Origin of the sequence: Bradyrhizobium sp. GCM10028915, from assembly GCF_042666195.1 — a bacterium.
GTDB classification, from domain to species: domain Bacteria; phylum Pseudomonadota; class Alphaproteobacteria; order Rhizobiales; family Xanthobacteraceae; genus Bradyrhizobium; species Bradyrhizobium canariense_D.
This window is the reverse complement of sequence record NZ_JBHTFN010000008.1, coordinates 1-41998: the sequence shown is the minus strand read 5'-3', so window position 1 is coordinate 41998 and position 41998 is coordinate 1. Positions and strand designations below refer to the sequence as shown.

The window sequence follows — 41998 nt, the reverse complement described above, 5'->3', positions numbered from 1 at the left end:
TAGCGAAGCCTCGAATAGCCTTGGAGCAACTTATGGGCGCACTTTCGTGACCGAGCCCGTTAACATAGTTAAATTGATTTGCTGGTTTTTCCCGATAGTTTTTTGCGCAGGGGAGAACATTCATGCGAAGCTCTCGCGCAATCCTTTATGCCCAACGACTTAGCGAACTCACCTCTCAGCTCTCAGAATTGGAATATATTCGAGGTCTAGTCGAAGAAGCAGAGCGAAGCGCCCGCAGTGTGCCTCCATTACGCTTGACACATCCTGCTTCGCGCCGCCTTCGAACTCGTGAACCAGGCGCCCTGTCTGTCCGCTTCCGTCGCCGCGCGCCACCAAGCTGGAATGCAGGCGCTATCAGCCCCTGACAACGACAACCAAGTCAATCGGACTTTGCTGGAGCCATTCCCCGACGGATGGTGGGCTTCCTCCTAAAACCTCTCCAAGCGCTGACTTACCGCGCCTTGGACGAGAGCCAGGGAAGCGCCAGCAATGATAAGCGACTTCGCACGTTGATACGCATCGCCGGCCGAGGGTCTAACCGTAGGCGTCGGTGGCTGAGAGACAATTCCGCGCTCCCGCCTGCATGTTAGGAGCGCAAAATGGCCGAAGAATTCAGCGCCGAGACACGTGCCTGCTCGAGCGAGCCAACGAACCATCGCTCAAAGTGGTCACTTAGCCACGGAACATCGCCCACTCGTCCCTGAGTGCGAACTAGATCTCCGACACAGGCTGCTCAACATAGCCACCCTGCCTGCTGATGACCTGGAGCGCCGGGTCCGCGCACCTGACGACGCTTGAGGGCTTCGGTCCGCTGCCCCTGAGGGAGTTCCGAAAAGTGGGAAGCCGGACGAAACTTATTGTCGCACTTTGTGACCGGGCTTATTAACATGGTTCAATTGATTTAATAATATTTAAGGTATTTAATCTCTGTGCCAGCTCCGGAGAGACCCATGCCCGACGAAGACGATGACCGCCGCGAATTTCTGAAGACCTGCGGAAAGTTCGCGGTGGTGACACCTCCAGCCTTAACGCTGCTGCTCTCCACCTCCCTCACGTCCGATGCAATTGCTAAATCGGGTGCGAGCGCGGTCCATCACCACGGCAACAATGGCTGGGGTAACGGCGGCGGCGATGGTAGTCCCAACGGCAAGGACGACAGAGGCCGCTGAACATTTGTAGGCGGAACGGCAGTTTGGAACGACTCGTCAGTTACCAAGTTTTCCCAATGCCCATCCCCAAGTGGGTGATTCAGTCGGGCCCCAGCTCTTCCCCCATTGCCCCCCGGGAGCTGGGGCCCATTTTGTTGCGCCTTCCGGCGCCGGTTTCGGAGCTTCGACAACATTCAGTCATGAAGCAACAAGGAGGGATCCGCATGCCGATCCAAGTCGTGATGGACAGTACCGGCGACAGCCGTCACTTTTTCGACGCCAACGATGCACGAGAAGTAGCCAAGGCGGAGCAGCGATTCCGCGAGCTGAGGAACGTCGGCTTCACCGCCGCGGTCCGGACCGGTTCAAATCAGGTGTCGCAGATCCGATCGTTCGACCCCACTGCGGAAGAAACTCTCTTCTTCCCCAGGCTGGTCGGCGGCTGAATCGCTGAGCCGTGTGGCTGTTCAGGCCGTCCCGGCCGGGTGAACGCTCACGGATGAGGGCTGCAAAGGCGCTGTTCATTAGACACGGCGCCGAGAGCACTCCCGAAGGACGCGCGCTGCTGCTGCTGCGGCATTGCCTCTCGCCCCTCCAGCGGCGGCAATTCACGCAAACAGGCTATTTCGATGTGGTCGGCGGCGATACGGGCAACCGCTATAGGATCTATGCGGGAGCGGCTGCGAATGTCTGCGAGATCGGCGAAAACGGTCGCCCAAAGATCGGCTTGTGCTTCCTGCCCGTTGGCGATCTTCCGATTGGCGACGTCATGCTGGCCCAGAAGATCGCGCTCGAAACGTGCGAGGCCAGCGCGCTCGCAGTAGCCCGAAAGTTCACTCCCAGCGGTTTCTTGTTCAGCCGGTCCCGCCCGCTTCGCTAGCCGCGGTGTTGCGTCAGTCAAGTTTGGGCGTCGGTGACGTCTCCCATTGGCCCATCTGCGACCTCGAAGGCCTTCAGGTCTGCGGCCGATGTTGGCGGTAAACCGGACATCTGGCGGGCGGCCGCTTAATGAGTACACGCCCTAGGCAGGGCGGAAGCGCATGCTTCGTCTCCATCGCGGCGGATAATCCAGCGGGCATCCGAGCTGCTGGTGATCGCCGGCCGGTCGCGCGCATCAATGGGCGTGCGTCTCTCAGGGACGAATGTGGATAATCGTATTCCCCTTGCGTCGCTTGGTCGGATTTAACGCGGCGACGGCATCATCCAGGGTCGAGACGTTGCCGATATTCGTCCGCAGTCGTCCGTCCCGCACCCGCCGTACGATCTCACTCAGTTGGGCTCGATCGGACTCGACGACGAAGTCGACCGCCAGACCCTCGGAGGGCCGCGTCTCGGCCGGCCCCACGATCGTCACCAATGTTCCTCCGGCTCGGATCAGTGCTGCGGATCGCTTCTGGATGTCACCGCCGATGACATCGAACACCAGATCGACTTTGCCCACGTCCTTCAGGGTATCGTTGTCGAGGTCGACGAACTCCTTCGCGCCGAAGTCGAGCACCGTCTGACGGTCGGCGGCGCGTCCAGAGCCGATGACGTAGGCGCCGGCCTCTCGTGCGAGTTGCGTCACCATCGATCCGACTGCGCCGGCCGCGCCGTGTGCGAGGACGCTTTGCCCCGCCTGAAGGCGGCCGTGTTGGAACAGCCCTTGCCACGCCGTCAGGCCCGAGATCGGCAGACTCGCACCTACCGTAAAGTCGACGTCGCCCGGCAGCGGTGCAAGGTTGCGTGCCTCGATCGCCACATACTCGGCCAGCGTGCCGTCGCGATACCAGTCCGCGAGGCCGAACACCCGCTGTCCGACTGATAGTCCCGTTGTGCCATATCCGAGGGCGGAGACCACTCCGGCCAGCTCGTGCCCAGGGATCGACGGTGTTCGGTCACGTTCGAGGCGATCGGTCCAGGTCGAGGGCCACGCCAGCTCAGTCGGTACAAATCCCGACGCATGAACCTGAACGACGACGTCGTTTATCGCTGCCTGCGGCTCGGGCCGGTCCATGAGCTTCATCCCGGCCCTTCCTGCGGCCTGGTCCGTTACAACGATCGCCTTCATGGGAATTATCTCCTCGGTCATTTGTCTCTTGGTCGAATAATGCAAAGAGCGTGGACGCACCGGCATCCACAGAATGTCAGGCTGTGTGGAACTCGTGTCTTCGTGTCCGCAATCTCCGCTCTCCGCATTGACCGGGGCTCCCACTCATCCTGATGGATCGGGATCGCTCCGGTCGCCGGTCGTCAGCGAATAGATGCGTTGCGCCCGGCTATAAAACAGGACCAAGAATGCCGATTTTGGCTGTACCAAGCGCGAGGGCCGCCTCCCGATACAACCCGATTGTGCCAAACGGCTCCACTGGCTGCCGAGATTTGCTCGGTGATCGAGAGCGCCTTGAGACGGCGAACAATCGAGGTTGCGGACGGTTCAGTCTTTCGCGCGCAGCCCCGCTTCGATGCGCTGGATCAGTTGCTCCCGCAGCGCAGGCACCACGTTTCCGAGGACGACGAAGGTGCGGACGATAGGCAAATACGGCTCCATTGCCGCCGTCAACTCCGCCAGAGACATGCCGGCCAGCCGCGCATATTCGGATTGCGCCGCCGCATTGGTCGCGCGCGGCCGCTCCGGATTGTCGGCTATTTCCGGGCCGAGCTCGGACAGGATGACATGCAAGAACCCAAGATCGAGGGCGGCGGGCCCGCGCATCGCGAAGGTCCAGTCGACGAGCTTGGGGCCTTCCGCAGTCATGATCACGTTGCCGGGGCTAAGGTCGCAATGGCAAAGCTCGCCGCCGGTCGACAGGCAATCGATCAGGGTGAGGATGTCAGTGGCGACGTGCTTCGGGACCTTGCCGTCGTCGTGCCGCAACTCGCTCTCCATATACGCGCGCATGGAGGGGAGCTCCGGCGGTGGCGACGTCTTGTGAAGAGACATGGCCAGAGCCGCGATGATCGCGCCCGCCTGTTCGAACGTCACCGCGCCGGTCCGCGAGAGATGCCGCAGGGTCGGTCCGTCGAGGCGCTCCAGCACGATGCCGAAGCGCCCGTCCAGCGTCACCTCTCCCAACACCGCCGGCACGGGGACGCCGGCGGCGTGCACGGCGCGGATCATGCGTACCTCGTGTCGGCCGAGCAGATGAGAGACGCCGGCCTTAAACAGCTTCACGACCTGACCGGGCGCCCAGGCGTAGGCCTCGGAGAAGGCGCCTTCACCGATCTTTTCCCCCAGCGATCCCTGCATGTCCGTTCTCCGCCGCGCAGATGAAACACCGGCGGCGAGAAAAAAGGAACCCTTCCCGTCGCGGGGGCAGCCGGACATTATCATCGCGTTTCAACCTGCAGAGACCTTCGATCGCAGTCGCAGCCTCGGGGCCGTGATCGGCCACTTGTGACGTATAGCGGTCAGACGAAGTCGGGGATAAAACAGCGTTCAGGAAACTGGATCCAAAACCCATGGCTTTTTGGACAGCGGGCGCGGTTGGGTTGTTGATCGCCTATCTCCTTGGCTCGGTCCCCACGGGCTATCTGGCGGGGAAGCTGCTCAGGGGCATCGACATCCGAAGGCATGGCTCCAAGTCCACCGGGGCAACGAATGTCTTGCGCACTCTCGGCAAAGGGCCTGCCTTGTTCGTGCTCGTCGGCGATGTGCTGAAGGGCGTGGGTGCCATCATCGTCGCGCGTTCGTTCTGCCCTTGGCTGTACGCGGAAATATCCCCGCCGCCGACAGCGTCTGATCTGCAGGTCTGGGTGCCATGGGCTGTTTGTCTGGCTGGACTTGCTGTGCTGTTGGGACATAGCCGATCGATCTGGCTGAACTTCACGGGCGGCAAGTCGGCTGCCGCGGCGCTCGGTGTGTTGCTGGCGATGTCTTGGCCCGTCGGATTGGGGGCTGCAGCCGTCTTTGGCCTCGTGCTGGCTATGACCAGGATCGTTTCCTTGAGCTCGATGCTCGCGGCGTTGACGGCAATCGTTCTTGTCTGCGCGGTCGAGCACCCATTGCCGTATCGGTTGCTGGTGATCGGAGGCGGCCTCTACGTGATCATCCGCCATCGTGCCAACATCCAAAGGCTTTTGGCGGGAACGGAGCCGCGTCTGGTTCGAAATGGCCAGGGTACGAAAGCGGAAGTGCAGGTTTAGCAGACGACTTATTTGCCGCGCTTATTGAGGTGCAGCAACGCTCAGTTGTCGAACGGAGCTGAGCGATATCAATTCACAATAGCGAACCCAACGGAGGGAACATGGCCTTCAGATCAGCGAGCTTTGTCCTCAACGCTGGAACATGGGAGGCCAAGGTAGGAGACCGTCCGTTTCACGGTTATTACTCATCCATACTGACCAGCGAAAATGGACAACTGAGGATCATCGAAGAAACGGTTGCAGTCGCAGCGCCCTGATCGTCTCGCGTGATCAGCCGAAGCGGGAGCGCATAGCGGAGGCGACAGTTCCAGAAGCACGCTTCCTCGCGCTCTCGTGCCCCGGCGCAGCGCGGCGCTTCTTTAGCGGTGCGTTGCAGAGCCGGGGCCCAGTCGCTGGTTGTATTGTGTGGCTTTCTGGGTCCCGGTTCTGCGCAGCAACGCTTGCGCGTTGCAGCGCGCCCGGGACACGCGAGCGCCCAAGACGGGCCAGAAAAAGCCCATTCAAGCTCCGTGACGTCCGCGAACTTACGACAGGAGAGCTAAGTTCAACTGCGCCAGAAAGCCGGCGGACGGGATGGACTAACGCGTGCGTCCTGACCGCTTGAGATCGGCGACCTTAAACCTGTTACCGGCGGCCAGACTGCTGCACAACCAGTGAGCCTTGTTTCGGTTGTCGCCCAGGAACGTCCTGGTTTCGACGCAGTCCAGGTAGGATTTGTGGGTGATGGTGTCTCGGCAGGTCGGCGAGAAAGGTCCGTAGTCTATGTTGCCGCCCGACACGCTGCATCCAACCCAGGGATCTTTGCCGCTTGGGAAGCTTGATGCACAGCCACCGTTGCAGCTGCTGGCGACTTTCTCCAGGCTGGCAATCCTCCCCATCACAGAACCCGGCGCATACGAAGGCGTTCGCGCGACTGACGTTTGAGCTGTTGAGGCAGTCCGACGCGGCGCAATTGTGTTTGCTCCTCGCTCCGACACGTGCGGCCTTGTCACCTGTTTCGGCGCGTCGACCGTGACGGGAGGAATCGTGGCGGCGGAGCCGGTTGGGATTTGCGACGCTGCCGGCGCGCACAGCAAGACGGTCGACAAGACAGCGATGGTTGAAGGCACGACAAGGCTTGATGAGAATCTCATGACCATGTCCTTCCAAATCCGGACGGAAATTTCCGCCCGGCAAGTGCACGGTAACATACATTCGGGAGCGAGCAACCGAGGGTTGAAAAAAATCTGGCCATGACTCGCTGTGCCGAGCTCAGCCCTCGTGCCCAGCTCGCAGCGTAGCGTCACGTCCACGGGGCGCTGCTGCGTATCCGGACACGAGAGAGGGGCCAAAATAAAACGGGACCCGAAAGGGCCCCGCAAAAGTCTTCTACGTTCCGCGATCTTACTTGATCTTGGCTTCGCGGAATTCGACGTGCTTGCGCGCCACGGGGTCGTACTTCTTCTTGACCAGCTTGTCGGTCATGGTGCGCGAATTCTTCTTGGCGACGTAGTAGAAGCCAGTGTCGGCCGAGGACACGAGCTTGACCTTGATGGTGACCGCTTTGGCCATGTTCAGAACCTCAGGAATGAAGGGAATCTGGAGCCGGCCAAATGGCCCGCGTTGGCCGGCAACCTAGCCAGAAACCGCCTGATGTCAAGATTTTAGGGCTCGAAAAGCACCCAAATCAGGCCGATTACGCCTCGAAGAACCGGTTTTTGGGCCGAGGCAGGCCCAGATTCTCTCTCAAAGTGGGCCCTTCGTACTCTTTCCGGAAAATCCCGCGGCGCTGCAGCTCCGGGACCACCTTGTCGACGAAATCGTCGAGGCCGGCAGGCAGGAACGGGAACATGATGTTGAAGCCGTCGGAGCCGCACCCGACCAGCCATTCCTCCATCTGGTCGGCGATGGTTTTGGCCGTGCCGACGAAGGATAGCCCGCCATAGCCGCCGACGCGTTGGGCGAGCTGGCGCACCGTGAGCTTGTCGCGGGCCGCGAGGTCGACCATGCGCTGGCGACCGCTCTTGCTGGCATTGGTCTCCGGGATTTCCGGCAATTGCCCATCCGGATCGAAGCCGGAGGCATCCGTGCCGAGGATGACCGAGAGCGAGGCGATGGCGCTGTCGTAATGCACGCGGCTGTCGAGCAGCGCGCGTTTCTCCTTGGCCTCGTCGACGCTGTCGCCGACCACGACGAAGGCGCCGGGCAGGATCTTGAGGTGTTCAGGATCGCGGCCGACCTTCTCCATGCGGCCCTTGATATCGGCATAGAGTTTCTGGCTGTCGGCAAGGCTGCCGCCGCCGGTGAAGACGGCTTCCGCGGTCTCGGCGGCAAGCTGCCTGCCGTCCTCGGAGGCGCCGGCCTGCACGATCACCGGCCAGCCCTGGACCGGGCGGGCGATGTTGAGGGGACCGCGCACCTTCAGATATTTGCCGTGATGGTCGAGCACATGCATCTTGGCGGGATCGACGAACACGCCGCTTTCGACGTCGCGCACGAAGGCGTCGTCGGCAAAGGAATCCCACAGGCCCGTGACGACGTCGTAGAACTCGCGGGCGCGCTTGTAGCGCTCGGCGTGCTCCATGTGGTCGTCGAGGCCGAAATTCAGCGCCGCATCCGGGTTCGAGGTGGTGACGATGTTCCAGCCCGCCCGCCCGCCGCTGAGATGGTCGAGCGAGGCGAAGCGCCGTGCGACGTGATAGGGCTCGTCGAACGTGGTCGAGCCCGTCGCGATCAGGCCGATCCGCTCGGTGACGGCCGAGAGCGCCGACAACAGCGTGAAGGGTTCGAACGAGGTGACCGTGTGGCTGCGCTTGAGCGCATTGACCGGCATGTTCAGCACGGCGAGGTGATCGGCCATGAAGAAGGCGTCGAACTTGCCGGCCTCGAGCTTCTGGATCAGCGTCTTGATGTGGCCGAAGTTGAAATTGGCGTCCGGCCAGGCCCCGGGATAGCGCCAGGCGCCGGTGTGGATGCTGATCGGGCGCATGAACGCGCCAAGCTTGAGTTGCCGTTGTGCCATCGCCCGGTGTCCGTTCTTGGTGTCGTTCCGGAAGACATAGGCACGCCGCGGAACTCCGCCATCAGGGGAGGCAGGAAGATTATTTTGTTTTTCGCGACGCCCTCAGCACATTCGCGTCATTCCGGGCCGCGCCCGGAATGACGGGGGAGTCCCATCGAACCGATCCACGGCTCACTCCGACCAAGCCATGACTTTCGCTCCCGAGGAGACCTTCGATGGCAGGTGCAATGACCGTGGACGGGCGCATCGTCCGCATCGACCGGCCCATGCCCTGGGTCGGGCGGCTGCTGTCATTGCCGCTGCTGGCGGCGAGCTTCTATCTGCTGTGGAATGTCGCGCTCGGCCTGCGGCAGGATTTCTCCGGTTTTGGGCGGCTCGCCGATGATCTCATGCCGGTGCTGGTGTTCACTGGACTCGGGCTGCTCGTCGGCATCCCCGGAATCATCCTGCTCACCTTTCGCACCTTCGTCGTGCTGAACGAGACGCTGCGCCAGATCGTCATCACCAGGCAGTTCGGCCCGCTGAATTTTCGCAAGCATCGCGATCTCGCCTATTATCATTTCATCAGCATTACCGACGAGGACGATCCGGAGCTGACGACATACGATGTCAATCTCTGCGGCAACAAAGGGACCGAGCTGATCACGCTGATGAGCTTCACCAAGCGCGACGGAGCCAGTCGCTTCGCCAGCGAGCTCGGGCGAGTGCTGAACCTTCCCGCGCGCGACTATGTCGGCACCGAGCCCGACGCGGACGGCACGAACTGATCAGCTCAAAATATCCTTCTGCATCTTGCCGCCGTAGAAATGGAAGAACGGCACCGGCGCATCGTGGCGGAGCGGGCCGGTGGCAAGGCGCGCGTCGAGCTCGTTGAGCACATTGCGCGTCATCGGATGCAGATCGGCGAGCGGCTTCGAGCCGAGCTCGACCCAGACCAGCTCGACAAGCTCTGCATCGGCATGGATCACGCCGTCGACGCGATGGGTGATCGCGGAGGCGTCCGCCGTGAAGAAGCGCGTGTCGAACCGCTTGACGCGGCCGGGCGGGGTGATCGCGCGCGCGATCAGGAACAGGCTGGAGGGATCCGGCAACAGGCCCGCATCCGCGAACGGCTTCCAGGCGCCTTCGAGTTTTGTCTTCACCTCGGCCTTGCGTCCGAGGCAGAGACCCGTTTCCTCGCAGGCCTCGCGGATCGCGGCGATCGCCAGCGATTTTGCGCGGGAGGCCGGCGTCTTCGGGCTGCCCTTGGCGAGATTGGCTTCCAGTTCGGCGGTGATCGGCGCCGCGCATGGTACGCGATAATCGTCCTTGTCGACGCGGCCGCCGGGAAAAACGAACTTTCCGGGCATGAACACCACCTTGTCGTGGCGCTTGCCGACCAGAACTTTTGGAATGGCTCCGCTGCGGTCGACCAGGATCAGTGTCGCGGCATCCCTAGGGCGGAAATAGGGATGATGATCGGCTTCCTTGCCCTCGTGGATCTTTGCCTTGTCGGCTGCCTGCGACGTATCCGTCATGTCCTCACCCAAACCAATTCTTGTTTATTTTGCTTACACCGGCGGAATACCATCCGTCGGGTTCTCGTCAAACCCGTGCATGCGCAGAGCCCATTGCAATCCGACCACGGCTCCCTTCACCGGCTGCAGCAGTGCCAGCGAGGCGACGAAGGTGAAGGGCAGATAGGCCGCGAAGCTGATCCAGACCGGCGTCGTATAGTTGGTCTCGATCCACAGAATAGTCGGCACCACGATGTGCCCGACAATGACGATGACGAGATAGGCTGGCAAATCGTCTGCCCGATGCGGCGTGACATCGAGGCCGCAGACGGAGCAGTTATCCGAGGTCTTCAGGAAGGCGCGGAACAGCTTTCCCTCGCCGCAGCGCGGGCAGCGGCCGCGAAAGCCGCGCCTCATCGCAGCAAAGACGTCGCGCTTCTCGACGAGGCCGGTGTCGCGGGTCCAGATCTTCGGCGCCGTGCTCGTCGTCACCATGCCTTGCCCTTCTGGCCCTTGCCCTTGCTTTTTCCCTTGGCCGTTTTCCCCTTGCCGGGCTTCTTCGGCTTGTCCGGCTTGCGCTTCTTGTCGGGACTGCGCCCGGGGTGCGCCTTGAACGAGGGGCGGCGTTGCGGACCGGAGGACCTGCGGCCCCGCGGTGCGGTCTCGCCGGACGAGGACAGCAGCTCGAAGCGCAATGCGCCTGCGATCGGAGCCGCCTCGATCAGGCGGACGTCGACGACATCACCGAGCTGATGCATGGTGCCGCTGCGCGTGCCGACCAGGGCGTGGCGGCCCTCGTCATAGTTGAAATATTCCGTGCCGAGGGATCGGATCGGGATCAGGCCGTCGGCGCCGGTCTCGGCGAGCTTGACGAACAGGCCGGCGCGCGTGACGCCGGAGACGCGGCCCTGGAAGCTCGAACCGATGCGGTCGGCGAGGTGATGGGCGATCAGGCGGTCGACGGTCTCGCGCTCCGCTTTCATCGCGCGCCGCTCGGTCACTGAGATATGAGCTGCGACCTCGCTCAACGTTTCCGGCGTCTCGGTGTCGGGCAGCGCGCCTTCGCCGAGGCCGAGCGCGCGAACCAGCGCACGGTGCACGACAAGGTCGGCGTAGCGGCGGATCGGCGAGGTGAAATGCGCATAGCGGCGCAAATTCAGGCCGAAATGACCGTAATTCTCCGAAGAGTATTCGGCCTGTGCCTGGGCGCGCAGCACGACCTCGCTGACCAGCGGAAAGTGGTCGTGGCCTTCGAGCTGCGCCAGCACGCGGTTGAACAGAGCGGGGCGCAGCGCGCCGCCTTTCGCGAACGGAACGTCCAGCGTCGCCAGGAATTCCGCGAGCGCGTGGACCTTTTCCAGGGTCGGCTCGTCATGCACCCGGTAGATCAGCGGCAGCGACTTCTTCTCGAGCATCTCGGCTGCCGCGACATTGGCGAGGATCATGAACTCCTCGATCAGCTTGTGCGCGTCGAGCCTGTCGGGCACGACGACGCGGTCGACCGTGCCGTCGGGCTTGAGCAGGATCTTGCGCTCGGGCAGATCGAGATTGAGCGGATCGCGCTCGTCGCGCGCGCGCTTGACGCAGGCATAGGCGGCATAAAGCGGCCTCAGGATCGGATCGAGCAGGGGGCCGGTGGTGTCGTCCGGCCTTCCGTCGATCGCGGCCTGCGCCTGCGCATAGTTCAGCTTGGCTGCGGAGCGCATCAGGATGCGGTGGAAGCTGTGCGACCGTTTCCGCCCGTCCGGCGCGATGATCATCCGCACCGCGAGCGCGCCGCGCGGCTCGCCCGGCACCAGCGAGCAGAGATCGTTGGAGATGCGCTCGGGCAGCATCGGCACGACGCGGTCGGGGAAATAGACCGAGTTGCCGCGATCGAGCGCATCGCGGTCGAGCGCGGTGCCCGGTCGCACGTAGAAGCTCACATCGGCGATGGCGACATCGACGATGAAGCCGCCCTTGTTGTTGAGATCAGGATCCGGCTGCGCGTGTACCGCGTCGTCGTGATCCTTGGCATCCGGCGGATCGATGGTGACCAGCGGCACATCGCGCCAGTCCTCGCGCCCCTTCAAATTGGCCGGCTCCGCCGCTTCGGCTTCGCGCTCTGCCGCGGGACGGAATTGTAGCGGGATGTCGTGCGCGTAGATCGCGATCAGGCTGATCGCCTTCTCCGACTTGACCGAGCCGAGCTTCTCCTTGACGCGGCCTGACGCCAGCCCAACGCCGCGCGAGCGGATGATGTCGACGCTGACGAGATCGCCGTCCTGCGCGCCGTGCGTCTCAGTCGGGGCGATGTTCAGCTCGCGGTCGGCGGACTTCTTGTCAACCGGGATGATCCGTCCGCCGCCTTCGGGCAGGCTGCGGAAGACGCCGAGGATGCGGCTCTTGGTCTTGTCGAAAACCTTGATGATGTGGCCGCGATAGGCCGGGCCTTCGGTCTCGTCGGATCGCTCGACCCGCAGCAGCGCGCGATCGCCAACGCCGGCCGCGGTGCCGGGCTTCGGCCGGCGCGGCATCGTGATGAGGATCTTTGGCGGCTCGCCGCTTTCGACCTCGTCCCATTCAGTGGGGGAGGCGACCAGCTCGCCGTCGGCGTCGCGGCCGGTAATGTCGGCGACCAGCGTCGGCGGGAGGCTGTCCGGCTCTGAAATCGTATGGCGCTTTTTCTTGACGAGCCCGTCGTCGGCGAGCTCGCGCAGCATGCGCTTGAGCTCGATGCGGTCGGCGTTCTTCAGGCCGAACTCGCGTGCAATTTCGCGGGTTCCGACCTTTCCGGGATTTGCCTTGATGAAGGCGACGATGGCTGCCCTGTCGGGAAAGCCACGGTCATTCTTGCGTTTCACTTAGCCTCTATTTGGTGCCGGCACTTTTCTTGGCCGGAGCTTTGGCGCCAGCTGCCTTGGTCGGTGACGTTTTGGCCGTCGACGACACGGCTGCGCGCGCCTTGCTGGTGGATTCGGATTTGGGTTTGGCCGCCTTCTTCGCGGCCGGCTTTTTGGTTTTTGGTGCGGCGTCATCGCCGTCGGCGGCCTTCGCCGCAGCCTTCTTGGCCTTGGCCGGCTTCGCCGCTTTCTTCGGCTTCTTGCCGCCGCCCTTGGCCGCACGCTCGTCGATCAGCGCGATTGCCTGCGGCAGCGTGATGGCGTCTTTCTCGATGTCGCTCGGGATCGTGGCATTGACGCCACCCGCGGTGACATAGGCGCCGTAGCGGCCGCCCTTTACCGTGACGGTGCCGAGGGTGGGATGATCGCCGATCGCCCTGCCGGGATCAGCGCCGAAGCGGCGGCTCGGGCCCTTGGCGATCTTCTCCGCGATCAGCGTCACCGCGCGGTTGATGCCGATGTCGAACACCTCATCGCCGGCCTCGAGGCTGGCATAAGTCTTCTCGTGCTTCACGAACGGCCCGAAGCGGCCGAGACCCGCGGTGATCGGCTCACCGGTTTCCGGATGCTTGCCGATCTCGCGCGGCAGCGACAGCAGCTTGAGCGCAAGCTCGAGCTCGACATCTCCAGGGGACATCCCCTTCGGAATGCCTGCGCGCTTCGGCTTCTCGCCCTCCGCATAATCCTTCTGCTCGCCGAGCTGGATGTAGGGGCCGAACCGCCCGGCCTTGACCCAGACATCGCGGCCCGTATCCGGGTCCTGGCCGAGCGAACGATCGGCCGTTGCCTCGCCGTCGGCGGCGAGCTGACGGGTGTAGCGACATTCCGGATAGTTCGAACAGCCGACGAAGGCGCCGAACTTGCCGGCCTTGAGATTGAGCCGCCCGTTGCCGCAGCTGGGGCATTGCCTGATGTCGCCGCCATCGGTGCGGGGCGGGTAGATGTGCTGTCCCAGCATGTCGTCGAGCACGTCGAGCACCTGCGCGACGCGCAAATCCTTGATCTCGTCGACCGCGCCGATGAAGCCGGTCCAGAAATCCTTCAGCACCTGCTGCCAGGAGATCTCGTTGTTGGAGATGCGGTCGAGCTGCTCTTCCAGATTGGCGGTGAAGTCGTATTCAACGTAGCGGGCAAAGAAGCTTTCGAGGAACGCGACTACGACGCGGCCCTTGTCCTCGCCGTGCAGGCGCTTCTTCTCGAGCTTGACGTAGCCGCGGTCCTTCAGCACCTGGAGGATCGAGGCATAGGTCGAGGGCCGGCCGATGCCGAGCTCTTCCATGCGCTTGACCAGCGAGGCCTCGGAGAAGCGCGGCGGCGGCTCGGTGAAGTGCTGGGTGACGGCGAGCGACTGCCGCTTCAGCGCATCGTTGGGGCTCATCGCGGGCAGGCGGCGGGAGTCCTCGTCCTCCTCGTCGTCGCGGCCTTCCTGGTAAAGTGCGAGGAAGCCGTCGAACTTGACGACCTGGCCGGTGGCGCGCAGGTCCAGCGTGCGGCCGCCGACCTTCGCCGTGATGTCGACGGTGGTGCGTTCCAGCTCGGCCGATTCCATCTGGCTCGCGATGGTGCGCTTCCAGATCAGTTCATAGAGTCTCGCCTGGTCGGACTCGAGCTTGCGGCTCATGCTGTCGGGACGGCGCGACATGTCGGTCGGCCGGATCGCTTCGTGGGCTTCCTGGGCGTTCTTGGCCTTGGCCTGGTACTGACGCGGCGCGTCCGGCACATAGGCGTTGCCGTAATCCTCGCCGATCACCTTGCGGGCCTGGGTGATCGCGGACGGGTCGATCTGCACGCCGTCGGTACGCATATAAGTAATGAGTCCGGTGGTCTCGCCGCCGATGTCGATGCCTTCATAGAGCCGCTGCGCGATGCGCATGGTGTGCGCCGGCGCAAAGCCGTATTTGCGGCTGGCTTCCTGCTGCAGCGTCGAGGTGGTGAAGGGGGCCTGCGGATTGCGGCGGGCCGGCTTGGCATCGACCGCGGTCACCGCGTAGGCGGCTGCTTCCAGCGCCTTCTTGAAGTCTTCGGCTTCCGCGCCGGTGCCGATGTCGAGGCGCTGGATCTTCTTGCCGTCGGCGCCGACGAGACGGGCCTCGAAGGCGTCGCCGCGCGGCGTCAGCAGGGTCGCGATCAGCGACCAGTATTCGCGCGCAACGAACTTTTCGATCTCGAGCTCGCGGTCGCAGACCAGACGCAGCGCCACCGACTGCACGCGGCCCGCCGAGCGGGCGCCCGGCAGCTTGCGCCACAGCACGGGGGAGAGGGTGAAGCCGACCAGATAGTCCAGCGCGCGGCGCGCCATATAGGCGTCGACCAGCGCACCGTCGATCTGGCGCGGATTCTTCATCGCGTCCGTCACCGCCTGCTTGGTGATGGCGTTGAACACCACGCGCTCGATCTTGTGGTCCTTGATCGCGCGCTTCTCTTTCAGGACCTCCAGCACGTGCCAGGAGATGGCCTCGCCCTCGCGATCAGGGTCGGTGGCGAGAATCAGGCGATCGGCGTTCTTGAGGGACTTGGCAATGTCGTTGAGCCGGCCGGCCGCCTTGGGGTCGACCTCCCAGATCATCTTGAAATTGGCGTCGGGATCGACGGAGCCGTTCTTTGCCGGCAAGTCGCGGACATGGCCAAACGAGGCCAGAACCTCGTAGGACGAGCCCAAATACTTGTTGATCGTCTTGGCTTTCGCCGGCGACTCCACAATGACGATATTCATGTAGTTCCAGTAACTTATGGGGAAATTTGGGGCCGAATTCGATGAGATTCGGGTCGGCCCTTTCGTCCCGAACATGGGTGGTGAGGCCGTCGCTGTCAAATCGAGGGCTGTTGAGAGCCCTCCCGATGGGAAAAGTTTCATATCGAGAAAGTTGCAAAATACCACCTTTGAGTTGCGGTCGATGTCGGCGTAATGTTGCCGCGGGGCATGGATTCGGGTGGGGGCTGGTGACTAAGCCAGGAAAGAAACGGGCGGGCGCCGCATCGCGCGCGGGGGGAGGCTTGCGTCACGAGGAACCGGGGGAGGGCGGCGTCGACGAGGCGGTCGCCTTCATCGCCGAGCAGGTCGGGGCCCTGCGCAAGCTTGCCGAACGGCACAGGCTCGACGTGCTGCATTATCTCCTGGGAATGACCAAGCTCGAGGCGGACGAGCATCTGCGGCTGAGGAGCAAGCGCAGGCTGTCGTGAAGGGGGCGATGTACTGCTCCAACGACGGTGCGGTTAGCCGTTGCGGCTTGCCATTTTGGCCAATCGCAGGCCGAGATATGCGGCCGTGCCGAGGTCGCTCTCCGGCAACGAGCCGTCAATCAAGTGTGTTGCCAGACCAAGCTGGCTGCCCAAACGATTGCGGCCGCTCGGATCCTCGCCACCGGGAATATCCAGTCCGCACCAGAGCATGCCGTGCTGCGCGGCCAGAATGGAAAAGTAGGACAGTGTGTGGAGTTGATCGCCGCTTGCGCAGGCGCCCGTGGTGAACCCGGCTGCGATCTTGTTGGCCCAGCGCTGCTGGCTCCATCGATCACTTGAAGCATCGGCAAACGCTTTGAATTGAGCGGCTGGCCCGCCCATATAGGTCGGGCTGCCAAACGCAACTGCGTCGGCGCCATCGATCGTCTCCAGTAAGCTCTCATTCTGAAAGCGGCCTGACACGATGTCGCCGCCGGTGATGCGACACAGCGTGACCTGCGCTTTGCCATCTGCTCCGCGCGCAACCGCATGCGCCAGCTTCTCGGTGGTGCCCGAGATGGAAAAATAGGTGATGGCGAGCAGGGGCATGGTGGTGCCAGTTTGGTGGGACCTCGCCATCTTTGACGCTGTCGATGGCTTGTACAAGTCCGCCACGCCATATTGCGAGTTGGGACGCTCGGGTACATGCCGACCCGCCTTCGATGAAAGTGGGTCAACCTGCGGAGCAATCGCGGGCTGTCGTAGCCGCGAAGACCGAGCGGAATCGGTCGCCAGGACGACGTTGAAGAGACAGCGCACCGCTATCCCGCTGACCGTCGCCGCGGCGCAGGCCGCGGCTTCAGCGAGGTGTCCGTGAGGCTGAGCAATCGCCCGTCCTCCGCGCGCAGTTCGAGCTTCTTCACCGGTCGGCCTTTCTCGCGATCGACCAGGATGGTCGCGATCTCCGACGGGCGATCGTCGAAATCCTCGCCCCATTGGCGCAGCGCTACCAACACCGGGAAGACGCCGCGGCCTTTCGGCGTCAGCACATATTCCTCGTAAGGGCTGCCGTCGGAGGCGGGGGCCGTGGTCAGGATGCCGTGATCGACCAGCGCGCGCAGCCGCGTCGACAAGATGTTCTTGGCCATGCCGAGCTTGCTCTGAAACTCACCGAAGCGGCGCAGCCCAAACAGCGCCTCGCGGATGATCAGCAGGGACCACCGGTCGCCGATCGCCTCCAGCGATCGCGCGATCGGGCAGGCGTCCCCCTCGAAGCTCGTCCGTTTCACCATGATCTGGTCCTTTCGCGATCGCACGGTCCTGTCACCGTTCACGCGCTCTTGTGGTTGCATCTTAAAACCAGGTGGCCTAGATGGCAATCGTAGTTTTATGATGAAACCACTGGAGGCGAACGTGAGACTGAAGAACAAGACGGCCCTGATCACCGGCGGCAATAGCGGCATTGGACTGGCAACGGCAAAGCTGTTCGTGGCCGAGGGCGCCAAGGTGGTGATCACCGGGCGCAACAAGGAGACGCTCGAGGCGGCCGCGAAGGAGCTCGGGCCGAACGCGCTCGCGCTCGCCGCCGACGCCACCGACATTGCCGCGACCGAATCTGCGATCAAGAAGGGCGCCGAAAAGTTCGGCAAGTTCGACATCCTGTTCGCCAATGCCGGCATCGCCGGCGGTACGCCGCTGGGGTCGGCCACGCTGGAGGTCTTCGAGAAGGTCATCAGCACCAATCTGACCGGCGTGTTCTTCACCGTTCAGTCCGCGCTGCCTTATCTCAACGACAATGCTTCCATCGTCCTCAACGGCTCGGTGATCTCCGTGCTCGGCATTCCCGGCTATTCGGCCTATGGCGCCGCCAAGGCCGGCGTGCGGGCGATGGCGCGGATCATGGCCTCGGAGCTCTCGCCGCGGGGCATTCGCGTCAACGTGGTCGCGCCCGGTGCGATCCGCACGCCGATCTGGGGACCCGCGACCGCGACGCCCGAAGCCGAGAAGGCGTTCGAGAAGCGGATCGCGCTGACGACGCCGCTGGGGCGCATTGGTGAAACAGATCACGTCGCCAAGACTGTGCTGTTCCTCGCCTCCGACGATTCCGCGCATGTGCAGGGCCAGGAAATCTTCGTCGATGGCGGCGCGGTTGCCTCTCCGAGCGGCGCGCCGATCTATCGCGGCTGATCAATCTTGGTGCAAATTGAATCGGTCGGCGCAGCGGCGAGCGGTTGCGCCGGCCGGTTCCCACGTCTCGCGAGCTGTATTTTCTGAACGTTGCGGGAGGCATTGAACCTTCGCTTGCGCTGCCAAGACACTTTTACGGGCAGGGGGTCACGAAGACTCATTTCAAGGGAGCCCGATATGCCAAAGGCAGCTCGTATTATTTCCCCGATTTCAGCACCGCGTATTTACACCGAAAACTCCGCCGTTCCTGCCAACCGTTCCGACACCTCCGAGTTCGTCGGGGTCGCTCTTTTCTCCGGCATCGGCCTGTTCGTTTCCCTCGTCGCCGTCATCCTGGGCATTCAGGGCGCCTGGTTTTAGCTTCGCCGATCGCGCACCGGTCGATCAGCCGCCGCAAGCGATGTTGCGGCGGCTGATGATGTGCGCGTTATCAGGCCGCGCGGAGGGCGGTCGCCGCCTCGAGCGCGCTTGCGAGCGACTTCTCGCGATGCTCCGGGCCGACCTGGATTCCGTCGGCGCTGATGAATTCGGGATGATGAATCCCCATGAAACCGAACACGCCACGCAGATAGCTTTCGAGGTGCTCCAGCGACGCGGCGGGCGAGCCCGCGCCGTAATAGCCCCCGCGCGAAACCGCGAAGATTACGCGCTTGCCGCCGGCAAGGCCCTGCGGGCCGTCGGCCCCATAGCTGAACGTCTTCCCCGCCACCAGGACCCGGTCGATCCAGGCCTTGAGCTGGCTCGGAATGGTGAAATTGTACATGGGCGCGCCGATCACGACGATGTCGGCGGCAAGAAACTCGTCCAGCGCGGCCTTGCTGGCGGCGAGATCGGGGCCGAGCTCCGCCGGCGCAGGCGCGCCTTGCGCGGCCGCCAGATGCGAGCCGGAGAGATGGGCGAGCGGGCTCTGCGTCAGGTCGCGATAGACGATGTCGAGCGATGGCGTCGCCTGCCTGAGACGGTCGACGATGGCGGCGGAGACTTGCCGCGAAACGGAGTGGGGGCCGAGCACGCTGGAGTCGATGTGGAGGAGTTTCATTCGGGATCACCCTGGTATAAGTTTGTAACCAGAGCTACATGAGTGACTATCGAAATCCCCGCAAGAACGCACCTTTTTGAGCCATGGGCACATCCCTGAAACCTGCGCACATCGATTTGCCCGCCTCACCAAGGCCGGATCCCAACCATGCGGACTGCCGCGGCGTCGCCTCGATCCTCGCGCGCGTCGGCGACAAATGGAGCGTGTTCGTCATCATGATGCTAAGTGACGGGCCCAAGCGCTTTAACGAGCTCAAGCGCATGATCAATGGCATTTCGCAGCGGATGCTGACCTTGACGCTGCGCGGGCTCGAGCGTGACGGCCTGGTCACACGCACGATCTTCCCGACCATTCCGCCGCGGGTGGATTACGAGCTGACCGATCTCGGCCGGGGACTGCAGCAGCCGGTAAAGGCACTCGGCGAATGGGCGATCACGCATCAGCAGCAGATCGCCGCGGCGCGTACGCGCTTCGACGAGCGGACCACTCCTTAAAGCAGCGAGACCAAGCCACCGCCGTGGCGTTCGAGCCGGCCGGCGAGCTCGAGTTCCAAGAGCACGGTACGCACGATGGCCGGCGAGGCGCCGGACATCCGCACGAGATCGTCAATCGTGACAGGGGCAGGGCCGAGCAGGCCGGTGATCTGGTCGCGGTCGTGCCCTTGAGGATCGCTCTCGAACGGCTCGCTGTCGGGCTCGCGCGCGGTACGCATCAGCGGCCGCTCCATGATCGGTGCGACCGCGTTGACGACGTCGGCGGCTTCGGTGACGAGCGTCGCGCCCTGCTTGATCAGATCGTTGGTGCCGGCGGCGCGCGGGTCGAGCGGCGAGCCCGGCACGGCGAACACTTCGCGACCCTGTTCGGCGGCCATGCGCGCGGTGATCAGCGAGCCCGAGCGGTGCGCCGCCTCCACCACGACCACGCCGAGCGCGGCGCCCGAGATCAGCCGGTTGCGGCGGGGAAAGTCGCGGGCGCGCGGCTCGTGGCCGAGCGGCATCTCGGAGATCGCGGCACCCTTGCGGTCGAGGATCGAGGCCAGCAGATCGCCGTGCTCCGGCGGATAGATGCAGTCATGTCCGCCGGCGAGCACGGCGATGGTGCCGCTCTCGAGGTTGGCGCGGTGCGCGGCCTGGTCGACCCCGCGGGCAAGGCCGGAGATGACGACAAAGCCGGCTTCGCCAAGCTCGCGGGCGAGCTGACCGGCGAATTTCAAGCCTGCGCCGGATGCGTTGCGCGAGCCGACGATCGCGATCATCGGTCGCGTCAGCGTTGCATTGTCGCCGCGTACGGCGAGCAGCGGCGGCGCATCGTCGAGCGTTGCCAGCCGCGCCGGATAACCGTCCTCGCCGGGCGCGAGCCAGGCAATTCCGAACTTGCGGCTCGCGGCGAGCTCGGCTTTCGCCTCGTCGGCGCTGCAGATGCGCGCCGATCGTTGCGCGCCGCCGCGGCGTGCGAGATCCGGCAGCCGCTCCAGCGCCGCGCGCGCCGAGCCGAAATGCTCGACCAGCGACCGGAACGTGCGCGGCCCGACATTGTCGGACCGGATCAGCCGCAGGCGGTCGATCCTGTCGGCTTCGGTCAGCTCTACGCTTCGGTTGATGGCGTCCACGGCGGCTCCTTGCAGGCACAGCATGGAACAACCTGAAGGCGTGGGCAACAGCGACGTGCGCTTGCGCGACCTTGCCCCGATGCTAAAAGCGATCCCAATAAGAAGGGTATTGCCATGATCTCACTCGCCGACCTTCAGCGCCGCATCGAAGCGGGCGAGCTTTCGCCCGAGGCCGCCATCGCGCAATCGCATGCAGCCATCGAGGCGCGGGAGAAGGAGGTCCACGCCTTCGTCCGTTACGACAGCTCGGCGAAGGCGCAAGGCGCCGGGCCGCTGCGCGGCATCGCGGTCGGGATCAAGGACATCATCGACACCGCCGATTTTCCGACCGAGATGGGATCATCGATCTATCGCGGCTGGCAGCCGCGCGCGGACGCGCCTGTGGTGATGATGCTGAAGCGGGCGGGCGCCACCATCATCGGCAAGACCACGACCACGGCATTCGCCTCGCGCGATCCGACCCCGACGCTCAATCCGCATAACCTCGGGCATACGCCGGGCGGCTCGTCCTCGGGCTCGGCCGCGGCCGTCGGTGCCGGCATGATCCCACTGGCGCTGGGTACCCAGACCGGCGGCTCGGTGATCCGGCCCGCCGCCTATTGCGGCACCGCCGCGATTAAGCCGTCGTTCCGCATGCTGCCGACGGTCGGCGTCAAATGCTATTCGTGGGCGCTCGACACCGTCGGTCTGTTCGGCGCCCGCGCGGAAGATCTCGCGCGCGGACTGCTGGCAATAACCGGCCGCACCGAATTCGCCGGCATCGTCCCGGCGAAGGCGCCGCGCATCGGCGTTATCCGGCAGGAGTTTGCCGGCGCCGTGGAGCCGGCCGCCGAGGAGGGGCTGCAGGCCGCGATCAAGGCGGCGACGCGGGCTGGCGCCAGCGTGCAGACCATCGATCTGCCGCAGGCGGTGCAGGAGGCCTGGCGCATCCACCCTGTGATTCAGGACTTCGAGGCGCATCGCGCGCTCGCCTGGGAATTTTCCGAACGCCACGACGAGATCGCGCCGATGCTGCGCGCCAGTCTCGATGCGACGGTCGGTCTCACACCCAAGGACTACGACGACGCACGCCGGATCAGCCGCCACGGCCGCCGCGAGATTGGCGAATTGTTCGAGGGGTTCGACGCGCTGCTGACCTATTCGGCGCCGGGCACGGCGCCGGCCAAGGAGCTCGCGAGCACCGGCGACCCCCGCTACAACAGGCTCTGGACGCTGATGGGCAACCCTTGCGTCAACGTGCCGGTGCTCAAGGCCAATGGCCTGCCGATCGGCGTGCAGGTGATCGCGCGCTTCGGCAACGACGCGCATGCGCTGGCGACGGCGTGGTTCCTGGAGCAGGCGCTGGCGAAATCAGGCTAGCGCAGGTTCGAGAGCGACGATGCGCTGGCCGGATGCGGCCGGCGCTGCGCTGTGATCTGGACCTTGCTTGAGCCAGCGCCCGGCAGCCTCGCGGCCGCTCCGGTGCAGCGCGCGAATGAAGCCGCGGCCGAGATCGGTCGATGAGCGCTGCGCCAGGCCGTCCACGAAATCTTCCGCGGCGATCCTGGAGAGCCGCAACGACGATGCGGCCTGCGATTGCGCCCATTCGATCGCCGCGATCTCGGCATTGAGGGCGGCGTTGGCCGCGATCTGATCCAGCCTGCGGTCGATCGCGGCGAGCGTGATCGGCACGTAGCTGTCGCGCGCCGGCGTGGCCTGGACGAGCAGGATTTCGGCGCTCGTCGTGTCCTGCACGAGCCGCAGCAGGGGCGGATTGCCGCCGAGGCCGCCATCCCAATAAGCCTCGCCGTCGATCTCGACCGCGCAATGAACCAGCGGTGGACAGGTCGAGGCCAGCGCGACGTCGGCGGTGATCACGTCGTTGCGGAAGATCTGCTGCTGCCCGTCGCGGATCCGGGTCGCCGCGATCAGAAGCTTCGGGCAGCGCGGGTCGCGCAAGGCGGAAAAATTGATGTCGCGCGACAGCGCCTGCCGCAGCGGATCGAGATCGAACGGATCGAACTGGCCGGAGCGCAGCGTCGGGCCGAACGCGACCGAGCTTCCCGCCGGCGAGAAGCCGCCGATCAGCATCAGCGATCGGAACGAGGCTTCGTGCATCAGCCGGATCCAGAACCGGTTCAGCCGCGCGCGGGCGCCTTCACGGCCGCCCTCGGCGAAACCGGACGCGAGCAACAGCGCGTTGATGGCGCCGGCACTGGCGCCGCTGATGGTGTCGATCGCGATCGATGGCTCTTCCAGCAGCCGCTCCAGCACGCCCCAGGTGAAAGCAGCGAAGGTGCCGCCGCCCTGAAGCGCCAGCGACAATTTTCGCGGCGGCCATTGCCGCGGGGTCCGATCGTGCGTGACGGGCGCTGCAGTTAGGATTTCGGCTGGTTTCCCCGCTTCCACGATCGGATCGGGCTCGCGCGGTGGAGGTGGGACGGAAGCAGGCGCTGGAGCGACAAGCGGCGAGGGCGCACCAGACCAGATGTCCGTCGTCGAGAGTAGCCGGCTTGCCGCGGTGCAGGCAGCACCTCGCAAATCGCCATCGTCTTGCGCGCTGACAATCTTCTCGCTCATTCTGAGCAACCGCGTAGAGCCATGCCCACGTCAGGGCCAAGCCAGGAACCCGTTCGTCCATACAGCCGTGATTCGGCTGCAAGTTGCGAACACCAGTTGAGATATAATGCAGAAGGGGTGCCGCGGTATCCGTGGATTCCCGGCTTATGTCTTCTCGCCGATCCGGCTTTCCTTGCCCGATTGCAGCCGCTTGATGTTCTCGCGATGGGCGTAGAACAGCAGCAGCGTCAGCACCGCGGCCATCGCTGCTAGTGCGAGATGGCCAAACCACCACAGGAACAGCGGCGTGATGAAGGACGCCACCAGCGCAGAGAGCGAGGAATAGCGGGTGGTGAAGGCGGTCGCGAGCCATAGCAGGCAGAACACCAGCGCGGCCGGCCAGAACAGCCCGAGCAGAATGCCGATATAGACGGCGACACCCTTGCCGCCGCGGAACTTGAGCCAGACCGGGAAGAGATGGCCGAGGAAGGCGCCGAGCCCGGCCAGCATCGCGGCGTTGGGACCGGCGATGTAGCCGGCGATCACCACGGCCACGGTGCCCTTGAGCGCGTCGAACAGCAGGGTCGCGGCGGCAAGGCCCTTGCGCCCCGTGCGCAGCACGTTCGTGGCGCCGATGCTGCCGGAGCCGATCGACCGCAGATCCTGCGTGCCGCCGAGCCTGGTCAGGATCAGCCCGAACGGAATCGAGCCGAGCAGGTAGCCGATGACGAAAGCGACCGGCAGAAACAGTTCAAGCGCCATGTCTGCAAATTCCCTGGCTGCAGCTCCGCACGTCAGACATGCTCGTACACTGTCCGTCCGCCGACAATGGTGCGCACCACGCGGCCTGTAAAGCGGGCCTCGTCGAACGGCGTGTTCTTGCAGGGCGATTTGAGGTCGGCGGGATCGACCACCCAGGGCACATCGGGGTCGATCACGATGACGTCGGCGGGGCTGCCCGTGCGCAGGGTTCCGCCAGGCAATCCCAAAATCTCGGCCGGCCGGGTCGACATCGCCCGGATCAGCGTCTTGAGGTCCAATTCGTCATTGTGCACGAGGCGCAGGCCCGCCGGGAGCATGGTCTCCAGCCCGATGGCGCCGGGGGCTGCTTCTGCGAAAGGCAGGCGCTTGACCTCGACGTCCTGCGGGTTGTGGTCGGACATGATGACGTCGACGAGGCCGGAGGCGACGGCGGCGACCAGCGCGCGGCGGTCGTCCTCGGTGCGCAGCGGCGGCGACAGCTTCAGGAACGAACGGTAAGGGCCGATGTCGTTCTCGTTCAGCGCAAGGTGGTTGATCGAGGCTGAGGCCGTCACGGCGAGGCCGGCGTCGCGGGCGCGCTTGAGCACGTCGAGCGACTCGATGCAGGTCAGCGACGCCGCGTGATAGCGGCCGCCGGTGAGCGCGACCAGGCGCATGTCGCGCTCCAGCATCACGGCTTCCGCCGCGTTCGGGATGCCCATCAGGCCGAGCCGCGAGGCGAACTCGCCCTCGTTCATCACGCCTTCGCCGACGAGATCGCGGTCCTCGGTGTAGTGCACGATCAGCGCGTCGAAATCGCGCGCGTAGGTCAGCGCGCGGCGCATCACCTGCGCATTGCTCACGCTCTTGTCGCAGTCGCTGAAGGCGATCGCGCCTGCTGCCTTGAGGAGGCCGAACTCGGTCATCTCCTCGCCGTGCATTCCCTTGGTCAGCGCCGCCATCGGCTGGATGTTGACGATCGCGGTGTCACGGGCGCGACGCATCACGAAGTCGACGGTCGCCGAGTTGTCGATCACCGGCAGGGTATCGGGCTGGCAGATGATGGTGGTGATGCCGCCGGTCGCAGCCGCCTGGCTCGCGGACGCAAAGGTCTCGCGATGGCTGAAGCCCGGCTCGCCGACGAAGGCGCGCATGTCGATCAGGCCGGGTGCGACGATCTTGCCGGCGCAGTTGACGACGTCGGTGCCCTCGGGGACGCCGGCAGCGCCAATGCCGCGGCGGGTCTCCCGGATGATGCCGTCGGCAATCAGGACATCGCCGGGGCCATCGAAATCCCTGCTGGGGTCGACGACGCGGGCATTGGCAAGCAGGATGGGTCGGCGGTCGGTCAACATGAGCATCACGCGTTCGGCAGGTTGCGGGCGAGCGCTTCCAGCACCGCCATGCGCACGGCCACGCCCATCTCCACCTGTTCGCGGATCAGGGACTGCGCGCCGTCCGCGACCGCGGTGTCGATTTCGACGCCGCGGTTCATGGGGCCGGGATGCATGACAAGGGCGTCTGGCTTGGCGTAGGCGAGCTTCTTCTGGTCCAGCCCGAAATAATGGAAATACTCGGAGGTCGACGGCACGAAGGAGCCGTTCATGCGCTCGCGCTGGAGCCGCAACATCATGACGATGTCGGCGCCGTTGAGCCCCTCGCGCATGTCGCGCGCGACCTCGACGCCCATCCGCTCGATGCCGGGCGGCAGCAGTGTGGAGGGGCCGACGACGCGGACGCGGGCGCCCATCGCGTTGAGCAGGATGATGTTGGAGCGGGCCACGCGCGAATGCAGCACGTCGCCGCAGATCGCGACCACGAGGCCCTCGAGCCGGCCCTTGTTGCGGCGAATGGTCAGCGCGTCGAGCAGGGCTTGTGTCGGATGCTCATGCGCGCCGTCGCCGGCATTGATCACGGAACCGTCGACCTTGCGGGCCAGCAGTTCCACCGCGCCGGAGGCGTGATGGCGCACCACCAGGATATCCGGATGCATGGCGTTGAGCGTCATGGCGGTGTCGACCAGCGTCTCGCCCTTTTTGATGGACGAGGAGGACACCGACATGTTCATGACGTCGGCGCCCAGCCGTTTGCCGGCGAGCTCGAACGAGGATTGGGTCCGGGTGGACGCCTCGAAGAAGAGGTTCACCTGCGTCCGTCCACGCAGGACGGTGCGCTTCTTGTCAACCTGGCGGTTGAGCTCGACATATTCTTCGGACAGGTCGAGGAGGCCGGTGATGTCGGCCGCGGAAAGGCCCTCGATGCCCAGCAAATGCCGGTGGCCGAGGACGAAGGTCGATTTCGATGTCATTAAAGCGAGAGCTATAGGCGGGGATGGCCGGGGGGGCAAGGGCCAAAGCCCGGGCGGGGAGTTATCCCCCGATCTGTCGGTCTTATCGCTGGCGTGAGCTGTCCCCGTCTTCTCCGTCATGCCCGGGCAGAAGCGCGAAGCGCGTCTTCGCGCTAGACGTCCCGGGCATCCACGTTCTTAAGGTGCTGTCGCAGAAAAGGCGTGGATGGCCGGGACAAGCCCGGCCATGACGAAGGGGAGATTTCCGCTGAAAACAACTCTAACAGCGCTCTTGGTCGCGGCTTTTGTTTCCGCGGCCCACGCCCAATCGCTTCCCGGCGGTTTCGTCTATCTGCACGACATCGAGCCCAGCATCATCCAGGACATCCGCTACGCCACCTCGAACAATTTCGTCGGCCGTCCGCTCGCCGGCTACGGGGCCGGCGAGTGCGTGGTGAAGCGGGAGGTTGGGCTGCGGCTGAAGGCGGTCCAGCAGGAACTGGCGGCGCAAAATCTCTCACTGAAAATGTTCGACTGCTACCGGCCGGCGCGGGCCTCGCTCGACATGGTCAGGTGGTCGCAGAACGGCCACGAGACGGCCGCCGAGCGGCGCTACAATCCCAAAATTCCCAAGACCGAGCTGTTCCGCCTCGGCTACATCGCAAGCCGCTCGCAGCATTCGACGGGCGCAGCGCTCGATCTCACGCTGGTCGATCTCAACGCCGACAATTCAGGCAAATACGACCCGTCAAAGACCTACGCGGACTGCACGGCACCGGTCGAGGCGCGATTGCCGGAGGGCAGCGTCGACATGGGCACCGGCTATGACTGCACCGACGTGAAAGGGCATACCGCCGCACCAACGATCAGTCCGGATCAGCGCGCCTGGCGCAAGCGGCTGGTGGCTGCGATGGCAAGGCAAGGCTTTGTGAACTATGCAAAGGAGTGGTGGCACTTTTCGCTGCCGGGAGCGGGCGGTGCGGCCTATGATTTCCCGATCCAGCCGCGGCGGAACTGATTCCGCGCCGAGGACACGAGATGACCCAGCCCAGCTGCGCGACCCACGAGGTCTTCAACCAGTCGCCGCCGTTCGAGGACGTCGATCTGTTCGCCGCGGACCAGCCGCTGGTCGCGGCGGTCAGGGCCAATGGCGCTGCGGCGGCGGAACCGGAGCTCTCGGAGTTCGGCAAGCATTGGGGCTCGGCTGCGATGGCCGATCGGGGGCGCGTCGCGAACGAGAACACGCCGAAGCTGCGCACCTTCGATGCCAAGGGCAATCGGCGCGACCAGGTCGAGTTTCATCCGGCCTATCACGAGCTGATGGCTCACAGCGCCCGTGCCGGCGTGCACAATTCGACTTGGACTGCGGATGGAAGACCCGCGGGCGATGCCGCAGAGGTCATCCGCGCGGCAAAATTCTACATGGCCTCGCAGGTCGAGACCGGCCATCTCTGCCCGATCACGATGACGCGCGCCTCCGTTGCGGCGCTGGCGATGCAGCCTGATCTGCGCGCCAAGGTCATGCCGGTGCTGTCGACGAAAAGCTACGATCCCAGCTTCGCGCCGTGGTGGGAGAAGCGCGGTATGACGCTCGGCATGGGCATGACCGAGAAGCAGGGCGGTACCGACGTGCGCGCCAACATGACGCGCGCGGTGCGCGAGGGAGGCGCCTACCGTATCACCGGCCACAAATGGTTCATGTCGGCGCCGATGTGCGATGCCTTCCTGGTGCTGGCTCAGGCGGACCAGGGACTGACCTGTTTCTTCATGCCGCGCTTCGCGCCGGATGGTTCGGTGAACGCGATCCAGTTCCAGCGGCTGAAGGACAAGCTCGGCAACCGCTCCAACGCGTCATCCGAGGTTGAGTTCGTCGGTGCCTATGCGGAAGCCGTCGGCGATGAGGGCAAGGGCATCCGTACCATCATCCAGATGGTGCAAATGACGCGGCAGGATTGCGCGATCGCCTCGGTCGGCCTGATGCGCTCGGGGCTCGCCCACGCGCTGCATCACACCCGGTACCGCAGCGTGTTCCAGAAACATCTCGCCGATCAGCCGCTGATGCAGGCGGTACTCTCGGACATGGCGCTGCATGTGGAGGCGAGCACGGCTGTGGTGATGCGGCTCTGCCGCGCCTTCGATCGGACGCCGCGCGATCCGGCGGAGGCCGCCTACATGCGGCTGCTGACGCCTGCGATCAAATACTGGACCTGCAAGAGCGCGCCGCCGTTTCTCTACGAAGCCATGGAATGCCTCGGCGGCAACGGCTATGTCGAGGACGGCATTCTGGCGCGGCACTACCGGGAGTCGCCGGTCAACGCGATCTGGGAGGGCTCGGGCAACGTCATGTGTCTCGACGTGCTGCGCGCGCTCTCGCGCGAGCCGGAGGCAGCGATGTCGGTCCTGCAAGCGCTTGCTGCCGAGACCAAAGGTCTGCCAGGGGCAGGCGAGACGGCGGGATTCATCGGCAAGACCTTCGGCCGCCCGGACGGCGAGCGCGTAGCGCGCCTTGCGGTCGAGAAGCTGGCGCTGCTTGCGGCCGCCGCCGCGCTCAACGGCGTGTCACCGCGTCAAGCAGAACTGTTCGCCGCCACGCGCCTCGCCAAGAACCACGCCAGCATGTACGGCGCGGTCGAGCTCGAGAGCGGCGACGTGCGCACGCTGCTGGAGCGGGCGCTGCCGTGAGCCTGCCAAACGAAAGCCTCCTGATGGACTCCCTCAATCCCGATCTGCCGCCGCTCACCGAGACGCCGGCGCCGCCGCGAGTCTGGAAGTTCTGGGGCACGGCGCTGTGGGGCATCGCCATCTTCGCAGCCATGTTCGTCGGGCAGATCGGGGCCATCGTCTATCTGGTCTGGGTCGCCCGTGACCCAATCGACCTCGCATCGATGCAGCACATCGGTCGCGAGCCGGCGTCGCTCGCGTTTTCGGTCACGATGGGCCTGCCGGCGACGCTGGCCGCCGTGTGGCTGGCCATCCGCATCAAGAAGGCCTCCTTCGTCGACTATCTCGCGTTCTATTGGCCGTCCTGGAAGCAACTCCTGTTCGGCGCCGTCGGGCTGATCCTGATCGTGGTCGCCTGGGAGACGATGTCGCGGAGTCTGGGCCGCGAGGCGACGCCGGGCTTCATGACCGACCTGTTGAAATCCGGTCGCGACAAGGGCGCGGCGCTGATGCTGCTGTTCGCCTTCAGCGTGGCAGCGCCGATGTCCGAAGAGGTCCTCGCCCGCGGCTTTCTGTTTCGCGGCTGGTCTGCGAGCTTCCTGCGCGTGCCCGGCGCCATCATCCTGTCGTCGCTGGTGTGGACGGTCGTGCATCTGCAATACGACCTGTACTTCCTCGCCGAGGTCTTCTCCATCGGCCTGTGGTTCGGCTACATGCGCTACCGCAGCAGCTCGCTCTGGCTCACGATCGTGCTGCACGCGCTGAACAATCTGACGGCGGTGGTGCTGACGATGTGGCTGGGGAGTTAGGCCACCAGCGCGATCGCGATCGGCATCGTGATCGCCGCCAAAATCGTCTGCAGCGTGATGATCTGCGCCAGCAGCGGGGCATCGCCGCCCATCTGGCGGGCCAGCACATAGGCGCTGGTGGAGGTCGGCACCGCGGCGCAGATCGCGACGATCGCGAGGCTGTCGCCGGATAGTCCGAACCAGACGGCGAGCACCAGCGCGACCGCGGGCATCAGCACCAGCTTGAACACCACGCCGATAGCCGCGCCCGCGCTGGGACGGAGCAGGCCTTCAAGATGCAGTCCGGCGCCGGTGACGAGCAGGCCGATGGCGAGCGAGGAGCGGCCGAGTGCGTCCGCCACCTCATGCCAGATCTTCGGCAACGGCAGGTGGATGACGTTGACGACGAGCCCGATCACGCAGGCCCAGATCAGGGGATTGCGGACAACCGTCATGACAACGGTGCGCGCGGATTGCTTCTTCGGCGCTGCGTAGTGCGCGAGCACCGCGACGCTGAGGACGTTGACCAGCGGAATGATTGCCACCATCGCGACGGAGGCGAGCGCCAGCCCGACCTCGCCGAACATATTGGCGGAGACGGACAGCGCCACATAGGTCTGCCAGCGGATCGCGCCCTGGAAGATCGAGGTGAAGGCGGGGCCGTCGATATCGAGCCGCGACAGGGCGGGGCGGAGCGCGAGGCAGAGCAGCGACATCGCGAGCGCTGACAGCAGCAGCGCGCCGCCGACGCCTGCGACCGGGACCTTGGACAGGTCGGCCTTCACCAGCGTCTGGATCAGCAGCATCGGAAACAGCACGAAATAGGTCAGCCGCTCAAGCCCGTTCCATTGCGTATCGAGCCGCATCAGGGTGCGCTTCAGCACCACGCCGAGCACGATCAGGATAAAGACGGGGAGGAGCGCCGCAATCACGACGGCCATGGATCAGTCAGGCCCCGGGGCTGCGCGCAGATTGGCGAGGCGGTCGAGCGCGCCTTGCAGGATGAAGATCGCGGCGTGCTCGTCGATCACTTCGGCGCGCTTGGCGCGGCTGACATCCATGCCGATCAGCTCGCGCTCGACCGCGGCGGTCGACAGGCGCTCGTCCCAGAGGCCGATGGGCAGCGCGGTCAGACCGGCGAGGTTGCGGGCAAACGCCCGGGTCGATTGCGCGCGCGGGCCTTCGCTGCCGTCCATGTTGATGGGCAGGCCCAGCACGAAGCCGACGGCCTTGCGTTCACTGGCGATCGCGAGCAGCCGGGCGGCATCCTGCTTGAACGCCTTGCGCTGGATCGTTTCGACGCCGGTAGCTAACCGGCGGTCTGGATTGGAGACGGCAACGCCAATTGTCTTGGTGCCGAGATCAAGGCCGACCAACCCGCCGCGTTCGGGCCAGTGGGTTGCAGCATCGACGAGAGGCAGGATAAGAGCCGGCATGGTGTTAGCGCATATCACGCGTCGCGCTACGGAGTGAACCCGGAACATGGATGCGCTGACATTATTCGGCTTGTTCGCCGTGACAGCGATGCTGGTCGCTTACGCCCTGGAAGACCGCAGCCACTGGTTCGTGCTGATGTTCGCAATGGCCTGCGTGCTCGGTTCGGCTTACGGCTTCCTGCAAGGGGCCTGGCCGTTTGGCGTGGTCGAGGCGATCTGGGCCGTCGTGGCGCTGCGGCGCTGGCATCTCAGGCCGCGATGACGTCGTCGTCTTGCTTCAGGCAGGCGGCAAATCCGTTCAGTGCACTGGTTTGATGTCCGGCACGACGCTGGATGAAGAGCGTCTCGACCTGCGCGTGCGAATGGCTCAGCGCGTGGATCGAGACGCTGCCGTTGATCGCACTGCGTTCGACCACGGCGCGCGGCAGCAGTGTCACGCCCATGTCGGCGGCGACACAGCCGATCATGCCGTCGAGCGTGCCGAGTTCGAAGCGTGCGGCTGACGGCCAGCCGAGCTCGACAAAGATCTGTTCCAGCCGCTGCCGGTAGGTGCAGCCGGTGCGGAACGTCAGTGCGGTCGGGCCCGACTCCGGCGTGCCGGCGCGCAGCTCGGCGAGCGTGGCCCAGCGCCGCGCACTGACCAGCACCAGCTCTTCGCGGAACGCGCTTGTCGCGGTGAGATCGGCATGCACGATCGGACCTGCGACGAAGGCGCCGTCGAGGGTGCCTTCGAGCACGCAGGCGACGAGGTCGGCGGTGGGTGCGGTGCGCAGGCTCAGCCGGACGGCGGGAAAGCGGCGATGAAAATCGGCCAACAGCGGCGGCAGCCGCACCGCTGCGGTCGTTTCCATCGAGCCGATCGCGAGCGGTCCCTTGGGCTCGCCGTCGTCGCAGGCGGCGAGCACGGCCTCGCGCGCTAATGCGGACATCCGTTGCGCGTAGGGCAAAAGGCGCTTGCCCGCACCGGTCAAGGTCATGCCGCGGCTGTGCCGTTCGAACAGCGGCGTGCCGATCTCGGCTTCCAGTGCCTTCACGCGCTGGGTGACGTTCGACTGCACCGTGTTGAGCTCTTCCGCCGCGCGGGTGATCCCCCCGGTCCGGGCGACGGCAGCGAAGGTCTGGAGGTCGCTGAGTTCCATAATATCGTTTCTCTTTTGAGATGGCAGCGTTCGTAAGAAATCAATTTTGGAGAATGGTATTCTAGACTAATATTCGTGTCGAGAGCGGAGGAGCCATGCCGATCACCACGCCGCTGACCCAGCTCCTGGGGATCAAGCATCCGATCCTGCTGGCTCCAATGGACACGATCGCCGGCAGCCGGCTGACACGGGCTGTCAGCGAGGCCGGCGGCTTCGGGATCCTGGGTGGTGGCTACGGCGATCAGGAACGGCTCGAGGCCGAGACCAGGCAACTAAGCGGCTTTGCTTCGTTCGGTATCGGCTTCATCACGTGGAGCCTGGCAAGACAGCCAAGACTTCTCGACATCGCACTCGACGCCAATCCGCAAGCGATCATGCTGTCATTCGGCGATCCTGCACAATTTGCAGCGCGCATCAGGGCGTGCGGGGCGCGCTTGATCTGCCAGGTGCAGAGCGAGGACATGGCGAAGCAGGCACTGGATGCCGGTGCGGACATCCTGATCGCGCAGGGTACCGAAGCCGGCGGTCACGGCGCATCGCGCACAACCGTCGATATCGTACCTGCGATCGTCGATCTCACGGCCGGGCGCGTGCCGGTGGTTGCCGCCGGCGGAATTGCCGATGGTCGCGGGCTCGCCGCGATGATGATGCTGGGCGCCTCCGGCGTGCTGATCGGCACGCGCTTCTATGCGAGCGTGGAGGCCAATGGCGCGGAGGAAGCCAAGCAGCGCATTCGCGACGCTGATCCCAATGACACGGTGCGCGGCGTCATCGTCGACTGGTCACGCAGCCTGTTCTGGCCGGCCCCGTTCACCGCGCGAACGCTGGTCAACGATCATATCAGGCGCTGGACCGGCCGCGAGGTCGAGCTGATGCAGCGCGCCGCCGAGGTGACCGTCGAATATGCCGCGGCAAGGGCCGCTGGCAATTTCGAGGTCGCCGCGGTCTTTGCCGGCGAGGCCGTCGGCCTGATCAATGATATTCCGTCCGCCGCCGAAATCGTCGAACGGATCGCGACCGAGGCCGAGCAACTGCTAACCGGCCGGCGTAATTCCAGCGCGTCCGCCTAAACTGCGAGAGAACAACCATGTGGCCGAACCGTCGATTGATCGATCTCTTCAAGACCGAATTCCCGATCGTGCTGGCGCCGATGGCCGGCGTGATGGACGCGGAGCTGGTGATCGCCGTTGCGCAAGGCGGGGGCCTCGGCTCGCTGCCGAGCGCGATGCTGTCGCCGGAGAAAGCGCGCGAGCAGGTCAACATCATCCGGCAGCGCGTCTCCGCGCCGGTGAACATGAATTTCTTCTGCCACACACCGGTCGAGCTCACGGCCGAGGCGGAGGCGCGCTGGAAGCAGCGCCTCGCGGGCTACTACAATGAGCATGGCCTCGATCCCGCCGCACCCATCAATGCCGCGAACCGCGCGCCGTTCGACGCCGGCTTCTGCGAGGTTGTGGAGGAGCTGAAGCCGGAGATCGTCAGCTTCCATTTCGGTCTGCCCGAGGCCGCGCTGCTCAAGCGGGTCAAGGCGGCAGGATGTCTCGTCATCTCGTCGGCGACCACTGTGAGCGAAGCGGTCTGGCTCGAGCAGCACGGAGCTGATGCCGTCATTGCCCAAGGCGCGGAGGCCGGCGGCCATCGCGGCATGTTCCTGACCGACAAGATCTCGGAACAGCCCGGCACCTTTGCGCTGGTGCCGCAGGTGGTCGACGCGGTGAAGGTCCCAGTGATTGCGGCCGGCGGCGTTGCGGATGGCCGCGGCATTGCAGCCGCCTTCGCGCTCGGCGCGGCCGGCGTGCAGATCGGAAGTGCCTATCTGCGCTGCCCGGAATCCAAGGTCAGTGCGGCGGCGCGTGCGGCGCTCGCCGAGGGACAGGATGATTCCACCGTCATTACCAATGTCATGACCGGGCGGCCGGCGCGCGGCGTTCAGAACCGCCTGATGCGCGAGGCCGGCCCGATTTCGCCGGACGCGCCGCCATTTCCCCATGCCGCAACGGCGCTGGGACCGCTCAAGGCTGCGGCCGAGAAGCAGGGCAGGGTGGATTTCACCAATCTCTGGGCCGGGCAGGCGATCGCCCTGGGCCGCGAGGTCCCGGCAGCTGAACTGACCCGGGATCTCGCCAAATCGGCGCTTGCCCGGATGAAGGCGTTGGGCGGATAGGTCCCTAAAGCGCGATGAGCTTCGGGCGAAGCCTCATCGTGCTTTAGGTTCTTGTTTGCGCATGATCTTTTCGGAAAACCGCTTCACACTTTTCCGGATCATGCGCTGGCGCCGGTTGCGGCGCAAAAGCGGCCTCTGCTATACGGCACATAGGTTTTGCCGTGAGAGGCCTTATATAATGTCCGTCGACGCCGCTACCGTCCGCCGCATCGCGCATCTGGCGCGCATTGCGGTTTCCGAGGGCGAGGTTCCGCATCTGCAGGGCGAGCTCAACGCCATGCTCGCCTTTGTCGAGCAGCTCTCGGAGGTCAATGTCGAGGGCGTGGAGCCCATGACCTCGGTCACCCCGATGCAGATGAAGAAGCGGCAGGATGTGGTCAATGACGGCGAGATCGCCGACGATATCGTTGCCAACGCACCTGCGACCGAAGGCCACTTCTTCCTGGTGCCGAAGGTTGTTGAGTAATTTACGTAGCGTTTTCGAGCGAAGTGGAAGCCGGTTCGCGTAAAGAAAACGCGTCAAAAGAGTCTCAGGACGAAGTCCGATGTGCATGCTTTGCGACGACGAGAAGGCCTATCAGGCTTACATGAACTATCTCGACAAGATGGAGCGGCAGGGCAAGGCTGCCGACCCCAACGTCGCCGTCAATGCCGTGCTCGACGAGATCGAGGCGGCTGCGAAAGCGGCCACCAAGAAAGACGACCCGGCCAACGACAAATCCCTGTCTCCGTTCTTCTGCAGCCCGATCAATAAATGACCGATTTGACATCGCTGACGCTCGCGGAGGCCCGCAAGGGCCTCGCGGCAAAGACTTTCACGTCCCTCGAGCTGACCGACGCGCATCTGAACGCGATCGAAGCCGCCCGCGTGCTCAATGCTTTCGTCATGGAGACGCCCGACCGCGCGCGCGACATGGCGAAGGCCGTCGACGAGAAGATCGCCAAGGGTGACGCGGGGCCGCTTGCCGGCATTCCGCTCGGGATCAAGGACCTGTTCGCGACCAAGGGCGTGCGCACCACGGCGTGCTCGAAAATCCTCGGCAACTTCGTGCCGACTTACGAGTCCACGATCACCTCGCAGCTGTGGCGCGATGGTGCGGTGATGCTGGGCAAGCTCAACAATGACGAGTTCGCGATGGGCTCGTCGAACGAGACCTCGTGCTTCGGCCCGGTCGGCAATCCCTGGCGGCGTGATGGCTCCAACACGACGCTGGTGCCGGGCGGCTCGTCTGGCGGCTCGGCCTCCGCCGTGGCGGCTCTGCTCTGCATGGGCGCGACCGCGACCGACACCGGCGGCTCGATCCGCCAGCCGGCGGCGTTCACCGCGACCGTCGGCATCAAGCCAACCTATGGCCGCTGCTCGCGCTGGGGCATCGTCGCCTTTGCCTCCTCGCTGGACCAGGCTGGTCCGATCGCGCGCAGCACGCGCGATGCCGCGATGCTGCTGCGCTCGATGGCTGGCCACGATCCCAAGGACACGACCTCGGTCGACATAGCCGTGCCGGACTACGAGGCCGCGATCGGCAAGTCCGTGAAGGGCATGAAGATCGGCATTCCCAAGGAATACCGTCTCGACGGCATGCCGGCCGAGATCGAAAAGCTTTGGGAAGCGGGCGCGGCCTGGCTGAAAGCGGCCGGGGCCGAGCTCGTTGAAGTGTCACTGCCGCACACCAAATACGCGCTGCCGGCCTATTACATCGTGGCGCCGGCGGAGGCGTCCTCCAACCTCGCGCGCTATGACGGCGTGCGCTTCGGCCTGCGCGAGCAGGGCCGGAACGTCAACGAACTCTACGAGAACACCCGTGCAGAAGGTTTTGGCGCTGAGGTGAAGCGCCGCGTCATGATCGGCACCTACGTGCTCTCGGCCGGCTATTACGACGCCTATTATTTGCGCGCCCAGAAGGTGCGCACGCTGATCAAGAAGGACTTTGAGGATTGCTTCGCCAAGGGCGTCGACGCGATCCTGACGCCGGCGACGCCGTCGGCGGCCTTCGGCATCGGCGAGAAAGGCGGCGCGGACCCCGTCGAGATGTACCTCAACGACATCTTCACGGTGACCGTGAACATGGCGGGCCTGCCGGGCATCGCTGTGCCCGCCGGCAAGGATGCGCAGGGCCTGCCGCTCGGCCTGCAGCTGATCGGCCGTCCCTTCGACGAGGAGACGCTGTTCTCGCTCGGCGAGGTGATCGAGCAGGCCGCCGGCCGCTTCACGCCGGCGAAATGGTGGTGAAGATGGCGGCGTATATCGCCAGCCTCGACGGCGCCGCGCCGCCGCCGGACCTCAGCGCTCCACTTGCCGCACTATGGTGGGCCGCCAAGGGCGACTGGGACGAGGCGCACAAGATCGTCCAGGACGAGAGCGGCCGCGCGGCCGCTTGGGTGCACGCCTATCTGCACCGGGTCGAGGGCGACCTCGGCAACGCCGGCTATTGGTACCGCCAGGCCGGCCAGCCCGTGGCAACGGATTCATTACAGGCAGAGTGGGAGCGGATCGCTGCCACGCTGCTCGGGAGCAAGCCATGAACGCACCTGCCGCACCCCACAAACTTCTCAAGGGCTCAACCGGTGACTGGGAGATGGTCATCGGCCTGGAGGTCCACGCTCAGGTGACGTCGAACGCGAAGCTGTTCTCCGGCGCCCCCACCGCATTCGGCGGCGAGCCGAACTCGCATGTGTCGCTGGTCGACGCGGCGATGCCGGGCATGCTGCCTGTGATCAATGAGGAATGCGTCAGACAAGCTGTCCGGACCGGCCTCGGGCTGAACGCGCAGATCAATCTGCGCTCGGTGTTCGACCGCAAGAACTATTTCTATCCCGACTCGCCGCAGGGCTACCAGATCAGCCAGTACAAGTCGCCGATCGTCGGCGAAGGCGAGGTCGTGGTCGAACTGGACGGCGGCAAGACCGCCACCATCGGCATCGAGCGGCTGCATCTGGAACAGGACGCCGGCAAATTGCTGCACGATCAGTCGCCGACCATGTCCTATGTCGATCTCAACCGCTGCGGCGTAGCGCTGATGGAGATCGTGTCGAAACCCGACATCCGCGATGCCGAGCAGGCCAAGGCCTATGTGACCAAGCTGCGCTCGATCCTGCGCTATCTCGGCACCTGCGACGGCGACATGGAGAAGGGATCCTTGCGCGCCGACGTCAACGTCTCCGTGCGCAAGCCCGGCGCGCCGCTGGGCACCCGCTGCGAGATCAAGAACATGAACTCGATCAATTTCATCGGCCAGGCGATCGAGTACGAGGCCCGGCGCCAGATCGAAATCCTCGAGGACGGCGGCGCGATCGACCAGGAGACCCGGCTCTACGACCCCAACAAGGGCGAGACGCGGTCGATGCGGTCCAAGGAAGAGGCGCACGACTATCGCTACTTCCCCGATCCCGACCTGCTGCCGCTGGAGTTTTCGCAAAGCTTCGTCGACGAGTTGAAGGCTGAGCTGCCCGAGCTGCCGGACCAGAAGAAGACGCGCTTCGTCGCGGATCTCGGCCTGTCGGCCTACGACGCCAGCGTGCTGGTCGCCGAGCGCGAGAGTGCCGTGTTCTACGAGACCGTGTTGGAGAAACTCGCCAACCGCGCGCGCGACGGCAAGGTCGCCGCGAACTGGGTGATCAACGAGCTGTTCGGTCGTCTCAACAAGGAAGGCCGGGATATTACGGACTCTCCGGTCGATGCCGCACAGCTCTCAGGGATCATCGACCTGATCGGCGAGGGTACGATCTCCGGCAAGATCGCCAAGGATCTGTTCGAGATCGTCTGGCAGGAGGGCGGCGATCCCCGCGCACTGGTCGAAAGCCGCGGCATGAAGCAGGTCACGGATCTTTCGGCGATCGAAAAGGTTGTCGACGACATCATCGCGGCCAATCCCGACAAGGCGGCGCAGGTCAAGGACAAGCCGCAGTCACTCGGCTGGTTCGTCGGCCAGGTGATGAAGGCATCCGGCGGCAAGGCCAACCCGCAGAGCGTCAACGAGCTGCTCAAGTCCAAGCTCGGCATCTGACCTCGCGCGTTCGAACGAGGTGACGGACAGGCGTCGTCACCTCGCTTTCGGTTCGCGATGCGACGCTCGCGCACATCCTCTGCGACGAACTTCATCCCGATCGAACGCGACACGCCGACCGAATCGCCGTCACGCGATTCGCGCAAAACGGCGACTTGCACGCGCTCTGACGAGCGCTCGCGCCGTTAATCATGAAAATATTTTCGTTGCCAAAAGTCGCGACTCAGAGTCCGCGAAGCGCCTTCGCGAGGCGCTCGGGCGATCGGCAGGATGCATCATTGCAACGATCGTGCGCGATGCACGCGTGCAAGAAAATACTTGCTGCATAGTGTTTTTCTACAATCGCATCTGTTGCAAACGTCGATGCAGCAGGCACTCTCTGCGATCGCAAGCACACCTCATGCAGTCCGTTTGCATCGCGTTCGCCAGCGCAGGCGCGTTTCGCCGTCAACACTTCTTTAAGCGAGACGCTGTTTTTTTCGTTGTGTTGGTGTATTCGGGATGAGTGTGCACTCGATCCCCGACTGCATGCAGCGATTAAGCCATCTCACACATCGGAGGGCAACATGGCCAAGAAAGCTAAGAAGGCAAAGAAGGCGAAGAAGGCGAAGAGCGCAGTGAAGAAGACTGCGAAGAAGACCCGCAAGGTCGCCAAGAAGAAGTAACTTCGCTTTTTGAAGTTGCCGGCTCCTAGAGAGCCGGCACGTCATCAGCGCCTCTCAAAAGGTTCTGGTCGACGATAGAGGGTGTCGGCGAGACATCAGGTCAACGGTCGGATCGTTCTCTTCGCGGGTTCGCTCGCTAAGCCCGATCCGGCAGAAGAAACAAGTTTTCTTCGTTCGGTGCGGTTCTCCGTAAGGGGCTCCGCAATTTCACAGGCGGCCTTCGGCCAACGTGGAATCTGGTCCTGACGTGTTCGCCGACGCCCTCGTTCTCATGAGGCCGGGGTATTGCCGGCATTCCCATATCCCGACATTGTTGATCTGACCGCGATGTGGCCGTTCTGCCCTTGAGCAGTCAGGGTTGTCGCATATGACGTCAGCGGCGCCTGAGCGAGCACCTCGTCCTTCGAGAGGACCGCTTAGCGGTCCCCTCCGGATGAGGCTCGGCTGCATCCATCTTTGATGCTGCCGCATCCTCATCCCTCATCCTGAGGGCCCGCCGCAGGCGGGCGTCTCGAAGGATGGCCGCAGTCGAGTTTCCAGCCATATACTTCTTCATATGCGCGCCCTGCTTGAGCAGGGAGGCTGCAGCGCAATTGCAGGCAGTTCGCGCACCTCTTCTCCATTCGCGGTGTCATCGCCCGGCTCCGACCGGGCGATCCAGTACCCCGCAGCTTCTCGTGGGACCATTGCTGTCTCTGGAATACGGTGACGACAGCAGGCGGGGACACCACAGGACGCGCGTCACCGTGCGCAATGGTTATCGTTCTCCCAAAATCCCAAGGTAAACCGAATCTGACGAATTGCAGAAGTCCCTGCAAAATAGGGATTTCTTGCATTTGTCGTGCGCGCCTGGCGCGGGCGCGTTTACGTCTGCTTCATCGCGATACTTAAACTGACATTCAAATTTGCCCGCCATCATTACCTCCAACAAGCCGGCAAACGGCACGGGCAAAAAGCCTCGGGGATGAGTTGAACAGTTGATCGGACGGGAGCCGCGCTCGGGGGACGAGACGGCATAAGAAAAAAGGGGCTGCGTTATGTTTCAGGGTACTTTCGATCTGGAGACCGCGACGCCGATCGACGCAGGCGCGCTGTCGGACGTGCTGTTCGAGCGCGGCCTCTATTGGGCGAGCGGACGCGCCGGCCTCGTCGATCTCGTCGCCGCGCACAAATGGTTCAACCTCGCCGCGCTCAAGGGCCGCAAGGACGCCGTGACGCTGCGCCAGGAAGTCGCCGGGCAGATGTCGGATGCCGATATCTCAGCCGCCCAGCGCGAGGCGAGGGCCTGGGTCTCCGCCCACTGAGCGGTGAATCACGTCCCGGCGGTCGTTTCGCAGGCGAACCTGATTTTCGCTAATCGGTTCCCTCGTGGTCCGCCATCCGGATTCGGAGCGGCGTGAGCGATCCCGACGAGATGACTGGGCGCAGATCAGAGGCGGCGGATTCAGATCGCGCCCTTGCACTATGATCTGGGATACTTCGACCCGGAGCAGAAAACCCTGCAACCTCTCGACAACCCGTTCGGCACGAGGCTGTCACCCATGTCTTAGGTACGTTCCGTTACCCATGTCTTCGGGCCGGACAGCTGCGGAGTGGCGGAGAGGGAGGGATTCGAACCCTCGATACAGCTTGAGACCGTATGACGCTTTAGCAAAGCGTTGCCTTCAGCCACTCGGCCACCTCTCCGGTGCGAGCCTTATGCATCTAATTACTTGGGCTGGTCAATTTGGAAGCGTGTGTTTTTGCTCGAATATTCCCAGCGAATTCCGAAACCAAGCAGTTTGCTCTCGGGCCGAGAACGTAACGCCGCGATAACGGACGCCAAGCTGGAGGTTCTGGCGCTTGTATTAAGAGTGGTTCTGGCGCGGACAAAGGGTCCCTTCATCCATATAAACGATTGATTTTGCTTTCAAATTGGATCGAATGGCCCGCGTGTGGGACGACTGCCTTCGTCGCCGACCGCCTCATCAGTGATTCATTTGCAAGCGATTGATTTGATTGTCTCTTTCCGCGATTCGCCACAAACTATGAGCGGTGATTGCCCCTCAGATCGGCTGACGGGGTCCCGTGTTATAGGCTGCGGGGAGGGCGCTCTCACTATTAGTGGGATCATTCGCTCGCCGGCCGAGGATCTGCCCCGTCGCGCCAGGCGTCGCCGCAATCAGGGAGGGCCTTGTCTGGCGATTTCTCTTTCCGTGGAAACGGCCCTTGGAAATCAAAGCAGGGACGATCTGGCACGCTGTTTCATTCTTCAACTGTCAGGACTCCGCCGCTACGGATCTCATCTTACAATAGTCAGGACGTAGAGCATCCAGCTGGGTAGCTCACTGCGAGATATCGATAGGCAATATCCCGACCGCTTCGAGACGTACGCGTTTTCAATCGGTCCTGACGACAACAGCGATCTCCGCAAGCCGCTCGAAAAGTCATTCATAGCTTTGTCGATTGCGAGACAAGCTCGACGGTGAAGTCCTGCAAGCGATCGACGATGCGCAGATCGATATTTTGTCGATCTTGCAGCCGCTTGATGGTCAGGCCAGCCAGTTCCCGAAGGGCTGGCGCACGGCGAGTCCCTGGTTGATTCCACGATTCGGGCGCCCCAGACCCACAGCGAGGCGTCTCCACGGATGTGAGGGGCTGGTGCCGGAACTTTTGATGGCAGATGAAACCCGTCGAAAAAGATCAGTAGATTCAAAGTGTTACAAAGTCGCCCTGATCACATCTGCGTGTTATTTGTGCAACACCCGTTGGAAAACACGCTCGATCGGCCGGTTCTGAAGCGTTCTGTTGTTGTGTGTGCAAGGGGGTTCGGTAATTGTGACTGAGCGACGGAGGGGGGCATCCCGAGGTCGTCCCGTCTTAGGTGGTTCGCTTAAGTCCCTCGCGTTCAGCGGGTGTGTCCGAAGGCGCGAAGCGACTAAGCGGTGAA

41 protein-coding genes and 1 tRNA gene are annotated in these 41998 nt (G+C 64.2%); 22 read left to right on the top strand and 20 right to left on the bottom strand.

The window, feature by feature from the left end; all coding sequences use genetic code 11:
* Positions 1-950 precede the first annotated feature (950 nt).
* The 3 genes from ACFQX9_RS06030 to ACFQX9_RS06020 all read left to right on the top strand — a co-directional run bounded on the left by ACFQX9_RS06030 (position 951) and on the right by ACFQX9_RS06020 (position 2028).
* Positions 951-1169: a hypothetical protein gene (locus ACFQX9_RS06030; protein ID WP_377787195.1), complete on the top strand. Its 219-nt coding sequence runs from the start codon at positions 951-953 to the stop codon at positions 1167-1169.
* 203 nt (positions 1170-1372) lie between these two features.
* A complete protein-coding gene (locus tag ACFQX9_RS06025; protein WP_026232889.1) occupies positions 1373-1594 on the top strand; it encodes a hypothetical protein in 222 nt (73 codons plus the stop codon).
* A 53-nt stretch (positions 1595-1647) separates the two neighbouring features.
* Positions 1648-2028 (top strand): hypothetical protein, encoded by a 381-nt coding sequence (locus ACFQX9_RS06020; protein WP_018455151.1) that lies wholly within the window; start codon positions 1648-1650, stop codon positions 2026-2028.
* A gap of 252 nt (positions 2029-2280) precedes the next feature.
* On the opposite strand, the gene ACFQX9_RS06015 is transcribed toward ACFQX9_RS06020, so the two are convergent.
* Both ACFQX9_RS06015 and ACFQX9_RS06010 read right to left on the bottom strand, forming a co-directional pair.
* Entirely contained in the window at positions 2281-3198 is a 918-nt protein-coding gene (locus tag ACFQX9_RS06015) for an NADP-dependent oxidoreductase (protein ID WP_247369719.1), read from the bottom strand.
* Positions 3199-3564: 366 nt separating this feature from the next.
* Positions 3565-4377, bottom strand: coding sequence for an aminoglycoside phosphotransferase family protein (locus ACFQX9_RS06010; RefSeq protein WP_247483025.1), 813 nt, complete (start codon positions 4375-4377; stop codon positions 3565-3567).
* Positions 4378-4589: 212 nt separating this feature from the next.
* On the opposite strand from ACFQX9_RS06010, the gene plsY (ACFQX9_RS06005) reads away from it, so the two are divergent.
* The gene (gene plsY, locus ACFQX9_RS06005; protein ID WP_377787189.1) at positions 4590-5273 is read left to right on the top strand and encodes a glycerol-3-phosphate 1-O-acyltransferase PlsY; all 684 of its coding nucleotides are present in this window, start codon (positions 4590-4592) and stop codon (positions 5271-5273) included.
* Between the two features lie 1383 nt (positions 5274-6656).
* Here plsY (ACFQX9_RS06005) and rpmG read toward each other — a convergent pair.
* Positions 6657-6824 carry a 50S ribosomal protein L33 gene (gene rpmG / locus ACFQX9_RS06000; RefSeq protein ID WP_007603295.1) on the bottom strand — a complete coding sequence of 56 codons (168 nt, stop codon included), beginning with the start codon at positions 6822-6824 and terminating at the stop codon, positions 6657-6659.
* A 124-nt stretch (positions 6825-6948) separates the two neighbouring features.
* Entirely contained in the window at positions 6949-8274 is a 1326-nt protein-coding gene (locus tag ACFQX9_RS05995) for an LLM class flavin-dependent oxidoreductase (RefSeq protein ID WP_247338478.1), read from the bottom strand.
* 215 nt (positions 8275-8489) lie between these two features.
* Here ACFQX9_RS05995 and ACFQX9_RS05990 point away from each other — a divergent pair, with 215 nt between their 5' ends.
* Positions 8490-9041: a hypothetical protein gene (locus ACFQX9_RS05990; RefSeq protein WP_377787181.1), complete on the top strand. Its 552-nt coding sequence runs from the start codon at positions 8490-8492 to the stop codon at positions 9039-9041.
* On the opposite strand, the gene ACFQX9_RS05985 is transcribed toward ACFQX9_RS05990, so the two are convergent.
* The 4 genes from ACFQX9_RS05985 to topA are packed head-to-tail and all read right to left on the bottom strand — an operon-like array spanning position 9042 to position 15365.
* Positions 9042-9791, bottom strand: coding sequence for an NUDIX hydrolase (locus tag ACFQX9_RS05985; protein WP_085351448.1), 750 nt, complete (start codon positions 9789-9791; stop codon positions 9042-9044). It abuts the gene before it with no gap.
* Between the two features lie 33 nt (positions 9792-9824).
* On the bottom strand, positions 9825-10265 hold the full coding sequence (locus ACFQX9_RS05980; RefSeq protein ID WP_085395631.1) for a DUF983 domain-containing protein: 441 nt from the start codon (positions 10263-10265) through the stop codon (positions 9825-9827).
* Complete coding sequence (gene rnr / locus ACFQX9_RS05975; RefSeq protein ID WP_377787177.1) at positions 10259-12613, bottom strand: ribonuclease R; 2355 nt, start codon at positions 12611-12613, stop codon at positions 10259-10261. Before rnr ends, ACFQX9_RS05980 begins: the two co-directional genes overlap by 7 nt.
* 7 nt (positions 12614-12620) lie before the next feature.
* On the bottom strand, positions 12621-15365 hold the full coding sequence (gene topA / locus ACFQX9_RS05970; RefSeq protein ID WP_085383371.1) for a type I DNA topoisomerase: 2745 nt from the start codon (positions 15363-15365) through the stop codon (positions 12621-12623).
* 281 nt (positions 15366-15646) lie between these two features.
* On the opposite strand from topA, the gene ACFQX9_RS05965 reads away from it, so the two are divergent.
* Positions 15647-15832, top strand: a complete 186-nt coding sequence (locus ACFQX9_RS05965; protein ID WP_377787174.1) for a hypothetical protein — start codon at positions 15647-15649, stop codon at positions 15830-15832.
* Between the two features lie 33 nt (positions 15833-15865).
* Here the strand turns inward: ACFQX9_RS05965 and ACFQX9_RS05960 are convergent, their stop codons facing one another.
* A complete protein-coding gene (locus ACFQX9_RS05960) occupies positions 15866-16420 on the bottom strand; it encodes a flavodoxin family protein (RefSeq protein ID WP_085395633.1) in 555 nt (184 codons plus the stop codon).
* 212 nt (positions 16421-16632) lie between these two features.
* Positions 16633-17103, bottom strand: a complete 471-nt coding sequence (locus ACFQX9_RS05955; protein WP_377787172.1) for a winged helix-turn-helix transcriptional regulator — start codon at positions 17101-17103, stop codon at positions 16633-16635.
* A 121-nt stretch (positions 17104-17224) separates the two neighbouring features.
* Here ACFQX9_RS05955 and ACFQX9_RS05950 point away from each other — a divergent pair, with 121 nt between their 5' ends.
* Positions 17225-17998 carry an SDR family oxidoreductase gene (locus ACFQX9_RS05950; protein WP_166517487.1) on the top strand — a complete coding sequence of 258 codons (774 nt, stop codon included), beginning with the start codon at positions 17225-17227 and terminating at the stop codon, positions 17996-17998.
* A 177-nt stretch (positions 17999-18175) separates the two neighbouring features.
* Positions 18176-18358: a hypothetical protein gene (locus ACFQX9_RS05945; protein WP_377787169.1), complete on the top strand. Its 183-nt coding sequence runs from the start codon at positions 18176-18178 to the stop codon at positions 18356-18358.
* A gap of 70 nt (positions 18359-18428) precedes the next feature.
* Here ACFQX9_RS05945 and ACFQX9_RS05940 read toward each other — a convergent pair whose 3' ends face one another.
* Positions 18429-19037, bottom strand: a complete 609-nt coding sequence (locus ACFQX9_RS05940; RefSeq protein WP_377787166.1) for an FMN-dependent NADH-azoreductase — start codon at positions 19035-19037, stop codon at positions 18429-18431.
* Positions 19038-19120: 83 nt separating this feature from the next.
* Between ACFQX9_RS05940 and ACFQX9_RS05935 the strand changes: the two genes are divergently transcribed.
* Positions 19121-19531 carry a helix-turn-helix domain-containing protein gene (locus tag ACFQX9_RS05935; protein ID WP_018458326.1) on the top strand — a complete coding sequence of 137 codons (411 nt, stop codon included), beginning with the start codon at positions 19121-19123 and terminating at the stop codon, positions 19529-19531.
* Here the strand turns inward: ACFQX9_RS05935 and dprA are convergent.
* Positions 19528-20670: a DNA-processing protein DprA gene (gene dprA, locus ACFQX9_RS05930; protein WP_377787163.1), complete on the bottom strand. Its 1143-nt coding sequence runs from the start codon at positions 20668-20670 to the stop codon at positions 19528-19530. The two genes, ACFQX9_RS05935 and dprA, sit on opposite strands and share 4 nt — an antisense overlap.
* 90 nt (positions 20671-20760) lie before the next feature.
* Between dprA and ACFQX9_RS05925 the strand changes: the two genes are divergently transcribed.
* Positions 20761-22005 carry an amidase gene (locus ACFQX9_RS05925; RefSeq protein ID WP_377787160.1) on the top strand — a complete coding sequence of 415 codons (1245 nt, stop codon included), beginning with the start codon at positions 20761-20763 and terminating at the stop codon, positions 22003-22005.
* On the opposite strand, the gene ACFQX9_RS05920 is transcribed toward ACFQX9_RS05925, so the two are convergent.
* The 4 genes from ACFQX9_RS05920 to ACFQX9_RS05905 all read right to left on the bottom strand — a co-directional run bounded on the left by ACFQX9_RS05920 (position 21997) and on the right by ACFQX9_RS05905 (position 26233).
* Positions 21997-23205 (bottom strand): patatin-like phospholipase family protein, encoded by a 1209-nt coding sequence (locus tag ACFQX9_RS05920; protein WP_247338481.1) that lies wholly within the window; start codon positions 23203-23205, stop codon positions 21997-21999. The two genes, ACFQX9_RS05925 and ACFQX9_RS05920, sit on opposite strands and share 9 nt — an antisense overlap.
* Positions 23206-23349: 144 nt before the next feature.
* Positions 23350-23946 carry a glycerol-3-phosphate 1-O-acyltransferase PlsY gene (gene plsY / locus ACFQX9_RS05915; RefSeq protein WP_247338482.1) on the bottom strand — a complete coding sequence of 199 codons (597 nt, stop codon included), beginning with the start codon at positions 23944-23946 and terminating at the stop codon, positions 23350-23352.
* Between the two features lie 32 nt (positions 23947-23978).
* Complete coding sequence (locus ACFQX9_RS05910) at positions 23979-25286, bottom strand: dihydroorotase (protein ID WP_018458321.1); 1308 nt, start codon at positions 25284-25286, stop codon at positions 23979-23981.
* A complete protein-coding gene (locus ACFQX9_RS05905) occupies positions 25286-26233 on the bottom strand; it encodes an aspartate carbamoyltransferase catalytic subunit (RefSeq protein ID WP_007603315.1) in 948 nt (315 codons plus the stop codon). Before ACFQX9_RS05905 ends, ACFQX9_RS05910 begins: the two co-directional genes overlap by 1 nt.
* A 226-nt stretch (positions 26234-26459) precedes the next feature.
* On the opposite strand from ACFQX9_RS05905, the gene ACFQX9_RS05900 reads away from it, so the two are divergent.
* Genes ACFQX9_RS05900 through ACFQX9_RS05890 form a run of 3 tightly spaced genes read left to right on the top strand, consistent with a single transcriptional unit; the run spans position 26460 to position 29682 of the window.
* The gene (locus ACFQX9_RS05900) at positions 26460-27230 is read left to right on the top strand and encodes a M15 family metallopeptidase (protein ID WP_377787154.1); all 771 of its coding nucleotides are present in this window, start codon (positions 26460-26462) and stop codon (positions 27228-27230) included.
* A 20-nt stretch (positions 27231-27250) separates the two neighbouring features.
* Positions 27251-28894 carry an acyl-CoA dehydrogenase family protein gene (locus tag ACFQX9_RS05895; RefSeq protein WP_377787151.1) on the top strand — a complete coding sequence of 548 codons (1644 nt, stop codon included), beginning with the start codon at positions 27251-27253 and terminating at the stop codon, positions 28892-28894.
* 23 nt (positions 28895-28917) lie between these two features.
* Entirely contained in the window at positions 28918-29682 is a 765-nt protein-coding gene (locus ACFQX9_RS05890; RefSeq protein ID WP_018458318.1) for a CPBP family intramembrane glutamic endopeptidase, read from the top strand.
* On the opposite strand, the gene ACFQX9_RS05885 is transcribed toward ACFQX9_RS05890, so the two are convergent.
* Complete coding sequence (locus tag ACFQX9_RS05885; protein WP_247369740.1) at positions 29679-30602, bottom strand: AEC family transporter; 924 nt, start codon at positions 30600-30602, stop codon at positions 29679-29681. The two genes, ACFQX9_RS05890 and ACFQX9_RS05885, sit on opposite strands and share 4 nt — an antisense overlap.
* Before the next feature lie 3 nt (positions 30603-30605).
* Positions 30606-31097 (bottom strand): Holliday junction resolvase RuvX, encoded by a 492-nt coding sequence (ruvX, locus tag ACFQX9_RS05880; protein WP_007603328.1) that lies wholly within the window; start codon positions 31095-31097, stop codon positions 30606-30608.
* Positions 31098-31143: 46 nt separating this feature from the next.
* Between ruvX and ACFQX9_RS05875 the strand changes: the two genes are divergently transcribed.
* Entirely contained in the window at positions 31144-31359 is a 216-nt protein-coding gene (locus tag ACFQX9_RS05875) for a hypothetical protein (protein ID WP_085357370.1), read from the top strand.
* Here ACFQX9_RS05875 and ACFQX9_RS05870 read toward each other — a convergent pair.
* On the bottom strand, positions 31346-32236 hold the full coding sequence (locus ACFQX9_RS05870) for a LysR family transcriptional regulator (protein ID WP_085351411.1): 891 nt from the start codon (positions 32234-32236) through the stop codon (positions 31346-31348). The genes ACFQX9_RS05875 and ACFQX9_RS05870 overlap by 14 nt on opposite strands.
* Before the next feature lie 95 nt (positions 32237-32331).
* Here ACFQX9_RS05870 and ACFQX9_RS05865 point away from each other — a divergent pair, with 95 nt between their 5' ends.
* The 8 genes from ACFQX9_RS05865 to ACFQX9_RS05830 all read left to right on the top strand — a co-directional run bounded on the left by ACFQX9_RS05865 (position 32332) and on the right by ACFQX9_RS05830 (position 40373).
* Positions 32332-33306, top strand: coding sequence for a nitronate monooxygenase family protein (locus tag ACFQX9_RS05865; RefSeq protein ID WP_085351412.1), 975 nt, complete (start codon positions 32332-32334; stop codon positions 33304-33306).
* 17 nt (positions 33307-33323) lie between these two features.
* Positions 33324-34400, top strand: coding sequence for a nitronate monooxygenase family protein (locus ACFQX9_RS05860; RefSeq protein ID WP_085351413.1), 1077 nt, complete (start codon positions 33324-33326; stop codon positions 34398-34400).
* A 178-nt stretch (positions 34401-34578) separates the two neighbouring features.
* Positions 34579-34866 carry an Asp-tRNA(Asn)/Glu-tRNA(Gln) amidotransferase subunit GatC gene (gene gatC, locus ACFQX9_RS05855; RefSeq protein ID WP_007611211.1) on the top strand — a complete coding sequence of 96 codons (288 nt, stop codon included), beginning with the start codon at positions 34579-34581 and terminating at the stop codon, positions 34864-34866.
* A gap of 79 nt (positions 34867-34945) precedes the next feature.
* Positions 34946-35158: a hypothetical protein gene (locus tag ACFQX9_RS05850; RefSeq protein ID WP_085351414.1), complete on the top strand. Its 213-nt coding sequence runs from the start codon at positions 34946-34948 to the stop codon at positions 35156-35158.
* Positions 35155-36630 (top strand): Asp-tRNA(Asn)/Glu-tRNA(Gln) amidotransferase subunit GatA, encoded by a 1476-nt coding sequence (gene gatA / locus ACFQX9_RS05845; RefSeq protein ID WP_085351415.1) that lies wholly within the window; start codon positions 35155-35157, stop codon positions 36628-36630. The genes ACFQX9_RS05850 and gatA overlap by 4 nt, the downstream gene beginning before the upstream one ends.
* On the top strand, positions 36621-36923 hold the full coding sequence (locus ACFQX9_RS05840; protein WP_085383246.1) for a hypothetical protein: 303 nt from the start codon (positions 36621-36623) through the stop codon (positions 36921-36923). Before gatA ends, ACFQX9_RS05840 begins: the two co-directional genes overlap by 10 nt.
* A complete protein-coding gene (gatB, locus tag ACFQX9_RS05835; RefSeq protein ID WP_204511383.1) occupies positions 36920-38404 on the top strand; it encodes an Asp-tRNA(Asn)/Glu-tRNA(Gln) amidotransferase subunit GatB in 1485 nt (494 codons plus the stop codon). The genes ACFQX9_RS05840 and gatB overlap by 4 nt, the downstream gene beginning before the upstream one ends.
* Positions 38405-40106: 1702 nt before the next feature.
* On the top strand, positions 40107-40373 hold the full coding sequence (locus ACFQX9_RS05830) for a hypothetical protein (RefSeq protein WP_085351418.1): 267 nt from the start codon (positions 40107-40109) through the stop codon (positions 40371-40373).
* A 289-nt stretch (positions 40374-40662) separates the two neighbouring features.
* Here the strand turns inward: ACFQX9_RS05830 and ACFQX9_RS05825 are convergent.
* Positions 40663-40755: transfer RNA gene (locus ACFQX9_RS05825), tRNA-Ser, on the bottom strand.
* Positions 40756-41998: the final 1243 nt, after the last annotated feature.

What these genes read in the sequence shown, in the direction of transcription:
- ACFQX9_RS06030 (WP_377787195.1), top strand. Translation starts at nt 951, where the DNA reads ATGCCCGACGAAGACGATGACCGCCGCGAATTTCTGAAGACCTGCGGA.
- ACFQX9_RS06025 (WP_026232889.1), top strand. Translation starts at nt 1,373, where the DNA reads ATGCCGATCCAAGTCGTGATGGACAGTACCGGCGACAGCCGTCACTTT.
- ACFQX9_RS06020 (WP_018455151.1), top strand. Translation starts at nt 1,648, where the DNA reads ATGAGGGCTGCAAAGGCGCTGTTCATTAGACACGGCGCCGAGAGCACT.
- ACFQX9_RS06015 (WP_247369719.1), bottom strand. Translation starts at nt 3,198, where the DNA reads ATGAAGGCGATCGTTGTAACGGACCAGGCCGCAGGAAGGGCCGGGATG.
- ACFQX9_RS06010 (WP_247483025.1), bottom strand. Translation starts at nt 4,377, where the DNA reads ATGCAGGGATCGCTGGGGGAAAAGATCGGTGAAGGCGCCTTCTCCGAG.
- plsY (WP_377787189.1), top strand. Translation starts at nt 4,590, where the DNA reads ATGGCTTTTTGGACAGCGGGCGCGGTTGGGTTGTTGATCGCCTATCTC.
- rpmG (WP_007603295.1), bottom strand. Translation starts at nt 6,824, where the DNA reads ATGGCCAAAGCGGTCACCATCAAGGTCAAGCTCGTGTCCTCGGCCGAC.
- ACFQX9_RS05995 (WP_247338478.1), bottom strand. Translation starts at nt 8,274, where the DNA reads ATGGCACAACGGCAACTCAAGCTTGGCGCGTTCATGCGCCCGATCAGC.
- ACFQX9_RS05990 (WP_377787181.1), top strand. Translation starts at nt 8,490, where the DNA reads ATGGCAGGTGCAATGACCGTGGACGGGCGCATCGTCCGCATCGACCGG.
- ACFQX9_RS05985 (WP_085351448.1), bottom strand. Translation starts at nt 9,791, where the DNA reads ATGACGGATACGTCGCAGGCAGCCGACAAGGCAAAGATCCACGAGGGC.
- ACFQX9_RS05980 (WP_085395631.1), bottom strand. Translation starts at nt 10,265, where the DNA reads ATGGTGACGACGAGCACGGCGCCGAAGATCTGGACCCGCGACACCGGC.
- topA (WP_085383371.1), bottom strand. Translation starts at nt 15,365, where the DNA reads ATGAATATCGTCATTGTGGAGTCGCCGGCGAAAGCCAAGACGATCAAC.
- ACFQX9_RS05960 (WP_085395633.1), bottom strand. Translation starts at nt 16,420, where the DNA reads ATGCCCCTGCTCGCCATCACCTATTTTTCCATCTCGGGCACCACCGAG.
- ACFQX9_RS05955 (WP_377787172.1), bottom strand. Translation starts at nt 17,103, where the DNA reads ATGGTGAAACGGACGAGCTTCGAGGGGGACGCCTGCCCGATCGCGCGA.
- ACFQX9_RS05945 (WP_377787169.1), top strand. Translation starts at nt 18,176, where the DNA reads ATGCCAAAGGCAGCTCGTATTATTTCCCCGATTTCAGCACCGCGTATT.
- ACFQX9_RS05940 (WP_377787166.1), bottom strand. Translation starts at nt 19,037, where the DNA reads ATGAAACTCCTCCACATCGACTCCAGCGTGCTCGGCCCCCACTCCGTT.
- ACFQX9_RS05935 (WP_018458326.1), top strand. Translation starts at nt 19,121, where the DNA reads ATGGGCACATCCCTGAAACCTGCGCACATCGATTTGCCCGCCTCACCA.
- dprA (WP_377787163.1), bottom strand. Translation starts at nt 20,670, where the DNA reads ATGCTGTGCCTGCAAGGAGCCGCCGTGGACGCCATCAACCGAAGCGTA.
- ACFQX9_RS05925 (WP_377787160.1), top strand. Translation starts at nt 20,761, where the DNA reads ATGATCTCACTCGCCGACCTTCAGCGCCGCATCGAAGCGGGCGAGCTT.
- ACFQX9_RS05920 (WP_247338481.1), bottom strand. Translation starts at nt 23,205, where the DNA reads ATGAGCGAGAAGATTGTCAGCGCGCAAGACGATGGCGATTTGCGAGGT.
- plsY (WP_247338482.1), bottom strand. Translation starts at nt 23,946, where the DNA reads ATGGCGCTTGAACTGTTTCTGCCGGTCGCTTTCGTCATCGGCTACCTG.
- ACFQX9_RS05910 (WP_018458321.1), bottom strand. Translation starts at nt 25,286, where the DNA reads ATGCTCATGTTGACCGACCGCCGACCCATCCTGCTTGCCAATGCCCGC.
- ACFQX9_RS05905 (WP_007603315.1), bottom strand. Translation starts at nt 26,233, where the DNA reads ATGACATCGAAATCGACCTTCGTCCTCGGCCACCGGCATTTGCTGGGC.
- ACFQX9_RS05900 (WP_377787154.1), top strand. Translation starts at nt 26,460, where the DNA reads ATGACGAAGGGGAGATTTCCGCTGAAAACAACTCTAACAGCGCTCTTG.
- ACFQX9_RS05895 (WP_377787151.1), top strand. Translation starts at nt 27,251, where the DNA reads ATGACCCAGCCCAGCTGCGCGACCCACGAGGTCTTCAACCAGTCGCCG.
- ACFQX9_RS05890 (WP_018458318.1), top strand. Translation starts at nt 28,918, where the DNA reads ATGGACTCCCTCAATCCCGATCTGCCGCCGCTCACCGAGACGCCGGCG.
- ACFQX9_RS05885 (WP_247369740.1), bottom strand. Translation starts at nt 30,602, where the DNA reads ATGGCCGTCGTGATTGCGGCGCTCCTCCCCGTCTTTATCCTGATCGTG.
- ruvX (WP_007603328.1), bottom strand. Translation starts at nt 31,097, where the DNA reads ATGCCGGCTCTTATCCTGCCTCTCGTCGATGCTGCAACCCACTGGCCC.
- ACFQX9_RS05875 (WP_085357370.1), top strand. Translation starts at nt 31,144, where the DNA reads ATGGATGCGCTGACATTATTCGGCTTGTTCGCCGTGACAGCGATGCTG.
- ACFQX9_RS05870 (WP_085351411.1), bottom strand. Translation starts at nt 32,236, where the DNA reads ATGGAACTCAGCGACCTCCAGACCTTCGCTGCCGTCGCCCGGACCGGG.
- ACFQX9_RS05865 (WP_085351412.1), top strand. Translation starts at nt 32,332, where the DNA reads ATGCCGATCACCACGCCGCTGACCCAGCTCCTGGGGATCAAGCATCCG.
- ACFQX9_RS05860 (WP_085351413.1), top strand. Translation starts at nt 33,324, where the DNA reads ATGTGGCCGAACCGTCGATTGATCGATCTCTTCAAGACCGAATTCCCG.
- gatC (WP_007611211.1), top strand. Translation starts at nt 34,579, where the DNA reads ATGTCCGTCGACGCCGCTACCGTCCGCCGCATCGCGCATCTGGCGCGC.
- ACFQX9_RS05850 (WP_085351414.1), top strand. Translation starts at nt 34,946, where the DNA reads ATGTGCATGCTTTGCGACGACGAGAAGGCCTATCAGGCTTACATGAAC.
- gatA (WP_085351415.1), top strand. Translation starts at nt 35,155, where the DNA reads ATGACCGATTTGACATCGCTGACGCTCGCGGAGGCCCGCAAGGGCCTC.
- ACFQX9_RS05840 (WP_085383246.1), top strand. Translation starts at nt 36,621, where the DNA reads ATGGTGGTGAAGATGGCGGCGTATATCGCCAGCCTCGACGGCGCCGCG.
- gatB (WP_204511383.1), top strand. Translation starts at nt 36,920, where the DNA reads ATGAACGCACCTGCCGCACCCCACAAACTTCTCAAGGGCTCAACCGGT.
- ACFQX9_RS05830 (WP_085351418.1), top strand. Translation starts at nt 40,107, where the DNA reads ATGTTTCAGGGTACTTTCGATCTGGAGACCGCGACGCCGATCGACGCA.